This window comes from Pseudomonas syringae group sp. 243L2 (assembly GCF_032587875.1).
GTDB classification, from domain to species: domain Bacteria; phylum Pseudomonadota; class Gammaproteobacteria; order Pseudomonadales; family Pseudomonadaceae; genus Aquipseudomonas; species Aquipseudomonas amygdali.
On record NZ_JAWHPL010000019.1, the window covers coordinates 1 to 55193 of the forward strand.

A 55193-nucleotide genomic window follows, 5' to 3' on the forward strand; every position below is an offset into this window, starting at 1 on the left:
CGTCAAGATTAAATTCCAGAAACCCTCATCGCTTACGCGTTGAGGGTTTTTGTTTTTCTGCTGCACAAAAGCTGCCATGAAAATACGTTTTCGTTTCTATGCAGCATGCCTCTGCGTGGCTATTATGCGTGCCTCATTGCCGGGCGACTCCAAATGCTGACCTTGTTAAAGCTTCTTGCCGATGGTGCATTTCATTCTGGACAGGTATTAGGCAATGCCCTCGGCATAAGCCGCAGCGCGGTCTGGAAGCAGCTTCAGCAGCTTGAAGCTGACCTGGGCATAGAGGTGCATAAAGTGCGCGGACGGGGTTATCGACTGGCAACGCCTATTTCGCTTTTAAGCCCCGCTGGCATAGCTCAGTGCGGATTCCCCGCCAACTGGTCTGTACGCACTTACGACACTATCGACTCAACCAATGCAGAGGCCACGCGTCTGATTGCTCACGGAGCTCCCATGCCTTTACTGGTAGTGGCCGAGCAGCAAACCTCGGGAAGGGGGAGGCGGGGTCGAAAGTGGGTAAGTCCATTTGCCGAGAACCTTTATTACAGTCTGGTCCTGCGCATTGATGGTGGAATGCGTCAGCTGGAAGGTCTCAGCCTTTTGGTCGGATTGGCTGTGATGAACGTACTGCGCGACATTGGGGTTCAAGGCGCGGGCCTGAAATGGCCTAATGATGTGCTGGTCGGAAGACAGAAGATTGCTGGCATTTTGCTCGAGCTTGTTGGGGATCCGGCAGACGTTTGTCATGTGATCATCGGAATAGGGGTGAACGTGAACATGCGGTCATCGAGCGAAGTGGATCAGCTATGGACGTCGATTCGACTCGAAACGGGCAGCCTTGCTGATCGGAATCGGATTGCAGCCCTTATAAGCAGTCAGCTTGAGTCTCTTCTGGCAGTTCATCGCAAAGAAGGCTTCGTGGCTTTTCAGGATGAGTGGGAGCGCGGACATTTGTGGCAGGGAGCTGCTGTCAGATTGCTTTCAGGCGCTGAGGCAGTTGAAGGGGTAGTGTTGGGGGTCGACTCGCTTGGAGCGTTGCGTTTGGAAGTGAATGGGGTAGAGAAGAGCTTTAGTGGTGGCGAGCTCAGCCTGAGGTTGCGAGATGATTCTTGAGCTCGACTGTGGCAACAGCTTCATCAAGTGGCGGATAACTGCGAAGAACGATGCGGCAGTGATTAGCGGCGGCGTTGTGGACTCCGATGCTGCCTTGCTGATGCACTTGAGTAATCTGCCTGACACATCATTCACTGACTGCCGTCTGGTGAGTGTGCGTAGTGCCGAAGAAACGGCGAGGCTTGTCTCTTTGCTGGCTGACACCTTTTCCGTTGCGGCTGTCTGCGCGGAACCTGCTCAAGAGCTTGCTGGCGTGATAAATGGCTATGACGACTTCGCGCGTCTGGGGCTGGACCGCTGGCTGGCTTTCGTAGGTGCTTACCATCTCGCCAGAAGCGCGTGCCTGGTGATTGATCTGGGAACTGCTGTGACGTCTGATTTTGTAGACGCCGGTGGTGCGCATCTCGGTGGCTTTATCTGTCCTGGAATGCCCTTGATGCGCAATCAGTTGCGTACTCATACCCGTCGCATCAGATATGACGACACAGAGGCTGAAAAAGCCCTTGCCCGTCTTGTTCCAGGGCGTGCAACTGCAGAGGCCGTAGAGCGCGGCTGCTCGTTGATGCTTCGTGGGTTTGCATTGACTCAGATTGAGATAGCGCAGGGGTACTGGGGCAACGATTTTGCTATTTTTGTGACTGGCGGGGATGCTGCGCTGGTTGCGGATGTACTGCCGGGGGCTCGTATTGTTCCTGATCTGGTCTTCGTGGGTCTGGCTCTGGCCTGCCCTTTGCGTTGAGGTCTCTATGCGTTGGTTATTTCTTCTGCTGTTGATGCTTAATGCCTTTTATTACCTCTGGCATCAGCAGGAGGCTCCGCTCAGGGCTAAAGAGGTCATGCCATTGTCGTTGCATCGCGCTCCTCAGCAGGATATTCGCCTGCTTAGTGAGTCGGATGCGGGGCGCATGTCGCATGATGCCGACACGAAGTGCCTGTATGTCGGTGGCTTTGCGAGGCAAGAGGATGCTCGCCTGGTGGAGCAGCGCTTGAACAGTCTGGATATCCAGTCTCAATTTCAGTCGCTGCAAACGAATGGGGCGACGGCCTACTGGTTAAGGATTGCCCCGGAAAGCCGACGTCTTGTGGAGGCAGGTGTGATCAATCAATTGAGTCAGGATTTCCCACAATTAAAAAATCAAATAATGTCGTGCGAGGGCATTGCAACTGCTGAGTAGTTTACATAGAATGGCGCCCGCTTCGCAGCGAGGTGAAAGTCTCGCGAACGGGGTGGTAGTAGTCAACGCATGTAACCTCAGGTTTTTACTGAGAAAAAGGTTGACAGAAGGGCAGCATGAGTTGAGAATGCTGCCTCGCTTAGGAGGGGTTCCCGAGCGGCCAAAGGGATCAGACTGTAAATCTGACGTCTACGACTTCGAAGGTTCGAATCCTTCCCCCTCCACCAGATTTAGCGCGATCTGCAAATTGCGCGGGTATAGTTTAGTGGTAGAACCTCAGCCTTCCAAGCTGATGATGCGGGTTCGATTCCCGCTACCCGCTCCAGGTTTGTGGTTCATGCATTGTGTTTTGCTCTTGTAGCTCAGTTGGTAGAGCACACCCTTGGTAAGGGTGAGGTCAGCGGTTCAAATCCGCTCAAGAGCTCCATTGCTAAAGGCAGATATGAAAATATCTGCCTTTGTTTTAGGTGGTTGCGCTGTGCGTGATCCGCTTGAAGCTTGTTCGGAGTGCGTCACCTGTAAGGCGCTCCCTGAATAAGGTGTTGAAAAACTCTCGTCAGGTCCGCATAATGGTCGGCCTGATTTTGCTTTTAGGTCAGTAGCTCAATTGGCAGAGCGACGGTCTCCAAAACCGTAGGTTGGGGGTTCGATTCCCTCCTGACCTGCCAGATTTCCTAGATGTAATCTGGCTTTCTTTTCACAGGATCTCCGTAGATGAATCCCAAGGCTGAAGCATCAGACTCTCGCTTTGATATGCTGAAGTGGCTCCTGGTAGTCGTTTTGGTTGTCGTGGGTGTTGTCGGTAATCAGTATTATTCTGCTGAGCCGATCCTGTACCGCGTTCTTGCTCTCCTTGTGATTGCTGCTGCAGCTGCATTTGTTGCGCTGCAGACCGGTAAGGGTAAAGCCTTCTTCGTTTTGGCGAAAGAAGCTCGCGCTGAGATTCGTAAAGTCGTATGGCCTACTCGCCAAGAAACCACTCAAACCACGTTGATCGTTGTGGCAGTTGTGCTGGTTATGGCGTTGCTGTTGTGGGGGCTTGATTCCCTGCTCGGCTGGCTTGTTTCCTTGATAGTTGGCTAAGGGTGTCCCGTGGCTAAGCGTTGGTACGTAGTGCATGCTTACTCGGGTTACGAGAAGCATGTCATGCGCTCGTTGATCGAGCGTGTGAAGCTGGCAGGCATGGAAGATGGCTTCGGCGAAATTCTGGTTCCCACTGAAGAAGTGGTTGAAATGCGTAATGGCCAGAAACGCAAAAGCGAACGCAAGTTCTTCCCAGGTTATGTGCTTGTTCAGATGGACATGAATGAGGGTACTTGGCACTTGGTCAAGGACACCCCGCGTGTCATGGGCTTCATCGGCGGTACCGCAGATAAGCCTGCTCCGATCACTGACAAAGAAGCAGAAGCAATTCTGCGTCGTGTCGCTGACGGTAGCGACAAGCCGAAGCCAAAAACGCTGTTCGAGCCGGGTGAGGTTGTTCGTGTCACCGACGGTCCGTTCGCCGATTTCAATGGCACGGTTGAAGAAGTTAACTACGAAAAGAGCCGGATTCAAGTGGCGGTGCTCATTTTCGGACGCTCTACCCCGGTAGAGCTAGAGTTCAGTCAGGTCGAAAAGGCATAACTGAGCTGGAATCCCATACCCCGCAGCCCAAGGCTGTGGGGTTTTTTCGTCACTGGGATATACGCGTAAGTAACCGGGGAGCCTTTATTGGCGCTTGAACCCGTAATTGGAGTGCCTCATGGCCAAGAAGATAACCGCATACATCAAGCTGCAAGTGAAAGCCGCTCAGGCTAACCCAAGCCCGCCAGTTGGTCCTGCTCTGGGTCAGCACGGTGTGAACATCATGGAATTCTGCAAAGCGTTCAACGCCCGTACTCAGGGTATTGAACCAGGCTTGCCGACTCCAGTGATCATCACTGTATACAGCGACCGTAGCTTCACTTTCGAAACAAAAAGTACCCCTGCATCGGTTCTGCTGAAGAAAGCTGCAGGCTTGACCAGCGGCTCGGCTCGCCCGAACACCGTTAAAGTTGGCACCGTGACTCGTGCTCAGCTGGAAGATATCGCTAAAGCAAAAAATGCGGATCTGACTGCAGCTGACATGGAAGCGGCCGTGCGTACCATCGCCGGTTCCGCTCGTAGCATGGGCCTTAACGTGGAGGGTGTGTAATGGCTAAGCTGACCAAGCGTCAAAAGGCAATCGCCAGCAAGATCGAAGCTGGTAAATCCTACAACTTCGTAGACGCTGCTGCTCTGCTGACCGAGCTGTCGACTGTCAAGTTCAGCGAGTCTGTAGACGTTGCTGTTAACCTGGGTGTCGATCCTCGTAAATCCGACCAGGTTGTACGTAGCGCTACTGTTCTGCCCCACGGTACCGGTAAGACTGTACGCGTTGCAGTTTTCACCCAGGGTCCTGCTGCTGAAGCTGCTCTGGCTGCCGGTGCTGACCGCGTTGGTATGGACGATCTGGCCGCTGAAATGAAAGCTGGCGATCTGAACTATGACGTCGTTATCGCTTCCCCTGACGCAATGCGCGTTGTGGGTCAGCTGGGTCAGGTTCTCGGTCCTCGCGGTCTGATGCCAAACCCGAAAGTCGGCACTGTTACTCCTGACGTTGCTAACGCCGTCAAGAACGCCAAGGCTGGTCAGGTTCGTTATCGTACCGACAAAAACGGCATCATCCACACTTCCGTTGGCAAGGTCGGTTTTGACGCTGTCAAGCTGAAGGAAAACGTTGAAGCCCTGATCGCTGATCTGAAGCGTATCAAGCCTGCTTCTTCGAAAGGTATTTACGTCAAGCGCATCACCCTGAGCACCACTATGGGCCCAGGCCTGGTCATCGACCAGGGTTCGTTGGAAGCGTAAGACAAAATGGTACGGTGATTGATGCCGTACCGTTTGAAAGATTGGGGTCCCTGCCTGGCGGGGGCTATCCAAGACCGTAGGCGACGCAAGTCTTAAACCACAAGCCTACGCAGATGGTGCTCCCGGTTCCTTACCGAATCAGACACCAAAACGACATCTGGCTTCGGTCGGATGAAACGGTAACAAGCAGGAGTTAAACCCGTGGCAATTAAACTCGAAGACAAGAAGGCCATCGTCGCTGAAGTCAACGAGGCTGCCAAAGCTGGTCTGTCCGCTGTCGTGGCTGATGCCCGTGGCGTGACGGTTGGCGCAATGACCGGACTCCGTAAAGAGGCTCGTGAAGCTGGCGTTTACGTACGTGTTGTACGTAACACCCTGCTCAAGCGCGCTGTTGCTGACACTGAATTCAGTGTCCTCAACGACGTGTTCACTGGCCCGACCTTGATCGCGTTCTCCAATGAACATCCTGGCGCTGCTGCCCGTCTGTTCAAGGAATTCGCTAAAGGTCAGGACAAGTTCGAGATCAAGGCAGCTGCGTTCGAGGGCAAGTTCCTCGCAGCTAATCAGATCGATGTACTGGCAAGCCTGCCGACCCGTGACGAAGCAATTTCTCAGCTGATGAGCGTGATTCAAGGCGCTACCAGCAAGTTGGCTCGTACTCTGGCGGCTGTTCGCGACCAAAAAGAAGCAGCTGCAGCCTAAGGCTGAGTCAGATCTTTTCGCGTATTTTTGTTTATTTTGATGGTCGCGTAGGCCGTCCCCCAATTCAGGAAATTGAGTCATGTCCATCTCTCAAGACGATATCCTTAACGCCGTAGCTGAAATGTCCGTTCTGCAGGTTGTAGAGCTGATCAAGGCGTTCGAAGAGAAGTTCGGCGTTACCGCTGCTGCCGGTTCGGCTGGTCCAGCTGTTGCTGCTGCTGTTGTTGAAGAACAAACTGAATTCAACGTCATGCTGCTGGAAGCTGGCGAGAAGAAAGTTAACGTGATCAAGGCAGTACGTGAACTGACCGGTCTGGGCCTGAAAGAAGCCAAGGCAGTCGTTGACGGCGCGCCAGCAATGGTTCTGGAAGCTGTTGCCAAAGACGCAGCTGACAAAGCCAAAGCTACTCTGGAAGAAGCAGGCGCTAAAGTCGAGCTGAAATAAGCATCGACTTTGAGTGTCCAGCCCACGCGATTAGCGAAAGGCTGATGGCTGGTGGCTTTTGCCACCGGCCTTTTTCCGTTATAGACGATTGGCGCTGTCAACGTTTGTAATGTGCTGTATCCACCGATGGCGGTGGCGCAAACCAAGGGGTTTGCAAGATTTTCTGGCTGCTTCCGTCGGGAGGGAGCCAAACAAGCAGGTGACCAAGCTGGGGAACGCTGATGGCTTACTCATATACTGAGAAAAAACGTATCCGCAAGGACTTTAGCAAGTTGCCGGACGTAATGGATGTGCCGTATCTCTTGGCCATCCAGCTGGATTCGTATCGCGAATTCCTGCAGGCGGGAGCGACCAAAGATCAGTTCCGCGACGTCGGTCTGCATGCAGCCTTCAAATCCGTTTTCCCGATCATCAGCTACTCCGGCAATGCTGCGCTGGAGTATGTAGGTTATCGCTTGGGCGAACCGGCATTTGATGTCAAGGAATGCGTGCTGCGCGGTGTGACTTACGCAGTACCTCTGCGGGTCAAGGTCCGTCTGATCATTTTCGACAAAGAATCGTCGAACAAAGCGATCAAGGACATCAAAGAGCAAGAAGTCTACATGGGTGAAATCCCCCTGATGACTGAAAACGGTACCTTTGTAATCAATGGCACCGAGCGCGTTATCGTGTCTCAGCTTCACCGCTCGCCTGGCGTATTCTTCGACCACGACCGTGGCAAGACGCACAGCTCCGGTAAGCTGCTTTACTCCGCTCGTATCATTCCTTACCGCGGTTCGTGGCTGGACTTCGAGTTCGATCCGAAAGACTGCGTATTCGTCCGTATCGACCGTCGTCGCAAGCTGCCTGCGTCCGTACTTCTGCGCGCTCTGGGTTATACCACCGAGCAAGTGCTTGATGCTTTCTACACCACCAACGTATTCCATGTGCGCGGCGAAAACCTGAGCCTGGAACTGGTGCCTCAGCGCCTGCGTGGTGAAATTGCCGTTCTGGATATTCTGGACGACAAGGGCAAGGTCATTGTCGAGCAGGGTCGCCGTATTACCGCTCGTCACATCAACCAGCTGGAAAAGGCCGGGATCAAAGAGCTGGAAGTACCTCTGGACTACGTCCTGGGTCGTACTACTGCCAAGGTCATCGTGCATCCGGCAACCGGTGAGATCATTGCCGAGTGCAACACCGAGCTGAACACTGAAATCCTGGCCAAGATCGCCAAGGCTCAGGTCGTTCGCATCGAAACGTTGTACACCAACGACATCGACTGCGGTCCGTTCGTCTCTGACACGCTGAAGATCGACTCCACCAGCAACCAACTGGAAGCGCTGGTCGAGATCTATCGCATGATGCGTCCTGGCGAGCCGCCAACCAAGGATGCCGCTGAAACACTGTTCAACAACCTGTTCTTCAGTCCTGAGCGTTACGACCTGTCTGCTGTAGGCCGGATGAAGTTCAACCGTCGTATCGGTCGTACCGAAATCGAAGGCTCGGGCGTGCTGTGCAAGGAAGACATCGTAGCGGTCCTCAAGACCCTCGTTGACATCCGTAACGGCAAAGGCATCGTCGATGACATCGACCACCTCGGTAACCGTCGCGTTCGTTGCGTTGGTGAGATGGCCGAGAACCAGTTCCGTGTAGGTCTGGTCCGTGTCGAGCGCGCTGTCAAAGAGCGCCTGTCCATGGCAGAAAGCGAAGGCCTGATGCCTCAGGACCTGATCAACGCCAAGCCTGTTGCGGCGGCGGTCAAGGAATTCTTCGGTTCCAGCCAGCTTTCCCAGTTCATGGACCAGAACAACCCGCTGTCCGAGATCACTCACAAGCGCCGTGTTTCTGCACTCGGCCCTGGCGGTCTGACTCGTGAGCGTGCTGGCTTTGAAGTTCGAGACGTTCACCCGACTCACTACGGCCGTGTTTGCCCGATCGAGACGCCTGAAGGTCCGAACATCGGTCTGATCAACTCCTTGGCGGCTTATGCTCGCACCAACCAGTACGGCTTCCTTGAGAGCCCGTACCGTGTGGTCAAGGAAGGTCTGGTAACCGAAGAAATCGTTTTCCTTTCGGCGATCGAAGAAGCGGACCACGTCATTGCTCAGGCTTCGGCTGCAATGAACGACAAGCAAGAGCTGATCGACGAGCTGGTTGCTGTGCGTCACTTGAACGAATTCACCGTCAAGGCACCAGCCGATGTCACCCTGATGGACGTTTCGCCCAAGCAGGTTGTGTCGGTAGCCGCATCGCTGATCCCGTTCCTCGAGCACGATGACGCCAACCGCGCATTGATGGGTTCGAACATGCAGCGTCAGGCTGTACCGACCCTGCGTGCCGACAAGCCGCTGGTAGGTACTGGCATGGAGCGCAACGTTGCTCGCGACTCCGGCGTTTGCGTCGTGGCTCGTCGTGGCGGCGTGATCGACTCTGTCGACGCCAGCCGTATCGTTGTTCGCGTTGCCGATGACGAAGTAGAAACAGGTGAGGCAGGTGTAGACATCTACAACCTGACCAAATACACCCGTTCGAACCAGAACACCTGCATCAACCAGCGTCCGCTGGTCAGCAAGGGTGACCGTGTTCAGCGTAGCGACATCATGGCCGACGGTCCGTCCACCGATATGGGTGAGCTGGCTCTGGGTCAGAACATGCGCATCGCGTTCATGGCCTGGAACGGTTTCAACTTCGAAGACTCCATCTGCCTCTCCGAGCGTGTAGTTCAAGAAGACCGCTTCACAACGATCCACATTCAGGAACTGACCTGTGTGGCTCGTGACACCAAGCTTGGGCCTGAAGAGATCACCGCCGACATCCCGAACGTGGGTGAAGCGGCTCTGAACAAGCTGGACGAAGCCGGTATCGTTTATGTAGGTGCCGAGGTTGGCGCCGGCGACATCCTGGTGGGCAAGGTCACTCCGAAAGGCGAGACCCAGCTGACTCCGGAAGAAAAACTGTTGCGCGCGATTTTCGGTGAGAAAGCCAGCGACGTTAAAGATACTTCCCTGCGCGTGCCGACCGGCACCAAGGGTACTGTCATTGACGTTCAGGTCTTCACCCGTGATGGCGTCGAGCGTGATGCGCGTGCCCTGTCCATCGAGAAGTCGCAACTCGACGAGATCCGTAAGGATCTGAACGAAGAGTTCCGTATTGTCGAAGGCGCTACTTTCGAACGTCTGCGCTCTGCGCTGGTGGGTCGTGTAGCCGAAGGCGGTGCTGGCCTCAAGAAAGGTCAGGAAATCACCAACGAAGTGCTTGATGGTCTTGAGCATGGTCAGTGGTTCAAGCTGCGCATGGCTGAAGATGCTCTGAATGAGCAGCTTGAGAAAGCTCAGGCCTACATCGTTGATCGTCGCCGTCTTCTGGATGACAAGTTCGAAGACAAGAAACGCAAACTGCAGCAAGGCGATGACCTGGCTCCAGGCGTTCTGAAAATCGTCAAGGTCTACCTGGCAATCCGTCGTCGCATCCAGCCGGGCGACAAGATGGCCGGTCGTCACGGTAACAAGGGTGTGGTCTCCGTGATCATGCCGGTTGAAGACATGCCGCACGATGCCAATGGCACGCCGGTCGATATCGTCCTCAACCCGCTGGGCGTACCTTCGCGTATGAACGTTGGTCAGATTCTCGAAACTCACCTGGGCCTCGCGGCCAAAGGTCTGGGCGAGAAGATCAACCGCATGCTTGAAGAGCAGCGTAAAGTTGCTGAGCTGCGTAAGTTCCTCAACGAGATCTATAACGAAATCGGCGGTCGTCAGGAGTCTCTGGAAGACCTCACCGACAACGAGATTCTGGACCTCGCGAAGAACCTGCGTAACGGCGTACCGATGGCTACCCCGGTTTTCGACGGTGCCAAGGAAAGCGAAATCAAGGCAATGCTCAAGCTGGCAGATATGCCGGAAAGCGGCCAGATGCAGCTGTTCGACGGTCGTACCGGCAACAAGTTTGAACGTGCTGTAACGGTTGGCTACATGTACATGCTGAAGCTGAACCACTTGGTGGACGACAAGATGCACGCGCGTTCCACTGGTTCGTACAGCCTGGTTACCCAGCAGCCGCTGGGTGGTAAGGCACAGTTCGGTGGTCAGCGTTTCGGGGAGATGGAAGTGTGGGCGCTGGAAGCATACGGCGCGGCGTACACTCTGCAGGAAATGCTCACAGTGAAGTCGGACGATGTGAACGGTCGTACCAAGATGTACAAAAACATCGTGGACGGCGATCACCGTATGGAGCCGGGCATGCCCGAGTCTTTCAACGTGTTGATCAAAGAAATCCGTTCGCTCGGTATCGATATCGATCTGGAAACCGAATAACACGTGACGCGAATCGGGGGCAGGGCGGTATTGCCTGCTCCCTGCTCCGCCAGGAGGAAAAGCCTTGAAAGACCTACTGAATTTGCTGAAAAACCAGGGTCAAGTCGAAGAGTTCGACGCAATCCGTATCGGACTTGCATCGCCTGAGATGATCCGCTCTTGGTCGTTCGGTGAAGTTAAAAAGCCGGAAACCATTAACTACCGTACGTTCAAGCCTGAGCGTGACGGTCTGTTCTGCGCCAAGATCTTTGGCCCGGTAAAAGATTACGAGTGCCTGTGCGGTAAGTACAAGCGCCTGAAGCACCGCGGTGTCATCTGCGAAAAATGCGGTGTTGAAGTAGCACTGGCCAAGGTTCGTCGCGAGCGCATGGCTCACATCGAGCTGGCTTCGCCGGTTGCTCACATCTGGTTCCTGAAATCGCTGCCGTCCCGTATCGGTTTGCTGATGGACATGACCCTGCGTGATATCGAACGTGTTCTCTACTTCGAGAGCTATGTCGTTATCGATCCAGGCATGACTACCCTTGAAAAAGGTCAGCTGCTGAACGACGAGCAATACTTCGAAGCCCTCGAAGAGTTCGGTGATGACTTCGACGCCCGCATGGGTGCCGAGGCTGTCCGCGAACTGCTGCACGCTATTGATCTGGAGCACGAAATTGGCCGTCTGCGTGAAGAAATTCCGCAAACCAATTCCGAAACCAAAATCAAGAAGCTGTCCAAGCGTCTGAAATTGATGGAAGCCTTCCAGGGTTCCGGCAACCTCCCTGAGTGGATGGTGCTGACCGTTCTGCCGGTTCTGCCGCCAGATCTGCGTCCTCTGGTTCCGCTTGACGGTGGCCGTTTCGCGACGTCCGACCTCAACGATCTGTATCGTCGAGTGATCAACCGTAACAACCGTCTGAAGCGTCTGCTGGATCTGTCTGCTCCCGACATCATCGTGCGCAACGAAAAGCGCATGCTGCAGGAAGCGGTCGATGCTCTGCTCGACAACGGTCGTCGCGGTCGTGCGATCACAGGTTCGAACAAGCGTCCTCTGAAGTCCCTGGCTGACATGATCAAGGGTAAGCAGGGTCGTTTCCGTCAGAACTTGCTCGGTAAGCGCGTTGACTACTCGGGCCGTTCGGTAATTACCGTAGGTCCGACCCTGCGTCTGCACCAGTGCGGTCTGCCGAAAAAAATGGCTCTCGAGCTGTTCAAGCCATTCATCTTCGGCAAGCTGGAAATGCGTGGCCTGGCCACGACCATCAAAGCTGCCAAGAAGATGGTCGAGCGCGAGCTGCCAGAGGTCTGGGACGTTCTTGCTGAAGTAATTCGCGAACACCCGGTGCTTCTGAACCGCGCGCCAACTCTTCACCGTCTGGGTATCCAGGCGTTTGAACCAGTACTGATCGAAGGTAAGGCTATTCAGCTGCACCCGCTGGTCTGTGCTGCGTACAACGCCGACTTCGACGGCGACCAGATGGCCGTTCACGTACCTTTGACGCTGGAAGCTCAGCTCGAAGCGCGTGCACTGATGATGTCGACCAACAACATTCTGTCGCCAGCCAACGGTGAGCCAATCATCGTTCCTTCGCAGGACGTTGTACTGGGTCTGTATTACATGACTCGTGAAGCGATCAACGCCAAGGGCGAAGGTCGTGTGTTTGCGGACCTGCAGGAAGTCGACCGCGTATTCCGCGCCGGCGAAGCGGCTCTGCATGCCAAGGTCAAGGTTCGTATCCACGAAACGGTCAACGACCGTGACGGTGGCAGCGTCAAGAACACCCGTATCGTCGACACCACTGTCGGCCGTGCGCTGCTGTTCCAGGTGGTTCCGGCCGGCCTGTCCTACGACGTCGTCAACCAGCCCATGAAGAAGAAGGCGATCTCCAAGCTGATCAACCAGTGCTACCGCGTGGTTGGTTTGAAAGAGACCGTGATCTTCGCTGACCAGTTGATGTACACCGGTTTTGCCTACTCGACCATTTCGGGTGTTTCCATCGGCGTTAACGACTTCGTTATCCCGGATGAAAAAGCTCGCATCATCGACGCGGCCACCGAAGAAGTTAAAGAGATCGAAAGTCAGTACGCCTCCGGCCTGGTAACCCAGGGCGAGAAGTACAACAAGGTGATCGACCTCTGGTCCAAGGCCAACGACGAAGTGTCCAAGGCAATGATGTCGAACCTCTCGAAAGAGAAGGTCATCGATCGTCATGGCGTCGAAGTTGACCAGGAATCCTTCAACTCGATGTACATGATGGCTGACTCCGGTGCTCGTGGTTCTGCTGCCCAGATTCGTCAGTTGGCTGGTATGCGTGGTCTGATGGCCAAGCCTGACGGCTCCATCATCGAAACGCCGATCACTGCGAACTTCCGTGAAGGTTTGAGCGTACTTCAGTACTTCATCTCCACTCACGGTGCTCGTAAGGGTCTTGCGGATACCGCACTGAAAACCGCTAACTCCGGTTATCTGACTCGCCGTCTGGTAGACGTTGCTCAGGATCTGGTCGTTACCGAGGTGGATTGCGGTACCGAGCACGGTCTGCTGATGACTCCGCACATTGAAGGCGGTGACGTTGTAGAGCCGCTGGGTGAGCGCGTACTGGGTCGAGTTATCGCCCGTGACGTGTTCAAGCCGGGCACAGAAGACGTCATCGTTCCTGCTGGCACACTGGTAGACGAGAAGTGGGTCGAGTTCATCGAGCTGAACAGCATCGACGAAGTAATCGTTCGCTCGCCAATCAGCTGTGAGACGCGCTACGGCATCTGTGCCAAGTGCTACGGTCGCGACCTGGCTCGCGGTCACCAGGTTAACATCGGTGAAGCTGTCGGCGTAATCGCTGCACAGTCGATCGGTGAGCCGGGTACCCAGCTGACAATGCGTACGTTCCACATTGGTGGTGCGGCAAGCCGGACCTCGGCAGCCGACAGCGTTCAGGTGAAGAATGGCGGTACTGTCCGTCTTCACAACCTGAAGCATGTTGAGCGTGTTGACGGTCACCTGGTTGCGGTATCCCGCTCCGGTGAGCTGGCCATCGCTGATGACTTCGGTCGCGAGCGTGAGCGTTACAAGCTGCCATACGGTGCAGTGATTTCGGTGAAGGAAGGCGACAAGGTCGACGCTGGTTCGATCGTGGCCAAGTGGGATCCGCACACTCACCCAATCGTTACCGAGATGAAAGGTACTGTTACCTACGTCGGCATGGAAGAAGGCATCACGATCAAGCGTCAGACAGACGAGTTGACCGGTATGACCAACATTGAAGTGCTTGACGCCAAAGACCGTCCGGCTGCCGGCAAGGACATCCGTCCTGCTGTGAAGATGGTCGGTCTGGATGGCAAGGATCTGCTGTTGCCGGGTACTGACGTACCTGCTCAGTACTTCCTGCCGGCCAACGCCCTGGTCGGTGTGGCTGACGGTGCGCAGATCGCGATCGGTGATGTTATCGCTCGTATTCCGCAGGAAACTTCGAAGACTCGTGACATCACCGGTGGTCTGCCGCGTGTTGCCGACCTGTTCGAAGCCCGTCGTCCGAAAGAGGCGTCGATCCTTGCAGAAGTCAGCGGTACCATCGCATTCGGTAAAGAGACCAAGGGCAAGCGCCGTCTGGTCATTACCCCGAACGACGGTAGCGATCCGTACGAAGAGCTGATTCCGAAGTGGCGTCACCTGAACGTCTTCGAAGGCGAACAAGTGAACCGCGGCGAAGTTATCTCCGACGGTCCTAGCGATCCACACGACATCCTGCGTCTGCTGGGTGTGAGTGCGCTGGCCAAGTACATCGTTAACGAGATTCAGGATGTATACCGTCTGCAAGGCGTGAAGATCAACGACAAGCACATCGAGACGATTCTGCGTCAGATGCTGCGCAAGGTTGAAATTGCCGAGTCTGGCGATTCCAGTTTCATCAAGGGTGACCAGATGGAATTGACTCACGTACTGGTAGAAAACGAGCGTCTGAGCACGGAAGACAAGTTTGTCTCCAAGTTCACTCGCGTGTTGCTGGGTATCACCAAGGCATCGCTGTCCACCGAGTCGTTCATCTCCGCGGCCTCCTTCCAGGAGACAACCCGCGTGCTGACCGAGGCGGCTGTGACTGGCAAGCGCGATTATCTGCGCGGCCTGAAGGAAAACGTGGTTGTGGGTCGTCTGATCCCGGCCGGTACCGGTCTGGCTTATCACAGCGAGCGCAAGCGTCGTCGTGAAATGGACAAACCGACCCGTGTCAGCGCGAGCGAAGTAGAAGCCGCTCTGACGGAAGCGTTGAACTCCAGCGGTAATTGAGACTAAAGCCTCGGCATTTTCATCTGGCAGACAGCACGTTTTCGTGTTGTTTGCCTCTTGAGGATGTCGGGGCTTTGTCTTGACTGGGGGCGGGATCCTCTTTAGACTCTTGTACCCCTAAATTTGGCGGGGCTTGTGCCCTGTCATTTGCTTTTCTTGTAAGACAATAGCGTCGCAAGACAACAGTGGAGCTAGTAGATGGCAACTATCAACCAGCTGGTACGTCAGCCGCGTAAGCGTATCGTCGAGAAATCCGACGTGCCTGCGCTGCAGAACTGCCCGCAACGTCGCGGTGTGTGCACTCGTGTGTATACCACCACGCCGAAAAAACCTAACTCGGCATTGCGTAAAGTCTGCCGTGTGCGCCTGACCAACGGTTTCGAGGTTTCCTCGTACATCGGTGGTGAAGGTCACAACCTGCAAGAGCACAGCGTGGTACTGATCCGTGGCGGTCGTGTAAAAGACTTGCCAGGTGTTCGTTATCACACCGTTCGTGGTTCTCTGGATACTTCCGGCGTTAAAGGCCGGAACCAGGGTCGCTCGAAATACGGTACCAAGAAGCCTAAGTAGTTTTTGGCTTCTGTGTGAAATTGCAGATTTCTATTTTTCTGAGTCGATAAGAGTAAGGTCGGGCGCATCCCTTGCAGGATGGTGGTCCCGAGCTAACCTGAAGACCGTTTGAGGGCTTATCCATGCCAAGAAGACGCGTAGCAGCCAAGCGCGAAGTGCTTGACGATCCAAAATACGGCAGCCAGATCCTGGCCAAGTTCATGAACCACGTTATGGAAAGCGGCAAGAAAGCCGTTGCCGAGCGTATCGTTTATGGCGCGCTGGAAAAGGTTAAAGAACGCAAGAACAGCGACCCCCTGGAAATCTTCGAGAAAGCTCTCGACGCCATCGCTCCGCTGGTCGAAGTAAAGTCGCGCCGTGTAGGCGGTGCCACTTACCAGGTTCCTGTCGAAGTTCGTCCGTCCCGTCGTAATGCTCTGGCAATGCGTTGGCTGGTAGACTTCGCGCGCAAGCGCGGTGAGAAGTCAATGGCGCTGCGTTTGGCTGGCGAACTGCTGGACGCCGCCGAAGGTAAAGGTGCTGCGGTCAAGAAGCGTGAAGACGTGCACCGTATGGCTGAGGCCAACAAGGCTTTCTCGCACTACCGCTTCTAATTTCAGCGTCACTAATTTTGCGAGGGCTTTATGGCTCGTACTACTCCGATTGGCCGCTACCGTAACATTGGTATCGTTGCTCACGTGGATGCTGGTAAAACCACCACCACCGAGCGCGTCCTTTTTTACACCGGCAAAAGCCACAAAATGGGCGAGGTGCATGACGGCGCCGCGACCACGGACTGGATGGTTCAGGAGCAGGAGCGTGGTATTACCATTACTTCTGCTGCTATTACTGCCTTTTGGCAGGGTTCCGAGAAGCAACACAAAGACCAATACCGTTTCAACGTTATTGACACCCCGGGCCACGTTGACTTCACCATTGAAGTTGAGCGTTCCCTGCGTGTACTCGACGGCGCGGTCGTTGTGTTCTGTGGCACTTCCGGTGTAGAGCCGCAGTCCGAAACCGTATGGCGTCAGGCCAACAAGTACGGTGTTCCACGTATCGTTTACGTGAACAAGATGGACCGTGCTGGTGCAAACTTTCTGCGCGTGATCGCTCAGATCAAGCAGCGTCTGGGCCACACCCCGGTGCCGATTCAGTTGGCCATTGGTGCCGAGGACAACTTCCAGGGTCAGATCGATCTGATGTCCATGGAAGCTGTTTACTGGAATGATGCCGACAAGGGTATGGTTCCACGTCGTGAGCCTATCCCTGCTGAACTGCAGGAACTGGCTGACGAGTGGCGCAGCAACATGGTTGAGGCTGCTGCCGAAGCCAGCGAAGAGCTGATGAACAAGTACCTCGAAGGTGAAGAGCTCACCAACGAGGAAATCAAGGCCGCTCTGCGTCAGCGTACTATCGCTGGTGAGATCGTTCTTGCTGTTTGCGGTTCTTCCTTCAAGAACAAGGGTGTTCCCCTGGTTCTCGACGCCGTGATCGACTACCTGCCGGCTCCGACCGACATTCCAGCTATCAAGGGTTCCGATCCTGATAACGAAGAAGTCCTGATGGAGCGTCATGCAGACGACAACGAGCCGTTCTCGGCTTTGGCGTTCAAGATCGCTACCGACCCATTCGTGGGTACCTTGACTTTCGTCCGCGTTTACTCGGGCGTGTTGGCATCCGGCGACGGCGTGATCAACTCGGTGAAAGGCAAGAAAGAGCGTGTGGGTCGTATGGTGCAAATGCACGCAAACGCCCGCGAAGAAATCAAGGAAGTTCGCGCTGGTGACATCGCGGCCTTGATCGGCATGAAGGACGTCACCACTGGTGAGACCTTGTGCAACGCTGACAAGCCAATCATCCTGGTTCGCATGGACTTCCCGGAGCCGGTTATTTCGGTTGCCGTTGAGCCAAAAACCAAGGATGACCAGGAAAAAATGGGTATCGCTCTGGGCAAACTTGCTCAGGAAGACCCTTCTTTCCGCGTCAAGACTGATGAAGAGACTGGTCAAACGATCATCTCTGGCATGGGCGAGCTGCACCTGGACATCCTGGTTGACCGGATGCGCCGTGAGTTCAACGTCGAAGCCAACATCGGCAAGCCTCAGGTTTCCTATCGTGAGCGCATCACGAAGAATTGTGAAATCGAAGGCAAGTTCGTTCGTCAATCCGGCGGTCGTGGCCAGTTCGGTCACTGCTGGATCCGTTTTGCACCTGCTGACGAAGGTCAGGAAGGTCTGCAATTCGTAAACGAAGTGGTAGGTGGTGTTGTTCCCAAGGAATACATCCCGGCTATCCAGAAGGGTATCGAAGAGCAGATGAAGAACGGCGTTGTTGCCGGCTATCCGCTGATCGGCCTGAAGGCTACCGTGTTTGATGGTTCCTACCATGACGTCGACTCGAACGAGATGGCGTTTAAGGTGGCTGCTTCCATGGCGACCAAGCAACTGGCCCAGAAGGGCGGTGGTGAGTTGCTTGAGCCGATCATGGCGGTAGAGGTTGTTACGCCTGAAGACTATATGGGTGACGTGATGGGCGACCTTAACCGCCGTCGCGGCATGATCCTGGGTATGGAAGATACGGTTTCCGGCAAAGTAATTCGTGCCGAGGTTCCGTTGGGTGAGATGTTCGGTTATGCGACCGACGTTCGCTCCATGTCTCAGGGTCGCGCAAGCTACTCTATGGAATTCAAAAAATACAATACAGCTCCGTCGCACATCGTCGAAACTGTAACCAAAAAACAAGGCTGATTCAGCGCCTTTAGGCTAGGAGTTATTTGTCGTGGCTAAAGAAAAATTTGATCGTTCCCTCCCGCACGTCAACGTTGGCACCATTGGTCACGTTGACCACGGTAAAACCACGCTGACCGCTGCTCTGACTCGCGTCTGCTCCGAAGTTTTCGGTTCGGCTGCTGTTGAATTCGACAAGATCGACAGCGCACCGGAAGAGAAAGCTCGTGGTATTACCATCAATACCGCGCACGTTGAATACAAATCGTTGATCCGTCACTACGCTCACGTTGACTGCCCAGGTCACGCTGACTACGTGAAGAACATGATCACCGGTGCTGCCCAGATGGACGGCGCGATTCTGGTTTGTTCGGCCGCTGATGGTCCGATGCCACAAACCCGTGAGCACATCCTGCTGTCCCGTCAGGTTGGCGTTCCGTACATCGTGGTTTTCCTGAACAAGGCTGACCTGGTAGACGACGCTGAGCTGCTGGAACTGGTTGAGATGGAAGTGCGCGATCTGCTGAGCACTTACGACTTCCCAGGCGACGACACTCCGATCATCATCGGTTCTGCTCGTATGGCTCTGGAAGGTAAAGACGACAACGAAATGGGCACCACTGCCGTTCGTAAACTGGTTGAAACACTGGACTCCTACATTCCAGAACCAGTTCGTCTGACCGACAAGCCGTTCCTGATGCCAATCGAAGACGTGTTCTCGATCTCCGGTCGCGGTACTGTTGTGACTGGTCGTATTGAGCGCGGTATCGTCAAGGTTCAGGATCCACTGGAAATCGTTGGTCTGCGTGACACTACCGTCACCACCTGCACCGGTGTTGAAATGTTCCGTAAGTTGCTCGACGAAGGTCGTGCTGGCGAGAACTGCGGCGTTCTGCTGCGTGGTACCAAGCGTGACGACGTTGAGCGTGGCCAGGTTCTGGTCAAGCCAGGTACCGTCAAGCCGCACACTCAGTTCGAAGCTGAAATCTACGTTCTGAGCAAAGAAGAAGGCGGTCGTCACACTCCGTTCTTCAAAGGCTACCGTCCACAGTTCTACTTCCGTACTACCGACGTAACTGGTAGCTGCGAACTGCCGGAAGGCGTAGAAATGGTTATGCCAGGTGATAACGTTAAAGTTTCCGTTACCCTGATCAAGCCAATCGCAATGGAAGATGGTCTGCGTTTCGCAATCCGTGAAGGCGGTCGTACCGTCGGCGCTGGCGTCGTGGCCAAAATCATCGCGTAAGCGTTGATTCCCAAAAAGAGCCCCCGCAACGCGGGGGCTTTTTTATTGGGTTGACACCTAGTGAGGTCGTCTATAGAATTGCGCCTCCTTTTAACGGGCGTATTGCGCTCGGTGGGAACAGCAATCTGGAGTCTGAATCCAATGCAAAACCAGCAAATCCGTATCAGGTTGAAGGCTTTTGACCATCGCCTGATCGACCAATCAACCCAGGAAATCGTGGAAACCGCGAAACGTACTGGTGCACAGGTGCGTGGTCCGATTCCACTGCCGACTCGTAAAGAGCGGTTCACCGTTCTGGTTTCTCCGCACGTCAACAAAGACGCGCGCGACCAGTATGAGATCCGTACTCACAAGCGTGTTCTGGACATTGTTCAGCCAACGGAAAAAACCGTTGATGCGCTTATGAAGCTTGATCTTGCGGCCGGTGTGGAAGTTCAGATCAGCCTCGGCTAAGACTTGGGTCTTAGTCGTGTAACGCTCTGAAATGGGCGGCCATAGCGGGTGAAAGCCCCGTACACTCATGAGGTTTACAACATGACTATTGGTGTAGTCGGTCGTAAATGCGGTATGACCCGTATTTTCACCGAAGAAGGTGTCTCCATTCCGGTCACGGTCATTGAGATCGAGCCGAATCGCGTCACTCAGTTCAAAACCGAAGAAACCGATGGCTATCGTGCAGTGCAAGTCACTGTCGGCGAGCGTCGCGCTTCGCGTGTTACAGCCGCTCAGGCTGGCCACTTCGCTAAGGCGAACGTTGCCGCCGGTCGTACCGTCATGGAATTCCGTCTTGAAGAAGGCGACTACCAGGCTGGCGATCAGATCAACGCTGAAATCTTCGCCGCTGGTCAACTGGTTGATGTAACCGGTCAGTCCAAGGGTAAAGGCTTCCAGGGTACGATCAAGCGTTGGAATTTCCGTGGTCAAGACAATACCCACGGTAACTCCGTCTCCCACCGCGTCCCAGGCTCTATCGGCCAGTGCCAGACTCCTGGTCGTGTATTCAAGGGCAAAAAAATGTCCGGTCATATGGGCGCTGAGCGCGTGACCGTGCAGTCCCTGGAAGTAGTGCGCGTGGACGCTGAACGCAATCTGTTGTTGGTCAAGGGTGCTGTTCCTGGCGCTACTGGCGGCAACCTGGTTGTACGTCCGGCAGCCAAGGCTCGCGGTTAAGGGGAAGCTGACATGCAATTAAATGTAAATGACGCTCAGGCAATCGAAGTTTCCGAACTGACATTTGGCGGCGAATTCAACGAGACGCTGGTTCACCAGGCAGTCGTGGCCTACATGGCTGGCGGTCGTCAGGGCAGCAAGCAGCAAAAGACCCGTTCCGACGTTCGTGGTGGCGGTAAGCGCCCTTGGCGTCAGAAAGGTACTGGCCGTGCTCGTGCCGGTACTATCCGTAGCCCAATCTGGCGTGGCGGCGGTACCACTTTCGCAGCTCGTCCTCAGGATCACACTCAGAAGCTCAACAAGAAGATGTATCGCGCTGCTTTGCGCTCCATCCTTGCTGAACTGGTTCGTACTGATCGTCTGGTCGTGGTTCAGGACTTCGCTGTTGAAGCACCGAAAACCAAAGATCTGCTGAACAAGCTGACTGGCATGGGCCTGACTGACGTCCTGATCGTGTCTGACGCTGTTGACCAGAATCTGTACCTGGCTGCTCGTAACCTGCCACACGTTGATGTACGTGATGTTCAAGGTTCCGATCCAGTTAGTCTGATCGCATACGACAAGGTGTTGATCACCGTGTCGGCCGTGAAGAAATTCGAGGAGCTGCTGGGATGAACCAGGAACGCGTATTTAAAGTTCTGCTTGGCCCGCACGTTTCCGAAAAGGCTACGGTTCTTGCAGACAAAAAAGGTCAGTTCGTTTTCAAGGTTGCTACTGACGCAACCAAGCTGGAAATCAAGAAGGCCGTCGAAAGCCTGTTCAGCGTGAAAGTAGAGCGTGTTACTACCCTGAACGTTCTGGGTAAGAGCAAGCGCACTGCTCGCGGTCTGGGCAAGCGTAATGACTGGAAGAAGGCAGTTATCTCCCTTCAGCCAGGCCAAGATCTCGATTTCAGCAGCAGTGCTGAGTAAGGAAGGGGTGCATCATGGCAATCGTTAAATGCAAACCGACTTCCCCTGGCCGCCGTTTTGTGGTCAAGGTGGTCAACCAGGAGCTGCATAAAGGCGCTCCTCACGCACCGCTGCTCGAGAAAAAATCGAAGTCTGGTGGTCGTAACAACAATGGTCGTATTACTACCCGTCATATCGGTGGTGGCCATAAGCAGCATTATCGTCTGGTCGACTTCCGTCGCAACGACAAGGATGGCATCGCTGCCACCGTCGAGCGTATCGAATACGATCCAAACCGTACTGCTCACATTGCTCTGCTGCTTTACGCAGACGGCGAGCGCCGCTACATCATCGCCCCTAAAGGCGTGAGTGCTGGCGACCAGTTGATTGCAGGTGCTCTGGCACCAATCAAGCCGGGCAACGCTCTTCAACTGCGCAACATTCCAGTTGGTAGCACCGTACACGGCATCGAACTGAAGCCAGGTAAAGGCGCACAGATCGCTCGTTCTGCTGGTGCCTCGGCACAGCTGATCGCTCGTGAAGGCGTGTACGTAACCCTGCGTCTTCGCTCCGGTGAAATGCGTAAAGTACTGTCTGAGTGCCGTGCAACGCTGGGCGAAGTCTCGAACTCCGAGCACAGCCTTCGTTCGCTGGGTAAAGCTGGTGCCAAACGCTGGCGTGGCGTTCGCCCAACCGTTCGTGGTGTTGCCATGAACCCGGTTGACCACCCACATGGTGGTGGTGAAGGTCGTACCTCTGGTGGTCGTCATCCGGTATCGCCGTGGGGCTTCCCGACTAAGGGCGCGAAGACTCGTGGTAATAAGCGTACCGACAAAATGATCGTCCGTCGTCGCAAGTAAATAGAGGGATACGACAGTGCCACGTTCTCTGAAAAAAGGTCCTTTTATTGATCTTCACCTACTGAAGAAGATCGAAGTGGCGGCGGAAAAGAACGATCGCAAACCAGTTAAAACCTGGTCGCGTCGTTCGATGATCCTGCCACAAATGGTCGGTCTGACCATTGCAGTGCATAACGGTCGTCAACATGTTCCAGTTCTCGTGAACGAAGACATGGTCGGCCATAAACTAGGCGAGTTTGCCGGTACCCGCACATATCGTGGGCACGTGGCAGACAAGAAAGCCAAGCGTTAAGGGGTAAGGAACGATGGAAGTAGCCGCTAAGTTGTCGGGCGCTCGAATCTCCGCCCAGAAAGCCCGCTTGGTCGCCGACCAGATCCGCGGGAAGAAGGTGGGCGAAGCGCTCAACCTGTTGGCTTTCAGCAGTAAGAAAGCCGCCGAGATCCTGAAGAAAGTGCTGGAGTCGGCTGTAGCCAACGCCGAGCATAACGAAGGCGCAGACGTTGATGACCTTAAGGTCTCCACCGTTTTCGTCAACGAAGGGCGTTCGCTGAAGCGCATCATGCCACGTGCTAAAGGCCGTGCTGATCGCATCGTCAAGCGGTCTTGCCATATCACTGTCAAGGTTGCTGACAAGTAACGGAGTCGAAGAGATGGGTCAGAAAGTACATCCCATTGGCATTCGCCTGGGAATCGTCAAGGAGCACACCTCCGTCTGGTACGCAGACGGTCGGACTTATGCGGACTATTTGTTCGCTGATCTGAAAGTGCGTGAGTACCTCCAAGACAAATTAAAAAGCGCGTCCGTCAGCCGTATCGATATCCATCGTCCGGCTCAGACAGCACGTATCACCATCCACACCGCTCGTCCAGGTATCGTTATCGGGAAGAAAGGTGAAGATGTTGAGAAACTGCGTCAGGACCTGACCAAGCAAATGGGTGTGCCTGTGCACATCAATATCGAAGAGATCCGTAAGCCGGAGCTCGACGGTATGCTGGTTGCGCAGAGCGTAGCTCAGCAGCTGGAGCGTCGTGTAATGTTCCGTCGCGCTATGAAGCGCGCTGTTCAGAACGCCATGCGCATTGGTGCCAAAGGCATCAAAATCCAAGTGAGCGGTCGTCTCGGCGGTGCTGAAATCGCACGTACTGAATGGTATCGCGAAGGTCGTGTGCCACTGCACACCCTGCGTGCCGACATCGACTATGCCAACTACGAAGCTCACACCACTTACGGTGTGATCGGTGTAAAGGTTTGGATCTTCAAAGGCGAAGTAATTGGTGGTCGCCAAGAAGAACTGAAACCACAAGCACCAGCGCCTCGTAAAAAAGCTGCTAAGTAAGGGGTACGCCAAATGTTGCAACCAAAGCGTACGAAGTTCCGCAAGCAGATGACCGGCCACAACCGTGGTCTGGCACTGCGCGGTAGCAAAGTCAGCTTCGGCGAGTTCGCGCTGAAGTCTGTTGCTCGTGGTCGTCTCACCGCTCGTCAGATCGAGTCAGCGCGTCGTGCTCTGACCCGTCACGTTAAACGTGGCGGCAAGATCTGGATCCGTGTGTTCCCGGACAAGCCTGTTACCAAAAAGCCACTCGAAGTTCGGATGGGTAAAGGTAAGGGTAACGTGGAGTACTGGGTTGCCCAGATTCAGCCAGGCAAAGTCCTGTATGAAATCGAGGGTGTTACTGAAGAGCTGGCGCGTGAGGCTTTCGCCCTGGCTGCTGCAAAGCTGCCGCTCGCCACCTCCTTTGTTAAGCGGACGGTGATGTGATGAAAGCGAATGAACTTCGTGAAAAATCAGCACAGCAGCTGAACGAGCAACTGCTCGGCCTGCTGCGCGACCAGTTCAATCTGCGTATGCAGAAAGCAACTGGCCAGTTGGGGCAGTCTCATCTGCTCTCGCAAGTTAAGCGTGACATCGCTCGCGTGAAAACTGTGCTCAACCAGCAGGCAGGTAAGTAATCATGGCTGAAGCCGAAAAAACTGTCCGTACGCTGACTGGCCGTGTTGTCAGCGACAAGATGGACAAGACCATCACCGTTCTGATCGAGCGTCGCGTAAAGCACCCGATCTACGGTAAATACGTTAAGCGTTCGACTAAGCTGCACGCGCACGACGAAACCAACCAATGCCATATCGGCGACAAGGTCACGATTCGTGAAACTCGTCCGGTAGCCAAGACCAAGTCTTGGGCGTTGGTTGATATCCTCGAACGCGCTGTGGAAGTCTAAGGGCTAGGGGTCGGAGAAATTATATGATTCAGACTCAATCCATGCTCGATGTGGCCGATAACAGCGGCGCACGCCGCGTTATGTGCATCAAGGTGCTGGGTGGCTCCCATCGTCGTTACGCTGGTATCGGTGACATCATCAAAGTGACCGTCAAGGAAGCAATTCCGCGCGGTAAGGTGAAAAAAGGCCAGGTGATGACTGCAGTTGTAGTCCGCACTCGCCACGGTGTTCGTCGTGCAGACGGCTCCATCATCCGCTTTGACGGCAACGCTGCTGTTCTGTTGAACAACAAGCAAGAGCCGATCGGTACCCGTATCTTTGGGCCAGTGACCCGTGAACTTCGTACTGAGAAGTTCATGAAGATCGTCTCGCTCGCCCCTGAAGTGCTTTAAGGAGATCCGACATGCAAAAGATTCGTCGTGACGACGAGATCATCGTGATCGCCGGCAAAGACAAAGGTAAGCGCGGTAAGGTGCTCAAGGTTCTCGCTGACGACCGTCTGGTCGTTGGTGGGATCAACCTGGTGAAGCGTCATACCAAGCCAAACCCGATGTCGGGCGTACAGGGCGGTATCGTCGAGAAAGAAGCGCCACTGCACGCTTCCAACGTCGCCATTTTCAACGGCGCAACCAACAAGGCTGACCGCGTTGGTTTCAAAGTTGAAGACGGCAAGAAAATTCGTGTCTTCAAGTCGACCCAAAAAGCGGTTGATGCTTGAACACTGCTAGGTAGAAGACCATGGCACGACTAAAAGAGATTTACCGGAAGGAAATCGCTCCGAAACTTAAGGAAGAACTTAAGCTTTCGAACGTGATGGAAGTTCCGCGCGTTACCAAAATCACCCTGAACATGGGTCTGGGCGAAGCGATCGGCGACAAAAAAGTCATCGAGCACGCTGTTGCTGACCTGGAAAAGATCACCGGTCAAAAAGTCGTTGTGACTTACGCTCGGAAATCCATCGCTGGCTTTAAAGTCCGCGAAGGTTGGCCGATCGGCGTCAAAGTGACTCTGCGCCGCGATCGTATGTATGAATTCCTGGATCGTCTGCTGTCGATCTCCCTGCCTCGGGTTCGCGACTTCCGCGGCCTGAATGCCAAGTCCTTCGATGGTCGTGGTAACTACAGCATGGGCGTGAAAGAGCAGATCATTTTCCCGGAAATCGACTACGACAAGATCGATGCTCTCCGCGGTCTGGACATTACCCTGACCACCACTGCCAAGAACGATGACGAAGGCCGCGCATTGCTGCGTGCTTTCAAATTCCCGTTCCGCAACTGATTGGAGTAGGAAAATGGCCAAGAAGAGCATGAAAAACCGTGAGCTGAAGCGTCAGCTCACCGTTGCCAAGTACGCCAAGAAGCGTGCAGAGCTGAAAGCTATCATCGTTGATCTGAACGCAAGTCCAGAAGCACGTTGGGAAGCGACCGTAGCCCTGCAGAAGCAACCACGTGACGCAAGCGCTGCGCGCATGCGTAACCGTTGCCGCATCACTGGTCGTCCACACGGCGTCTACCGCAAGTTCGGCCTCGGCCGTAACAAGCTGCGTGAAGCAGCAATGCGTGGCGACGTTCCAGGTCTGGTTAAAGCCAGCTGGTAAGGCGACACCTCTCGCTTCGTTCCGCCGGCTACGCAAGTCGCCGGTCGGGATGAGGCCTGAATTTGAATCAAGCCCCTTTTGGGGCTTGATTCATTTCCGGGGTAGGACTAGAATTGCCGGCTCGCCTGAGCCCGTGTTTTTACTTGCCCGGAAGTTCTCGGCGATCAAGCTGTAGCCGCAAGGCTAATTATTTTGTTTTAGGAGCGTCTAGCCCATGAGTATGCAGGACCCGTTAGCGGACATGCTAACTCGTATCCGTAATGCCCAGATGGCTGAAAAGCCCGTCGTAAGCATGCCATCTTCCACGTTGAAGGTTGCTGTAGCAAAAGTCCTGAAGGACGAAGGCTACATTGCGGGTTATCAGATCAGCAGCGAAGTTAAATCCTCGCTGTCCATCGAGCTTAAGTACTTCGAAGGCCGTCCGGTCATCGAAGAGGTTAAGCGCGTCAGCCGCCCAGGCTTGCGTCAGTACAAGTCCTCCGATGATCTGCCGAAAGTTCGTGGCGGTCTTGGTGTGTCTATCGTCTCCACCAGTAAAGGTGTGATGACGGATCGTGCTGCGCGCGCTGCCGGTGTCGGTGGCGAAGTGCTTTGCACTGTGTTCTAAGGGGGGATAAGCATGTCACGCGTCGCTAAGAACCCCGTTAAGCTGCCATCCGGCGTCGAAGTCAAACTCGTCGGCCAGCTGCTTTCGGTGAAGGGTGCCAAGGGCACTCTAGAACTGAACATCCATTCGTCCGTTGAGATTGTTGAAGAAGCTGGTGAGCTGCGTTTCGCTGCTCGCAATGGCGATCAACAAACCCGCGCAATGGCAGGCACCACTCGTGCACTGGTAAACAACATGGTCCAAGGCGTGAGCCAAGGCTTCGAGCGCAAGCTCCAGCTGGTCGGTGTTGGTTACAAGGCGCAAGCAAAAGGCACGGTACTGAACCTTGCACTTGGCTTCTCGCACCCAGTGGACTACGAATTGCCGAATGGCATCACCGCTGAGACCCCCAGCCAGACCGATATCCTGATTCGCGGTATCGATAAGCAGTTGGTTGGTCAAGTGGCCGCTGAGATCCGCGACTTCCGCCGTCCTGAGCCTTACAAAGGCAAAGGTGTGCGTTACGCAGACGAAGTCGTCCGCCGTAAAGAAGCCAAGAAGAAGTAGGGCATAGCAAATGACCGTCAAAAAAGTTACCCGACTGCGTCGCGCTCGCAAAGCACGCCTGAAAATGCACGAGCTAGAAGTCGTGCGTCTCTGCGTGCACCGCTCTTCGCAGCACATTTATGCCCAGGTCATCTCGGCCGACGGCAGCAAAGTCCTGGCAAGCGCCTCGACTTTGGACAAAGAACTGCGTGATGGCGCCACTGGCAACATCGACGCGGCCACTAAGGTTGGCAAGCTGGTCGCCGAGCGCGCGAAAGCCGCGGGTGTATCGCAAGTCGCTTTCGACCGTTCTGGCTTCAAGTACCACGGCCGTGTCAAAGCGCTGGCTGATGCTGCTCGTGAAGGCGGGCTGGAGTTCTAAGTTATGTCAAATCACGACCAAAAACGCGACGAAGGCTACATCGAGAAGCTGGTTCAAGTTAACCGCGTGGCCAAAACCGTAAAAGGCGGCCGTATCTTCACTTTCACTGCGTTGACCGTAGTGGGTGATGGTAAAGGGCGCGTTGGCTTCGGCCGTGGCAAGTCACGTGAAGTGCCTGCTGCGATCCAGAAGGCGATGGAAGCTGCTCGTCGCAACATGATTCAGGTTGATCTGAACGGCACTACCCTGCAGTACGCAATGAAGTCTGCTCATGGCGCCTCGAAGGTGTACATGCAGCCTGCTTCTGAAGGTACCGGTATCATCGCTGGCGGCGCTATGCGCGCAGTGCTGGAAGTTGCTGGTGTCCAGAACGTATTGGCCAAGTGCTACGGTTCGACTAACCCGGTAAACGTGGTTCACGCCACTTTCAAGGGTTTGAAGGGCATGCAGTCTCCTGAGTCGATCGCTGCCAAACGTGGCAAGCGTGTTGAGGAGATCATCTGATCATGGCTACCGTTAAAGTAACGCTGATCAAAAGCATGACCGGCCGCATCCCTAATCACAGATTGTGCATTAAGGGTTTGGGTCTGCGTCGCATCGGTCACACTGTAGAAGTCCTGGATACTCCCGAAAATCGCGGGATGATCAACAAGGCTTACTACATGCTGCGAGTCGAGGGTTAATCGATGAAACTCAATGATCTGAGTCCAGCGCCGGGTTCCCGTCGCGAAAAGCATCGTCCGGGCCGTGGTATCGGTAGCGGTTTGGGCAAGACCGGTGGCCGTGGCCACAAAGGTCAAAGCTCCCGCTCCGGTGGCACTATTGCTCCGGGCTTTGAGGGCGGCCAACAGCCGCTGCATCGTCGCCTGCCAAAATTCGGTTTCGTTTCCCTGAAAGCCATGGACCGCGCAGAAGTGCGTCTGTCCGAGCTGGCTAAAGTGGAAGGCGACATCGTAACTGTGCAGTCCCTGAAAGATGCCAACGTGATTAACCAGAACGTTCAGCGTGTGAAAATCATGCTGTCGGGCGAAGTTACTCGCGCTGTCACTATCAAGGGTATCGCCGCCACCAAAGGTGCGCGTGCGGCTATCGAAGCAGCTGGCGGCAAGTTCGAGGAATAAATGGCTAAGCAAGGTGCTCTCTCTGCGCTCGGCAAAGGCGGTATGTCTGAACTCTGGGCTCGTCTGCGTTTTCTGTTCCTGGCGATTATCGTCTACCGAATAGGCGCACACATCCCGGTTCCAGGTATTAACCCTGACCGACTCGCAGAACTGTTTCGACAGAATGAGGGGACCATTCTTAGCTTGTTCAACATGTTTTCCGGTGGCGCGCTGGAACGGATGAGCATCTTTGCATTGGGGATCATGCCGTACATTTCGGCATCGATCATCATGCAGTTGATGACCGCCGTCAGCCCGCAACTGGAGCAGTTGAAGAAGGAAGGTGAAGCTGGCCGTCGCAAGATAAGCCAGTACACCCGCTATGGCACCGTTGTCCTGGCTCTTGTTCAAGCTATCGGCATGTCCGTTGGCCTGGCGAGTCAGGGCGTCGCGTTTTCTGGGGACCTGGGTTTCCACTTTGTGGCCGTAACTACCTTCGTGGCAGGTGCGATGTTCATGATGTGGCTGGGCGAGCAGATCACCGAGCGCGGTGTCGGCAACGGTATCTCGATGTTGATCTTCGCAGGTATCGTCGCCGGTCTTCCGAGAGCAATTGGGCAGTCTTTCGAGTCTGCGCGTCAGGGTGATATCAACATCTTCGCTCTGGTTGCTATCGGTTTGCTGGCGGTAGCGATCATCGGTTTCGTGGTGTTTATTGAGCGTGGTCAGCGTCGTATTGCTGTTCACTACGCCAAGCGTCAGCAGGGCCGCAAGGTCTTCGCTGCACAGACAAGCCACTTGCCGCTGAAAGTGAACATGGCTGGCGTTATTCCAGCCATCTTCGCGAGCAGCATTTTGCTGTTTCCGGCTTCGTTGGGTTCCTGGTTTGGTCAGTCTGAAGGTCTGGGCTGGTTGCAGGACATCTCGCAGTCGATCGCTCCTGGTCAGCCGTTGAATATTCTGCTGTTTAGTGCAGGGATTATTTTCTTCTGCTTCTTCTATACGGCGTTGATGTTCAATCCGAAAGACGTAGCGGAAAACCTGAAGAAGTCCGGTGCCTTTATTCCGGGTATTCGTCCAGGCGAGCAGTCGGCGCGCTATATTGATGGCGTTTTGACTCGCTTGACCATGTTCGGTGCTCTATATATGACGGCCGTGTGCCTGCTTCCCCAGTTTCTGGTGGTTGCAGCAAACGTACCGTTCTACCTTGGCGGGACCTCGTTGCTGATCGTGGTCGTGGTTGTGATGGACTTTATGTCGCAAGTGCAATCTCACCTCGTTTCGCACCAGTATGAATCCCTGATGAAGAAAGCCAACCTGAAGGGCTACGGTGGCAGCGGCGGTATGCTGCGCTGAAGCACCCCTAAGGTTCGAGGAGTTGGTGATGAAAGTTCGTGCATCGGTGAAAAAGCTGTGCCGTAACTGCAAGATTATTCGCCGCGAAGGTGTGGTTCGAGTAATTTGCAGCGCGGAACCACGTCATAAGCAGCGCCAAGGCTGATTGTGATTTGTGCTTAAGCCCAGCAGCTAGTGCGCTGCTGGGTTGATTATTTGTTACTACAGCGATATTATCTCGCGCCCTATTTCTTGGCTTCCGGGGCGTAGGTAGCTGTCAATTGGAGTCCCACTGAATGGCCCGTATTGCAGGCGTTAACATTCCAGATAACAAGCATACTGTTATCTCGCTGACCTACATCTATGGTGTTGGTCGCACCACTGCACAGAAAATTTGTGCAACCACCGGTGTAAACCCGGCGGTGAAAATCAAAGATCTGAGCGACGAGCAGATTGAACAGCTGCGTGGCGAAGTGGCGAAGTTCACCACTGAAGGTGACCTGCGTCGCGAAATCAACATGAAAATCAAGCGCTTGATGGACCTGGGCTGCTACCGCGGTCTGCGTCATCGTCGTGGTCTTCCAGTACGCGGTCAGCGTACCAAGACCAACGCGCGTACTCGCAAAGGTCCGCGTAAGCCGATCCGCAAGTAATCGCACCAGCGCAACGACAGGAATTTAGTCATGGCAAAACCTGCTGCTCGTCCTCGTAAAAAAGTTAAAAAGACAGTGGTTGATGGCATCGCCCACATCCATGCGTCGTTTAACAACACAATCGTCACCATTACCGATCGTCAAGGTAACGCTCTTTCGTGGGCTACCTCCGGCGGTTCGGGTTTCCGTGGTTCGCGCAAGTCCACCCCGTTCGCTGCTCAAGTAGCTGCTGAGCGTGCTGGTCAAGCTGCGCTGGAGTACGGTCTGAAGAACCTCGACGTCAATGTCAAGGGTCCAGGCCCAGGTCGTGAATCCGCTGTCCGTGCATTGAACGGCTGTGGCTATAAGATCGCCAGCATCACCGACGTGACGCCAATCCCGCACAACGGGTGCCGTCCGCCGAAGAAGCGCCGCGTGTAATCCAGGAGACTGTAAGAAATGGCTCGTTACATTGGTCCAAAATGCAAACTTGCTCGTCGTGAAGGCACCGATCTCTTTCTGAAGAGCGGCGTTCGCGCTATCGAATCCAAGTGCAACATCGAAGCAGCTCCAGGTATCCACGGCCAACGCCGCGGTCGCCAGTCCGATTACGGTACTCAGCTGCGTGAAAAGCAAAAAGTCCGTCGTATCTACGGCGTTCTCGAGCGTCAGTTCAGCGGCTACTACAAAGAAGCCGCCGGCAAGAAAGGTGCAACAGGCGAGAACCTGCTGCAACTGCTCGAATGCCGTCTGGACAACGTTGTATACCGCATGGGCTTCGGCTCGACGCGTGCCGAATCCCGTCAATTGGTTTCGCACAAGTCGGTCAGCGTAAACGGCAAAACCGTTAACGTTCCTTCTTATCAGGTTCGTGCTGGCGACGTTGTTGCTATCCGCGAAAAAGCTAAGAATCAGCTGCGTATTGTCCAGGCTCTCGATCTGTGTGCCCAACGTGGCCGCGTAGAATGGGTAGAAGTAGACACTGAGAAGAAATCGGGCGTTTTCAAGAACGTTCCAGCTCGCAGTGATCTATCCGCCGACATCAACGAAAGCCTGATTGTCGAGCTCTACTCCAAGTAAGGGCTAGAAAATAGGTGCATCCATGCAGATTTCGGTAAATGAGTTCCTGACACCCCGCCATATTGATGTGCAGGTTGTCAGTCCAACCCGCGCCAAGATCACTCTCGAGCCTCTCGAGCGTGGTTTCGGCCATACCCTGGGCAACGCGCTTCGCCGCATTTTGTTGTCCTCCATGCCCGGCTGTGCAGTAGTCGAGGCCGAGATTGACGGTGTACTCCATGAGTACAGCGCCATCGAAGGTGTACAGGAAGACGTCATTGAAATCCTGTTGAACCTTAAAGGTCTGGCTATCAAGCTGCACGGTCGAGACGAAGTTACGCTGACCTTGTCGAAGAAGGGTTCGGGGGTGGTTACCGCTGCCGATATTCAGCTGGATCATGATGTCGAGATCGTTAACCCCGATCACGTAATCGCTAACCTGGCGTCTAACGGCGTCTTGAACATGAAGCTCACCGTAGCTCGTGGTCGTGGTTATGAGCCGGCAGACTCGCGTCAAAGCGATGAAGACGAAAGCCGCAGCATTGGTCGCTTGCAGCTTGACTCTTCGTTCAGCCCGGTTCGCCGTATCGCATACGTGGTGGAAAACGCCCGTGTCGAGCAGCGTACTAACCTGGACAAGCTGGTTATTGATCTGGAAACCAACGGTACTCTGGACCCTGAAGAGGCTATCCGTCGCGCTGCAACCATCCTGCAACAGCAGCTGGCTGCGTTCGTGGACCTCAAAGGCGACAGCGAACCAGTGGTAATCGAACAGGAAGACGAGATCGATCCGATCCTGCTTCGTCCGGTTGACGATTTGGAACTGACCGTGCGTTCGGCCAACTGCCTTAAGGCGGAGAACATCTACTACATCGGCGATCTGATTCAGCGCACCGAAGTAGAGCTGTTGAAGACTCCGAACCTGGGCAAGAAATCCTTGACCGAGATCAAGGACGTTCTGGCTTCTCGTGGTCTCTCCCTCGGCATGCGCCTCGACAACTGGCCGCCGGCAAGTCTTAAGAAGGACGACAAGGCTACGGCCTGATCGTCGTAATCACCGAACGCGAGTTTGGTAAGGAATGAACCATGCGTCATCGTAAAAGTGGACGTCACCTGAGCCGTACCAGCTCTCACCGTAAAGCCATGTTTCAAAACATGGCGGTGTCGCTGTTCGAGCACGAGCTGATCAAAACTACCCTGCCGAAAGCCAAGGAACTGCGTCGCGTTGCCGAGCCGCTGATCACCCTGGCCAAGGAAGACAGCGTTGCTAACCGTCGTCTGGCTTTCGACCGTACTCGTTCGAAAGAAATCGTCGGCAAGCTGTTCAACGATCTGGGCAAGCGCTATGCAACCCGTCAGGGCGGCTACCTGCGTATCCTCAAGTGCGGTTTCCGCGCTGGCGACAACGCGCCAATGGCGTACGTCGAGTTGGTTGATCGTCCTGTCGGTGGCTCTGTAGAAGCCGCTGAATAAGACATCAGTTTGAACGAGAAACCGGGCCTTGCGCCCGGTTTTTTGTTGTCTGGGATTTAAAAAACCTATCGATAGTCATGGCTTAATGAATTCGACGCTGCAATAGTTTTCCACAATACTTCCTCTCAAGCCAATCAACCGGCTATACAACCAGAGGAAGACTTACATGAGTCAGAAGACCCTTACGACCGCCAGCGGTGCACCAGTCGCCGACAATCAGAATTCTCGCTCGGCAGGCCCGCGTGGTCCTTTACTGCTCGATGATTTCCACCTGATCGAAAAGCTCGCTCATTTCAACCGTGAAAATATTCCGGAGCGTCGTGTCCACGCCAAAGGATCGGGTGCTCATGGCACGTTCACCGTTACCTGTGATATCAGCCAATACAGTAGCGCCAAGCTGTTCGACACGGTCGGCAAGCAGACCCCGATTTTTCTGCGTTTCTCCACTGTAGGTGGTGAGCGTGGCTCGGCGGATACTGAACGTGATCCGCGCGGCTTTGCAATCAAGTTTTACACCGAGGAAGGTAACTGGGACATCGTGGGTAACAACACGCCAGTGTTCTTTATCCGTGACCCTCTGAAATTTCCTGACTTCATTCACACGCAGAAACGTCTTCCGCAAACCAACCTGAAAAGCCCGCAAATGATGTGGGATTTCTGGTCGCATTCGCCTGAAGCGCTGCACCAGGTCACTATTCTGTTCTCGGACCGAGGCATTCCGGACGGCTATCGTCACATGCACGGTTTTGGTAGCCATACGTACAGCCTGATCAGCGCAGCAGGTGAGCGTCATTGGGTGAAGTGGCACTACAAGACCCGGCAGGGCATCAAGAACCTCACGCCAGCCGAGGCTGCGCGCATTGCGGGTACTGATCCCGATTACGCCCAGCGCGATCTGTTCACTGCTATCGAGAGGGGTGACTTCCCCAAGTGGCAGGTCTGCATTCAGCTGATGAGCGAAGCCCAGGCTGCGAACCACCACGAGAACCCGTTCGACGTGACCAAGACCTGGTCGCAGAAGGAATATCCGCTGATTGAAGTAGGTGAACTGGAGCTGAACCGTAACCCGCTCAACTACTTTGCCGAGGTTGAGCAAGCAGCGTTTGGTCCCAGCAATATGGTGCCCGGGGTTGGCTTGTCACCGGACCGCATGCTGCAAGGGCGGGTGTTTGCTTACGCCGATGCACATCGCTATCGCGTAGGCACCAATCATCAGCAATTGCCGATCAATGCACCGAGAAACCCAGTGCATAGCTACCAGCGTGACGGGTCGATGGCCTTCGGTACCAATGGCGGGGCGGCTCCGAACTATGAGCCAAACAGCTATTCGGATGCGCCGAAGGAAGATCCGCGCTACGCAGAACCTGCGCTGGCTTTGAGTGGTGCCGCAGGTCGTCATGATCATCGCGTGGACGGCGATTACTACAGTCAGGCGGGCAAGTTGTTCAACCTGATGAGCGCTGATCAAAAAGCGCTGCTGATCAGTAACATTGCCGGCGCGATGGGGGGTGTTTCCAGTGACATCGTGCAGCGTCAGTTGCAGCATTTCTACAAGGCTGACCCGGCCTACGGGGAAGGCATTGCCAGCGCTCTGGGTATAAAACTGGGCTGAGTCGAAGTGAGAAACAGAACCGCCCTCATTTGGGCGGTTTTTCGCTTCTTAACGGCGTAATTTCGCCACTTTTCGTCGGTTTATTGCGTTTTTCTCAGTGACCTTGCGCGGCGCTTGGTTCAAACTATCGGCTTTGAAGCAGGAGTCTGGTGCGATGCAAGGCCACCCCGAAGTAATCGATTATCTCAACACGTTGCTCACGGGCGAACTGGCGGCTCGTGACCAATATTTCGTTCACTCACGCATGTACGAAGACTGGGGCTTTTCGAAGCTCTATGAGCGTATCAACCACGAGATGGAAGAAGAGGCACAACACGCTGATGCGCTGATGCGTCGTATCCTGATGCTTGAAGGCACGCCACGCATGCGTCCGGATGATCTGGATGTCGGCACCACAGTGCCTGAGATGCTCGCCAGCGATCTGCGTCTGGAATACAAGGTTCGTGCTGCGCTGTGCAAGGGCATCGAGCTCTGTGAGCTGCACGGTGACTACGTGACCCGTGAAATCCTGCGTGTGCAACTGGCCGATACGGAAGAAGACCACACTTATTGGCTTGAACAGCAGATGGGCTTGATCAAGTCCATTGGCCTGCAGAACTACCTGCAATCGCAGTTCTGATTCGATAGCCATAAAAAAGCTCCTGCACTTGCGTGACAGGAGCTTTTTTGTACCTGGGTCTGACCGAAGCCAGACCCGTTTTCGCAACGCCGGTTAAGCCCTGTCTCTGATCAACAGAGGCTTCAGGTAATGCCCGGTGTACGACTGCTCCATCTCGGCGACCTGTTCAGGTGTGCCGGTCGCAATGATCTGCCCGCCTCTTGAACCGCCTTCCGGCCCCAGGTCCACCAGCCAGTCCGCCGTCTTGATGACATCCAGGTTGTGCTCGATCACCACCACTGTGTTGCCGTGGTCGCGTAGGCGATGCAATACATCCAGCAACTGCTGAATATCAGCAAAGTGCAGGCCCGTGGTCGGCTCGTCGAGGATGTACAGCGTTTTGCCAGTGTCACGCTTGGACAGCTCACGCGACAGCTTGACCCGCTGCGCCTCGCCGCCTGACAGGGTTGTCGCCGATTGCCCCAGCTTGATATAGGAAAGTCCTACATCCATCAGGGTTTGCAGCTTGCGCGCCAGTGCAGGAACGGCGTCGAAGAACTCTCGAGCCTCCTCGATGGTCATTTCCAGCACTTCGTGTACGTTCTTGCCTTTGTACTTGATCTCAAGCGTTTCGCGGTTGTAACGCTTGCTCTTGCACACATCGCAGGGCACGTAGATGTCCGGCAGAAAGTGCATCTCGACCTTGATCAGCCCGTCGCCCTGGCACGCCTCGCAGCGTCCGCCCTTGACGTTGAACGAGAACCGTCCCGGACCGTAGCCCCGTGAACGCGATTCCGGTACACCGGCAAACAGTTCACGAATCGGCGTGAACAGCCCGGTATAGGTCGCCGGGTTGGAGCGCGGCGTACGACCAATAGGGCTCTGGTCAATGTCGACGACCTTGTCCAGATGCTGCAGGCCATTGATGCTGTCGTGGGCGGCCGCCTCAAGCGTCGTGGCACCGTTCAACGCCGTAGCGCTCAGCGGAAACAGTGTGTTGTTGATCAGCGTCGACTTGCCCGACCCGGAAACACCCGTCACGCAGGTCAGCAGACCAATCGGAATATCGAGATTGACGTTCTGCAGGTTGTTGCCACGCGCACCTTTGAGCGTCAGCGAGAGCTTTTTGTTACGCGGCGTTCGCTTGGCGGGTACAGCAATCTTCACACGGCCCGACAGGTACTTGCCGGTCAGTGAGTCGGGATGTGACATCACTTCGTCCGGCGTACCTTCGGCAACGATATGACCACCATGCACACCCGCGCCCGGGCCGATGTCGACCACATAGTCGGCCAGGCGAATCGCATCTTCATCGTGCTCCACCACAATCACGGTGTTGCCTATGTCGCGCAGGTGCTTGAGCGTGCCCAGCAAACGATCGTTATCGCGCTGGTGCAGGCCAATGGACGGCTCATCGAGGATGTACATCACCCCGACCAGGCCCGCGCCGATCTGGCTGGCCAGGCGTATACGCTGAGCCTCACCGCCGGATAGAGTGTCCGCGCTGCGATCCAATGTCAGGTAATCCAGCCCGACATTGACCAGAAACTGCAGACGCTCACGGATTTCCTTGAGAATCTTGTCGGCAATTTCGCCGCGCCGTCCGGTCAGCTTGAGCGTCTCGAAGTAATGCGTGGCGTCGCCAATCGGCAGATTGGTCACCGCAGGCAAGGTCTTTTCACCTACCCACACATGGCGCGCCTCACGACGCAAGCGGGTACCTCGGCAATCAGGGCAGGGCTGCGTGCCCAGAAACTTGGCCAGCTCTTCACGCACAGTCGCTGATTCGGTTTCCCGGTAGCGACGTTCCAGATTCGGCACGATGCCTTCGAACGGGTGCGCGCGCTTGACGATATCGCCGCGGTCGTTCAGATAGCGGAAGTCGACACTCTGCGAGCCGCTGCCGTTGAGCAGAACTTTCTGCATGTCGGCCGGGATTTCTTTGAACGGCACTTCCAGACTGAAACCGTAGTGCTTGGATAGCGACCCCAGCATCTGGAAGTAATAGACGTTACGCCTGTCCCAGCCTCGTATCGCGCCTTCGGCAAGCGTCAACTCGGCATTTACCAGCCGCTTGATATCAAAGAACTGCTTTACGCCCAGACCGTCGCAGGTCGGGCATGCGCCGGCCGGGTTGTTGAAGGAGAACAGCTTCGGCTCCAGCTCACTGATCGCATGGCCACAGATCGGGCAGGCGAAGCGGGCAGAGAAAATCACTTCTTCGCCCGGTTCATCGTCCATGGGCGCGACCAGCGCAATGCCGTCGGCCAGCTTCAAGGCGGTTTCAAAGGATTCCGCCAGGCGCTGCTGCAGATCGGCGCGGACCTTGAAACGGTCCACGACCACATCAATCGAGTGCTTCTTCTGCTTGTCCAGCTTCGGCAGCTCATCCAGCTCACACAGCTTGCCGTTGACCCGCGCGCGAACAAAACCTTGCGCGCGCAGCTCTTCAAAGACCGACAGATGTTCACCCTTGCGCTCACGGATAACCGGCGCAAGCAGCATCAACTTGCTGCCTTCGGGCTGGGTCAACACGAGATCGACCATCTGGCTGACGGTCTGCGCTTCCAGCGGGATATCGTGGTCCGGGCAGCGAGGCTGGCCGACGCGCGCATACAAAAGACGCAGGTAGTCGTAGATTTCAGTGATCGTACCCACGGTCGAGCGCGGATTATGAGAAGTAGACTTCTGCTCGATAGAAATCGCCGGCGACAGACCTTCGATCGTGTCGACGTCCGGTTTTTCCATCATCGACAGGAACTGCCGGGCGTAGGCAGACAGCGACTCGACATAACGGCGTTGCCCTTCGGCGTACAGCGTATCGAAAGCCAGTGAAGACTTGCCTGAGCCGGAGAGCCCGGTGATAACGATCAGTTTGTCGCGGGGAAGTGTCAGGTCAATATTTTTCAGGTTGTGGGTTCGTGCCCCACGTATCAGGATCTTGTCCACTGCGGCCTCGCTTGGCGGGCATAAACGACGGAGTATAAGGCTCCGAGCCATTACGCGGCAAAGCGTCGCGTATGTGCTGTACAACGATGGGACTGGTAGAATCGCCGCCGGTTCACACGAGGTTATTCCATGCACGATACCCACAGCGAGCGTATGAGTAGCGGCGAGACCCGCGCAGCAGGCGGTCTGGCCCTGGTGTTCGCGTTCCGCATGCTTGGCATGTTCATGGTTTTGCCGGTTCTGGCAACCTACGGCATGGACCTGGCGGGCGCGAGCCCTGCATTGATCGGTCTGGCGATTGGCGCTTATGGCCTGACTCAGGCTGTGCTGCAGATTCCGTTCGGGATCATTTCCGACCGTATCGGACGACGACCGGTTATTTATCTCGGCCTGATCATTTTTGCGATTGGCAGCGTGGTGGCGGCAAATGCCGATTCGATCTGGGGAATCATCGCCGGGCGCATCCTGCAGGGTGCCGGCGCGATTTCCGCCGCCGTCATGGCCTTACTCTCTGACCTGACCCGCGAACAGCATCGCACCAAGGCCATGGCCATGATCGGCATGACCATTGGTCTGTCGTTCGCCATCGCCATGGTGGTGGGCCCGGTGATCACCGGTATGTTTGGCCTTTCGGGATTGTTCCTGGCCACAGGCGGTATGGCCTTGCTGGGTCTTCTGATCGTCGCATTTGTGGTGCCCAAGGCCAATGGCCCGTTGATGCACCGCGAATCCGGCGTCGCCAAACAGGCACTTGGGGCGACGTTGCGTCATCCGGACCTGCTGCGCCTGGATTTGGGTATCTTTGTGTTACACGCCATGCTCATGTCCAGCTTCGTGGCCTTGCCGCTGGCGCTGGTCGAAAAAGCCGGTTTGCCCAAGGAAGAGCACTGGTGGGTCTACCTGACCGCCTTGCTGGTTTCCTTCTTCGCGATGATCCCGTTCATCATCTATGGCGAGAAGAAACGTCAAATGAAGCGCGTTCTGCTGGGCGCCGTCACAGTTTTAATGCTGGCTGAGCTATTCTTCTGGGCATACGGCGACACGTTGCGGGCACTGGTCATCGGGACAGTGGTATTCTTCACCGCGTTCAACCTGCTGGAAGCGTCGTTGCCGTCGCTGATCAGCAAGGTTTCACCGGCCGGCGGAAAAGGCACGGCAATGGGAGTTTATTCCACCAGCCAGTTTCTTGGTTCGGCCGCAGGTGGGATACTGGGCGGCTGGTTGTTCCAGCACGGTGGGCTCGATGTGGTGTTCCTGGGTGGTGCAGCCATGGCCGCCGTCTGGCTCGCCTTTGCAGTGACCATGCGAGAACCGCCTTACGTGACCAGCCTACGTCTGCCGTTGTCGCCGCAGGCGCAGCGTGAAGCAGGCCTGGCAGAGCGTTTGATGTCCGTAGCAGGCGTGACAGATGCAGTGGTGGTTGCTGAAGAGGCGGCCATCTACATAAAACTCGACACAAAATTATTGGATCGCGCCTCTCTTGAAAAGCTGGTCAATCCAGCGTCAGAAGCGTGCGAAGCCTAGGAGAACGTTATGGCCCGTGGGGTTAACAAAGTCATATTGGTCGGTACATGCGGCCAGGATCCCGAAGTTCGCTACTTGCCTAACGGTAACGCCGTGACCAACCTGAGTCTGGCAACCAGCGAACAATGGACTGACAAGCAGAGCGGTCAGAAAGTCGAAAAGACCGAATGGCACCGTGTATCGATGTTCGGCAAAGTTGCCGAAATCGCTGGCGAATACCTGCGCAAGGGTTCGCAGGTCTACATCGAAGGCAAGCTGCAGACCCGCGAGTGGGAAAAAGACGGCATCAAGCGCTACACCACTGAAATCGTCGTCGACATGCAGGGCACCATGCAGCTGCTGGGTGGCCGCCCACAAGGCGACTCCCAACAAGGTCAGGGCGGTGGCAACTACAACCAGTCCGCACCGCGTCCACAGCAGTCGCGCCCTCAGCAATCGGCGCCGCAGCAGTCCGCACCTCAGCAGAACTACAACCAGCAGCCGCCACAACGCGACTCGCGCCCAGCGCCGCAACAACAAGCGCCGCAGCCAGCTGCTGACTTTGATAGCTTTGATGATGATATTCCGTTCTAGGATATCGCTGGACCCTGCTGTACAGGTCCAGACCCGGAGCCCCCGTTTATCGGGGGCTTCGTCGTTTTCAGGCGTCAGAAAGCGCTGAACCACTCCGGCTGTACTGCTGCCGTGAAGCCGCTGAGCACCTAAATCCGCGCATCCTTCTGTGTTTGCGCGTTTTCGAAACAATACGCGATCACCCAGCTCGCTGGCTTAACCTCACCTCGCGGGCCAAACGCCAATGCCCGCTGTGCCAACGGCCCGTTGCTGGCCGTGGCGCCTGCAACATGCGGGCTGTCCCAAACCCCCCACGTAATAACGGTAGATACCGAGCGCGTGGCAAGCACCACGTCGAGATACCGCTTATAAGTCGCTGCAACTGATCCATCGCGTTCTGCGATAGACCCCGTGAAGTGGCTGTCGTCGACGTCCAGTTCCGTGATGTGGATCGACAACCCCATATCACGCACTGCAAGAATAAAGCGGGAAAGGCCCGGACCAAATGTGTCGCCTGCACGCAGGTGGGACTGAATGCCAAGGCCGTGTATCGGAATGCCCCGCTGCTTGAGCCCGCGCAGCAGGGCGAGCACGGCAGTGCGTTTGCTTTCGCCGTAATGGGTATCCTTTTCCAGGCCGTAATCGTTGTAGCAGAGCAGGGCGTCCGGGTCGGCCTTGTGCGCAGCCTTGAAGGCTATGTCCAGATAGCGAGGCCCGAGCATCTGATACCAGAATGAATTGCGCAGCCCGTCAGGCTGGCCATCCTCCAGCTGGATGGCTTCGTTGACGACGTCCCATGCGCTGATGAGGCCGCGATAATGGCTGGCGACGGTACTGATGTGCGCCGTCAGCACCGCTTCGGCGTTCGTCGGGGTGACGGTGTGGTGAACCCAGTCGGGTAAAGAGCGATGCCAGCAGAAAGTGTGGCCGCGCATACTCTGTTCATGCGCTTTCGCAAACCCCGCGATTGCGTCGGCGGATGCGAAGTTGTAACGCTCTGGTTCGGGGTGGACGGTCTGCCACTTCAAGGCGTTTTCTGGCACTACGATGCTGGCCTGACGGGCGACCAGTTGCCGATAGGCCGCATCGTCATTCAGCTTTACCGGATCAACCGCAAAGCCGAACCGGATACCTTTCTCGGCTGCAGGCTGGCGCAATGCGGGAAAGGTTTCTGCCGCCAGCAGCCTGCTGTTGGCGAAGGGCAGGCACGCCAGCAGGCGAACAAACGCAGTCAGAAAACTGCGTCGACTAGCCCGGCGCATTACGCACCAAAGATCTCCATCAACTCCTCACGCCCGACCATCACAGTCATTGACCCTTGCTTCTGCTCGCCTTCAATCGTGCACAGCAATCCAGCTTCTCGACAAATCACTGCGCCTGCCGCGATGTCCCACAGGCTGGTGAATTTCTCCATGTACCCATCCGTTTGCCCCAACGCGGCGAACGCCAGGCCGATGGTTGCGCAGCGATAGCCTGCCAGGCCCCAGCCCTGTCGGCGCAGGCTCAGGTGCAGTTTGCCCATCTCTTCGGCGTCCCATCGGGTGTTTTCGCCGACGCCGGCGATGCGCAGGTGCTCGGGTGGTTGAGGGCGGACAAAAGGGACGCCGTTGCGCAGCAAGCCATCGCCCGTGCGGGCTGCGAGGGTGTAGCCCAATGCCGGGTAGGCGACGACGCCGATTTCGGGTTCACCTGCCGACATGTACGCCACCGCGATTCCCCACAATGGGGTGCCGCGCAGGTAGTTGCCGGTGCCGTCAATGGGGTCGATGACCCAGCCGTCGGTGATGAATTCGCCGCCCATTTCTTCGCCCAGGATTGTATCGTCGGGGAAGTGTTTGCTCAGTTCTGCACGCAGCAGTTGTTCCACTTCAAAGTCGGCGCGGGAGACGAGGTCTTGCGCGCTTTTGGTGGTGATGTCGAGGGTGTGGCGGTCGTTGAAATACGCCATGGCCAGGCCAGTGGCCTTTTCTACAGCTTGCATGGCGACGCTGAGTCGGTTGTTCATTGCAGACAGCCTCCGTTCGGCAGGTTCAACAGGTCCGGGTAATCACTGAGAATCGACTGCGCGCCGTGTTCCAGCAGGTAACGCGCGCGTTTCGGGCTGTTGATGGTAGCCACGGCGAATTCGACGCCGCTGCTTTTCAGGCGAATAAGGTGATGGTCATCGAGCATGTCGTCAAGTACGTGAAGTATTCGGCAGTCATATTCGGCCAGCAAAGCGACCGGGTCAGCAGGCGCGACCACCGAGGCGATGGCCAGTGGTACGTCGTTCCACAAGCGGCGGGCGGCAGTTAGCGAGCGCACCGAAAAGCTCGAGACGAACAACCGATCATTGTCGGCGGGCCACAGGCTTTTGAGGATTGGCATCACCACTTCCGCCGTCTCGATATCGTCGCCAATGGTCGGTTTGAGTTCGACTTGCAAACCCAGATTGAGGCGCAGCGCACAGGCCACGATCTCTTCGAAGGTCGGCACCTGCAGGCCGGCGAATTCAGGCGCGAACCAACTGCCGGCGTCCAGCGTGCGGATAGCCTTCAGGTCATGCAGCACCACGGCGCCACGGCCGTTGGTGGTGCGGTCCAGCAAGTCGTCATGAATCACGACAGGCTCGCCATCGCGGGTCAGCTTCACGTCGATCTCGACCCATTCGGCGCCGCACTCGGCGGCTTTCTCCAGGGCCAGCAGGGTATTTTCCGGCACGTAAGCCTTGGCACCACGATGGGCAATCAGGGACGAGCGGACGAGGGGCGCAGGTTTTTGCATGGCGGGTCACTTGGTGGTTTGGGAGAAGGAAACGAGCTGGCGTTGGCCACTCTCGATATCGAACAGCAAGGGCGCGGGATGGATGGCAAGTCGAATCTGGGTGCCGGGCATCAGATGCTGCCGTTCGGCGAGACTGACAACACAGCGTGTTCCGGCCAACTGGCAATACAGCAGGCTGTGGCTGCCGAGATTTTCGAAGGACTCCACGGTGGCGGTGACGCCTGTCTGGGCGAGCACGAAGGTCTCGGGGCGCAGGCCCATCAGCCATTTGCCTGTCCGGTTGCTGGCAATGCCGAGTTTGATGGGCAGGCGTTGTCCGTCGGCCAGTATCAGAACATTGTCGTCCAGGCAGTGCACAGGCAGCAGGTTCATGGGCGGGGTGCCGATGAAGCTGGCGACGAATATGCTGGCGGGTTGATCGTAGATGTCGGTGGGCGTGCCGATCTGCTCGACATGGCCCTTGTTGAGAATCACCACACGCTCGGCGAGGGTCATGGCCTCGGTCTGATCGTGGGTGACATACAGAATCGTCGCACCGGTCTGCTGGTGCAGGTTACGAATCAACAGGCGCATTTCATGGCGCAGCGCGCTGTCCAGATTGCACAGCGGTTCATCGAATAGCAGCACCGGCGGTTTGCGGATCAGCGCCCGACCGATCGCGACGCGCTGACGCTGACCGCCGGAAAGCTCTCCGGGCTTGCGTTGCAGCAACTCCTCCAGCCCCAGCGAACTGGCACACTCGTGAATACGCTGTTCGCGCTCCTTGCGTGAGATGCGTGCCAGCTTCAGCGCGTAACCGATGTTGTCGGCGACGCTCATGTGCGGGTAGAGCGCGTAGTTCTGAAACACCATGGCGCAGCCGCGTTCTTTGGGCGGCAGACGCGTCACGTCGCGGCCACCCATCAGAATCTGCCCTTGGCTGACCTCCTCCAGCCCGGCGACCATGCGCAGCAACGTGGACTTGCCACACCCGGATGGGCCGAGGATGACGTTAAGCTCGCCCGCCTTGAAAACCAGATCGAGCCCGTGAAGGATGTGCCCTGACCCATAGGTTTTGTGCAGGCCCTTGAGGACGATATCCGGCGCGCAGGCAATAGGGGTGAGCGCGTTCATTTACCGACTCCGATCAGGCCTTTGACAAACCATCGCTGCATGAGCGCAATGACGAGGATGGGGGGTAGCATGCTGACCACGGCGGCGGCCATCAGCAGGTTCCATTCGGGGACCTGGGTTGCATCGGTCGGCAGAAAGCTGGCGACGCCCAGCACCAGCGTGCGCATGTCCTCGCGATTGGTCGCGACCAGCGGCCACAGGTAGTCTTTCCACGCGCCGATGAACACCAGCGTGCCGAGCGCTGCGAAGTTGGTCTTCGACAGCGGCAGCAGAATGTCGACAAAAAAACGCCAGGGCCCGGCACCGTCCATACGTGCGGCCTCGACCAGTTCGGCGGGCAGCGTCTGGTAAAACTGCCGGAACAGAAAGGTGCCGGTGGCTGAGGCAATCAGCGGCAAGGCGAGCCCGGTGTAGCTGTCGAGCAGGTTGATGGTCGGCACCGGCAGCCACTGGATGCCCAGCCATTGCAACAGGTTGCGTAGCGGTCCGAGCAGGTCGCTGGCCACCGCATACGTGGGGATGATGCGTACCTCCAGCGGCAGCAGCAGAGCGCCCAGCACGGCAAAGAAGATCACCGAGGTGTAGCTGCTGCGAAAGTACACCACGGCAAATGCTGTCAGCGCCGAAAGTGTCAGCTTGCCGATTACCACCAGCGTGGCGACCAGCAGGCTATTGCCCAGCAAGCGCAGCAGGTCGAGGCGTCGGGTGACTTGTTGCAGGTTCTCCAGCAGTTGGTCGCCGGGTATCAGCGCAAGGCCGTGGGCGAACAGTTGTGGGTTGCTGACCGTTGCCGAGCAGACTGCGACGTACAGCGGCCCCAGGGCGAACACCAGCCCGAGCGTCAGCAGCAGGTAAGCGCCCGCGTCGATCAGCCGGTGACGCTCGATCATGCTTTCACCCCACGGCGCTGGAAGCGGGACAAGAGTTTGAACTGAGCGATGCTCAGCGCTACAACTGCCAGCAACATAAGCACTGACAGTGTCGACGAACCTGCCAGATCCAGGCCCATGAAACCGTCGGTGTAAATCTTGTAGGCCAGTACGTTGGTGGTATCGCCGGGCCCGCCGTGTGTGAGGGTGTCGACCAGTCCGAAGCTGTTCGACAGGCTTTCCAGCAGGTCGATGACAAACACGAACAGCAGATAGGGCGCAATCAGCGGCAGCTGTATGTCGAGCATGCGTCGCAACGGGCCTGCCCCGTCCAGTGCGGCGGCGGCGAGGTAGTCATCGGGGACGGATTTCAAGCTGGCGACCAGCATCACGAAGTTGAACGGCACCAGGCACCAGGCATAGGCCACGATCAGCAACAACATGCTCTGCATCGGGCTGGCGTAGGGTGCCCAGGTGCCGGGGGCAATCGCGTTAAGCCAGGCGAAAATACCCATCACCGGATTGGCCAGCACGTGAAAGACAATGCCGATGGTGGCGCCCGATACCGCGTAGGGCCAGATCAGCAGATTGCGAAACACTGCGTTGCCGCGCAGTTTCAGTTCAAGGCACAGCGCAAGCACCAGTGCGATGAGGATCGAAAGCACAACGCTCGACAGGCTGAACACCAGCGTCGAGCCTAGCGACGCGAGCACGCCAGGGTCTCTCAACACTCGCCAATAGTTGCTCAGGCCGACAAAGATTTCGTTACCGCCGAAGGGCGGCACCAGATGAAACGACCACCAGATTGCCTGGACTGCAGGCCAATAAAAGAACAACCCGAGTGCCAGCAATTGGGGCAGGGCAAACAGCAGCGCCAGGCGCGGTTGCGGAAAATGCGCCCGAGGTTTCATGGCGTTGCCCCGTCTGACTCGTTGCTGGCCTGGGCCTGATGCATCTGCTGAAACAGACTGAGCAATTCGTTGGCGCGCAGCGTTGTCTGACGCAGGGCGTGTTCAACGCTCTGGCGACCGGCGAGCGCGTTTTCCATTTCCTGCGACCAAACAAGACGCATCAGCGTGATAAAGCCGCAGCGCAAAGGCGTAGAAGGCTGGCCGTCAATGTCGTGAAGTGCCGCAAGCCCGACCATTACGGCCGACGGCTCTCTGCCTGCGGATTGCAACCGTGCCGCTGCCGCCTGAGTAACTGGCAGGTAGCCGGTCCGGGCACTGAACACCAACTGATTATCCGGTTGCAGTACGAACGCCAGAAACTCCGAGACCAGCCGGTAATCCCGCGCGGCATGCCCACGCATCACCCACAGCGAGGAACCTCCGGGAGCGTTGGTACGGCGTTGGGTGTTGGCGTAAATCGGCAGTGCTGTGACATCGATATCGGATTTGAGCGTGCTGTGCACGATATTCCAGGCACCGGTGGAGTCGATCAGCATGGCGCAGTCGTCGGTGGCGAAAGCCAGCGCCTGTTGACCGCTGCGGGTCGAATCCTCGTGCACCACCAGACCTTCGGCGGTCCATTGCGCCAGGTCGTTCATCAAGCGCAGGTGGGCACCTTTGTCGAACTGATAGCGTTCGGTGCCAGCGGCGCGAACCGCAACTTCGGTGCCTTGCGCTGCACTGGTCTGCTCCAGCCAGATCCACGGCGAAAATTCGCTGACGACAGGGCATGCGTGGCCGTTTTTCTTCAAGGCCCGCAAGGCTGTAGCAAATGCTTCCCAAGTGGCGGGGGGCTCGCTGATACCTGCCGCGGCCAGGGCATTTCGGTGCGTGTAGAGCACGGCGGTGGACGCCGCAAAAGGCTGGGCCGCCAGAGCGCCGTGATCATCGGAGTAATAGCGCCGCAAGGCTGGCAGAAAAGTGTCGTCGGAATAGGCTCTTTGATGACCGGCCATGATGGCCTCGACAGGCAGAGTGGCACCGCCCAGCAGCATGTCAGGCGTGGCCACATCGTAAATTTCGACCAGCGCCGGGCCTATGCCTGCGCGGTACGCGGCGACGGTCTTCTGCAGCGTCTGCTCATAACTGCCCTGGCGGATACAGTGCAGGCGATCCCCATCCTCACGCTGCGCATTGAAGCTTCTGCACAAATCTGCGATGGCACTTCCGGCCGCGCCGCCGTGGCTATACCAGAACTCGGCGGGGGCGGCGAAGACCTGAGCAGCGAACGGCAGCAGCGCCAGCATGGAAAGCGTCTTACTGATGAAAGGCATGAGGACACCCACAAGAACTCAGTGCCATTTAATACAGCTTGTGTGTAGTATTTGTGACCTGCGCGACTTTTATTAAATTTTCATGATGGAAGTGTGCAATGGGTGGCGGGCGATACACTGCTTTACACGCCCACTGTTTTAATCCTCCCCTGATTTGTAGATTCCATGCCCCTCGACCTCGATACGCCACTTCATGCGCACCAACCGCTGAGCCTGAATGAACGCAAATTGCTGGATATCCTTCGCCGTCGAGGTGTGATCACCCGCGCCACGGTTTCGACCGAGATGGACCTGGCTCAGCAGTCGGTGCACCGCCTGATCGAAGAACTGATCAGCCGAGGCCTGCTGCGCAGCGGCGAGCGAGTGAAGAACGGCCGTGGTCAGCCCAGCCCGCGCATTGAGCTGGTCAACGAGGCGGTGTATGTCATCGGCGTATCGATCAATACCGATTCGGCAGTGGTCTGCATCGCGGATCTGGGCTGCAATGTGCTGGAACAGGTCACCTTGCGTACGCCGCCGTTGAGCCGCAACAGCACGCTGGATTCGCTTGATCAGACCATCGAACGCATGCTTCAACGCAATGGCATCGAGGCGCAACGAGTAATTGGCATGGGCTTCGCCATCGCCGGTTTTTTTCTTGAGAACCGCCAGATCAATGCACCTGAACCGCTGCGCGATTGGTCATTGATTGACTTGCAACCGATACTCGAAGAGCGCTTCGGCATGCCGGTCTGGCTGGAAAACAACGCCACCACTGCGGCCATCGGTGAAAGCCTGGTGGGCGTGGGGGCCTGGGCCAGCAACTTCATTTACCTGTCGTTCAACTTCGGTTTCGGCGCAGGCGTGGTGATTAACGGCAAACCGTATTTCGGCAGCCACGGCAACGCGGGCGAGATCACCCTCTACAACGACGAAGAGTCGATAAACCGTCCGGCCTTGCGTTACCTGCTGGATGAATTGCATCAGAACGGCGTACAGGTAGATTCAATCGAAGACCTGCGCCTGCGCTTCGACCCTGACTGGCCCGGCGTGGACACTTGGCTGGCACGCGTCAAACCAACCCTGGATCGTCTGGTTAACGCACTGGCGGGCCTGTTCGATCCACAGGCGGTAGTGTTTGGCGGGCAATTACCGCCAGAGCTGGGCAGACGCCTGATTGCGGCAACGACTTTCTGGGGAGCCCACCGCTACAACGCGCCACCGCCTCGGCCTCAGTTATTGCTGAGTGAGACCAATGGCGATGCGGCGGCTATCGGGGCGGCACTGGTGCCGTTGAAAGAGCGGTTTTTTGTTTGATCTGTCGTCAACAATAACTCATTGCTGGGTACTGCACGTTGCGGCCGAGGCAATGGTCATGCAGCAAAAGCCACCTCGGCCTGTCCAGTTCAAGGCTATCGCCCGGACGCGGCAGGCAGGTGTGTTGGCTGGCCGATTAATATTTCTTCATGCAGTCGGTGCTTAAGATTCAAGGTTGTCGGCCGATCATACTATATTACTGAGCTTAAGTTATTGCTCATCACCGTTGGGTAAGACGTTAGTCTGCATGTGGAGTTGACAAGTGAAGTTATGCTTGGGCTGCAAAGCTATAATGGTTGTCCTGTCGTTTGCCTTGTCAAATGTGGCCGCGTCTGAAGAACTTAAGGTTTACAACTTTTCGCCTGTCAATCAGTACAATCTTAATCTGTCAGCCAGTTTTTGGAATCCAATCATAAAGTATGTGTCCGACAAAAGCGGCGTGAATCTCACGCTGAAATTAGGTCGAACATCCTCTGATACAACAAGTTATGTGCTCGCGCAAGAAGTTGATTTCGCTTTTACTAACCATCTTTTTAGCCCGGAACGCGACAAGATGGGCTGGAAGGTGTTTGGTCGCCGTGACGCGCCTGCCCTCGAGGGGCAGATCGTGGTACCTGCCGACTCGCCCATTCATAGCCTTTCGGAGCTAGAGGGCAAGGAAGTCGTGTATCCGGGACCGGAAGCGTTCATCGCTTATAAAGTCACAAACTCGGAATTGGTGAAGAAAGGGATCAGTACGTCTACCGTGTTTGCCGGAAACATGGATGGCGCTTTCAGCCAACTCTTTAGTGGCAAGGCTCAAGCGATGGGGGCCAATTCACAGCTTGTAAGTGGCTACACTGAGAGAGAAGGTAAGTCGTTCCGCGTGCTGTGGAGTTCGGCCTCGTTCAATGACCTGGCCCTCATGGCATCCCCTCGGGTTTCTAAAAAAGAACGTGATGCGGTAGCCAACGCATTTTTTAATATGCAAAACGATCCCGACGGTAGCAGGGTTCTTCGTGAGGCGACCGAGCTGGTCCATGCACCGGCACCGATTACCTTCATTCCTGCGACGGAAGCGGATTATGCGTCCTATCGTGATTTTTATAACAGTTTGCCAGCAAAACTTAAGTAAATAATTTCAACTTTAGCTGGAGAGGCTGTTAATGAATTTCTTTAAAAGCCTGCTGCCCAAATCACTGACGTCGCGAATACTAGCGATGTTATCCATTCTAATACTGACTTTTTTGACGACAGGGCTGGGGCTATTTTATAAAAACCAGCTGCTTCAGCATATTGAAGAGATACAAGACACCGCTAACATGCTGATCGAGGTCGCCGCGCAAGCTGTAGAGGAAAGCGTCGTCATCGGCGATTACGACACCATCAAAAGGACCCTCGAAAAAACCTTGGCTCGCTCGCCGTTCAAGTCGGCCGTGTTTATTGACCTGTCGGGTGGCGTCATTCGCCTGCAGGCAGCCAGTGCGCCTGTTGGAAGGGCCCCTGCGTGGATAGAGTCCGAAGTCGCTGCGAGATTATTCGATGTCAATCGCCCGATTACGGTCGGCGGAAAAGATTATGGCGTGATGCGTCTGTCTTTTAATGCCGAGAGAATTGCTACCGAACTCTATAGCCTGGTGGTCCAGGCGACACTGTTTGCAGTATTTTTTTTACTGATCAGTCTGATTTTAATGGGGTTCATGATCAAGCGTTCGCTTGCCCATCTGGGCAAACTTCATTCGTATGAGGCAGAAATCGCTTCGGGCGCAGTGGCCGCTGAAGCTATGTTGGTCGCTGATGCCCCCATGGAAATACAGGAGGCTATAAAAGCGGTAAACCGCACTGCCGCCAGTATGCGCAATCACTTTGGCCTGCGTATCGACTCGCTGATGAATACCTTGGTGCAGCATAAAAATGCCCTTGATGAAGTTTCAATCGTTTGCGAAGTTTCGGCCTCCGGACGTATCACCTACGTTAACGAACGATTCGTAAAAAGCTCGCAGCATTCGCGAGCTGAGCTTTTAGAGCTGAAGATCGATGAAGTCTGGACCGGCATGTCTTCAGCCTCTGAGCCGTGGCGATGGGTACCTGAAAATGAGGTGTGGAACGGTGAGGTCAGGCTTTCGGGGCGTACCGGTAAGGACGCATGGCATCGACGCACCATAATACCTATTCTCGATGACATGGGCGGCGTTGAAAAATATATTTGCATCGATATCGATATTACTGTTCGAAAGGAGTTTGAGGTCGCGATTCTGGATAACTCCAGAAGGCAAAACCTTATCGCCTTGTTTGGTCAGCAGGCATTGACAGAAGAAAACGTCAGTGCGCTGGGTGAGCTGGCAGCACTGACTGCGGCGCAAGGATTAACATTGAGCAAGGCGGCTTTATTAGTCGTTGATCGAGTGAGTCATGGGGTCATCCTCAACGCGGAGGTTGGCTTGAACCACGTGGAAGTCCGCAGTGGTTATCACAATGATTTTTTGAATGGTACTGCTTCTTCCACCGGGTGTGTCATTAATTCTGATACACCTGATAACAGGTACACGCTGCTGCCGGGTGAAACAGTGGAGGCTTGCGGTATTAGAAGTGGTCTAGAGATTGAGATATCCTGCAGGGAGGTTTTCAAGGGCGTTCTTGGAGTGTATGCCAGCACTGACTACTCCTTTACACGTGAAGATGTGAGCTACCTTCAAACACTTGCTAACCTGTTGGCCGCCGCGCTTGAGCGGTATGATGCCAAGAAAAAGCTAATCTATCTGGCCGAAAACGATTCGCTCACCCATCTGCCTAATCGCTGGTTTCTTAGCAATTATCTGCGCGAGATAATCAGTCGGAAAACGTCAGTGCCAGATGCAGTCAGCGTCATATTCATCGATTTGGACAGATTCAAAGCAGTGAATGACACCATGGGGCATTCAGTGGGCGACCAATTGCTTATACAGGCGGGTCGACGCTTGAAAGACTGCATTGATGAAAACAGTGTGGTTGCGCGGCTGGGAGGCGACGAGTTTTCTATCGTCGTTACCCATCATGTTTATTCCGAAAGCCTTATAAAAACCCTTGCGAACCATGTTGTTGAAGCGTTGGGGAAACCATTCAATCTGGGCGGTCAGGATGTATTTGTTTCAGCGAGTGTCGGTATCGCCAATTATCCGTTTGATGGGCGTGACACTGGCGTTATCCTGAAGAATGCGGATACCGCCATGTACCATGCGAAAAAAAGTGGCCGTAATAACTACAAGTTTTACAACGCCACAATGAATGAAAGTTTGGTTCGGCGCTTGCAAACTGAAACGCTATTGCGGGGTGCGCTTGATCGTGATGAGTTTATTCTACATTTTCAGCCAAAGGTCAGCCTCACCGATGGCAGGATAAGTGGTTTGGAGGCTTTGCTGCGGTGGAATCACCCGGAGCAGGGTATGGTTTCTCCGGCTGAGTTTATCCCTATTCTTGAGGACACCGGCCTGATAATTCCTGTCGGCGAGTGGGTTATCCGCAACGTCTGTGAAACCATAAAAAGCTGGGAAGAAAATAATGTCAGGCAGGTACCGATCGCCATCAATCTGTCCGTCAGGCAGCTTCAGGTAAAAGGCCTGGCTGAGACCATCAAGCACATTGTTGAGGGGTACGGTATCAACCCCGCTCTTTTAGAATTCGAATTGACCGAGTCAATGCTGATGATCGATCCCGAGTCGGCGGTTAACATACTTCGAGATATAAAATCGTATGGCATAAGCCTTTCGGTCGATGATTTCGGAACGGGCTATTCGAGTTTGGCTTACTTGAAACGATTCCCTCTTGACGCCCTCAAAATTGACAGGGCGTTCATAAAAGATATAACGAGCAATCATGAGGACGCCGCTATCACCAGAGCGGTCATCGTGTTGGCGCACGAATTGGGTCTTAAAGTCATTGCAGAAGGCGTCGAAACAGTCGACCAGTTAGCGCTGCTTGTGACGTATGGCTGCGATCAAATGCAGGGTTATCTTTTTAGTAAGCCTGTCATCATTGAAGAGTGTGCTTCTATGATTAAATCGTCACGTAGTCTGAGCTTGTTGGAAATACCTGCTTGAGAACCGCGAGCATGAGAGTTATTCGTAGTAAAGACTTCACCGCACTCAAGCTTGGGCAAGCAACGCCACCAATACTAGATTTCCTTTCACTGCATTTCCTTGCCTGAGTTATTTGAGGGCGTGATTATCAGGAACCTCAGATTCAAGGGCAATGCTTGATAGCCAGCGGGTCCTACATCCTCAGCGCTATAGCCTCTGCCACAAGACACTCCAGTGCAAACTGCTCGGTATAGGTCATCTGAATCGGCGTGGTTTCGCCTTTGACGGTCCTTTCCCCATCCAGAATGTAGCGAATGCGCTTGTCAGTCACACCAATGCGTTTTGCGATCCACGAAGGTGTTTGTCCGATGCGCGAAATCAGCTTGTCGGCATATTCGGTGGACGGGTTATAGAGTTCTGCGTTGGGTGTCATGGGGTGTCCAGATGAAGGTCAGGCGCTGTATGTCAGGGGAGTATGCAGCACGATGGGGTATTCGTCGCCATTGAGGTTGGCAACCCACGCGGTCGTGCAGAGACAGGTACATTGCCTTCGCGAGCAAGCTCGCTCCCACAAGAGCCTGTCTCCAAGAGCAAGCCGCGCGACGTAATTCAATGTAAGTGGCAGATGGGGCGATCCTTCGCCCGCTTTCAGTCAGCATCAATCAAAGTTTCACGCCCAGTGTTACAAACGCGCTGCGTGGCGTGCCCACCTGCAGAATCTGCAAATTGCCCGCCGGGTCGGTCGCTGCGCTGGCGTCGGTGTTGAGGGTGGAGATGTAACGCTTGTCGAACAGGTTGACCATGTTCAGCGAGACGGTGGTGTCTTTGATGGCATCGAGCTTGCCGAAGTCGTAACCGAGGTTGGCGTTCGCTACCCAGTAGCCGCTGACACTGGGGTCGTTGGTGTAAGTGTAATAGCGCTTGCTGATGTAGTTGCCCTGCATGCCGGCATTCCAGTGCTCCCAATTCCAGTCCAGGTTGCTGGAATACATCAGCTTGGGCGTATCGACGACTGTTTTGCCTTTCACATGAACGGTGCTGCCGCCGCTGGCATAGTCGTCGTCATAAGTGCTGTGGTTGTAGGACATGGAGTTGGACCAGCGCCAGTGCTCGTCGGGTGTCAGGCCGAATGACAGTTCCAGGCCCCGACTGGTGACAGAGCCGACGTTGGCAACGCCGTTCTGGCAGATGACGATGCCGGTACAGTTGGTGATGGCCACCAGGCGATTGTCGAATTTGGTGTTGTAGACCGCCGCGGATGCCGAATACAGCTTTGTGCTGCGGCGTACGCCCAGTTCAGCGGTTTTCGAGGTTTCGGGTTTGAGGTCCTTGAAGCCGTTCTGCGCATCCACTGCGGTCTGCGTGGTGAAGAACGGGCTGTAACCGCCACTCGGAAAGGCCGCCATGTTTTCCGAATAAGACGTGAACACTTCATCGCTGTCATTGAGTGTGTAGGTTGCGCCCACTTGCGGCAAAAACCTGTCCCGCGCTTCCAGCGAACCGCTGGCATAACCGCCGCCTTTACCTTCGGCAGTGGAGGTGGTGACAGTGTTCTTTGCGCCGAACTCAAGCTTGAGTCGGTCATCGAGCAGGGTGTAGGTGTCGCGCAGGAAAAACTGTCGGGTCAGGTCGTTGTAGCTCTGGTCCAGTACTGTCGCCGCCTGCCTCAGGCCATTGGTTTTGACGATATGGTTTTGCGGAGTCGCATTGGTGGTATCGAACAGGTAACGGGCGATGTCGTTCTTGTTCGATTGAATCCAGAACCCGCCCTGAATTTCATGCTGGCCCAGGAAGTAGGTCAGCGAACTCTGGAAGCCGGTTCGATCAATGCCATACACCGTGCTGCGAATCGAGTTGCTGGGGACAGTGGTCGAGCCGCTGGTAAAGATGAACGGATAGTACGAATTGCCCCGGCCCGAGTCATGGTGGTGATAGACCGTGGCGTCCAGCACCAGATCATCGGTGAGCGAGAAATTGCCGTTGAGGATGTCCAGTTCGTCGTCGCGCAGGCTGCTGGCGTTGTAGGTCGCATCGCCTGCGCTGGTTACGCCGCCGGTGTAGATGCCATTGGCCGCATTGACCGCGCGGGTCCAGTCCGGCGTGTAGTAACTCCAGTTGTAGCCCAGACGCTGGATGATGCTCTTCGACAGACTGGGCAGATTGGCTTCGTCGTGAGACGAGGTGCTGTGGAAAAAGCTCACGCGGTTTTCGCCGAAGTTGTAATTGACCTTGGCGTTCACAGCGTCGGATTTTTGCGGGTTGTCGTGACCTTTCCAGGCATCGGCGTCGTACTTTTCTCCCGACACATAAGCGGACAGACCGTTGTATTCGCCTGTGTCGACGCGCATGAAAGTGCGCGAGGTGTCGTAACTGCCCAAGGTCTGTGACAGTCGCGCGCCGAATTCCTTGTCCGGAT

General features: G+C 55.6%; 60 protein-coding genes and 4 tRNA genes (1 of these 64 running past the window's edge). 54 read left to right on the plus strand and 10 right to left on the minus strand.

What is annotated here, in order from left to right; translation table 11 throughout:
- The first annotated feature begins 153 nt into the window (after positions 1-153).
- The 49 genes from birA to bfr all read left to right on the plus strand — a co-directional run bounded on the left by birA (position 154) and on the right by bfr (position 35474).
- Positions 154-1113, plus strand: coding sequence for a bifunctional biotin--[acetyl-CoA-carboxylase] ligase/biotin operon repressor BirA (gene birA / locus RYB66_RS10305; RefSeq protein ID WP_316894349.1), 960 nt, complete (start codon positions 154-156; stop codon positions 1111-1113).
- Positions 1103-1852, plus strand: a complete 750-nt coding sequence (locus RYB66_RS10310) for a pantothenate kinase (protein ID WP_005781959.1) — start codon at positions 1103-1105, stop codon at positions 1850-1852. Before birA ends, RYB66_RS10310 begins: the two co-directional genes overlap by 11 nt.
- 7 nt (positions 1853-1859) lie before the next feature.
- On the plus strand, positions 1860-2288 hold the full coding sequence (locus tag RYB66_RS10315; RefSeq protein ID WP_005745989.1) for a hypothetical protein: 429 nt from the start codon (positions 1860-1862) through the stop codon (positions 2286-2288).
- 142 nt (positions 2289-2430) lie between these two features.
- A tRNA-Tyr gene (locus RYB66_RS10320) sits at positions 2431-2515 on the plus strand.
- A 24-nt stretch (positions 2516-2539) separates the two neighbouring features.
- A tRNA-Gly gene (locus tag RYB66_RS10325) sits at positions 2540-2613 on the plus strand.
- 26 nt (positions 2614-2639) lie between these two features.
- Positions 2640-2715, plus strand: a tRNA-Thr gene (locus RYB66_RS10330).
- 165 nt (positions 2716-2880) lie between these two features.
- Positions 2881-2956 (plus strand) — tRNA-Trp (locus RYB66_RS10335).
- Between the two features lie 46 nt (positions 2957-3002).
- A complete protein-coding gene (secE, locus tag RYB66_RS10340; protein ID WP_002555502.1) occupies positions 3003-3371 on the plus strand; it encodes a preprotein translocase subunit SecE in 369 nt (122 codons plus the stop codon).
- 9 nt (positions 3372-3380) lie between these two features.
- A complete protein-coding gene (nusG, locus tag RYB66_RS10345; RefSeq protein WP_002555501.1) occupies positions 3381-3914 on the plus strand; it encodes a transcription termination/antitermination protein NusG in 534 nt (177 codons plus the stop codon).
- A 118-nt stretch (positions 3915-4032) separates the two neighbouring features.
- The gene (gene rplK, locus RYB66_RS10350) at positions 4033-4464 is read left to right on the plus strand and encodes a 50S ribosomal protein L11 (RefSeq protein ID WP_002555500.1); all 432 of its coding nucleotides are present in this window, start codon (positions 4033-4035) and stop codon (positions 4462-4464) included.
- The gene (gene rplA / locus RYB66_RS10355; RefSeq protein WP_002555499.1) at positions 4464-5159 is read left to right on the plus strand and encodes a 50S ribosomal protein L1; all 696 of its coding nucleotides are present in this window, start codon (positions 4464-4466) and stop codon (positions 5157-5159) included. The genes rplK and rplA overlap by 1 nt, the downstream gene beginning before the upstream one ends.
- 201 nt (positions 5160-5360) lie before the next feature.
- Entirely contained in the window at positions 5361-5861 is a 501-nt protein-coding gene (rplJ, locus tag RYB66_RS10360) for a 50S ribosomal protein L10 (protein ID WP_003431816.1), read from the plus strand.
- 79 nt (positions 5862-5940) lie between these two features.
- Complete coding sequence (gene rplL / locus RYB66_RS10365) at positions 5941-6306, plus strand: 50S ribosomal protein L7/L12 (protein WP_002555497.1); 366 nt, start codon at positions 5941-5943, stop codon at positions 6304-6306.
- A 221-nt stretch (positions 6307-6527) separates the two neighbouring features.
- Positions 6528-10601, plus strand: a complete 4074-nt coding sequence (rpoB, locus tag RYB66_RS10370; protein ID WP_003317110.1) for a DNA-directed RNA polymerase subunit beta — start codon at positions 6528-6530, stop codon at positions 10599-10601.
- A 64-nt stretch (positions 10602-10665) separates the two neighbouring features.
- Entirely contained in the window at positions 10666-14865 is a 4200-nt protein-coding gene (gene rpoC, locus RYB66_RS10375) for a DNA-directed RNA polymerase subunit beta' (protein ID WP_002555495.1), read from the plus strand.
- 198 nt (positions 14866-15063) lie between these two features.
- Positions 15064-15435, plus strand: a complete 372-nt coding sequence (gene rpsL / locus RYB66_RS10380; protein ID WP_002555494.1) for a 30S ribosomal protein S12 — start codon at positions 15064-15066, stop codon at positions 15433-15435.
- A gap of 122 nt (positions 15436-15557) precedes the next feature.
- The gene (gene rpsG / locus RYB66_RS10385) at positions 15558-16028 is read left to right on the plus strand and encodes a 30S ribosomal protein S7 (RefSeq protein ID WP_002555493.1); all 471 of its coding nucleotides are present in this window, start codon (positions 15558-15560) and stop codon (positions 16026-16028) included.
- 30 nt (positions 16029-16058) lie between these two features.
- A complete protein-coding gene (gene fusA / locus RYB66_RS10390; RefSeq protein ID WP_004666356.1) occupies positions 16059-18164 on the plus strand; it encodes an elongation factor G in 2106 nt (701 codons plus the stop codon).
- Positions 18165-18195: 31 nt separating this feature from the next.
- Entirely contained in the window at positions 18196-19389 is a 1194-nt protein-coding gene (gene tuf / locus RYB66_RS10395) for an elongation factor Tu (protein ID WP_003369027.1), read from the plus strand.
- A gap of 141 nt (positions 19390-19530) precedes the next feature.
- On the plus strand, positions 19531-19842 hold the full coding sequence (gene rpsJ / locus RYB66_RS10400) for a 30S ribosomal protein S10 (RefSeq protein WP_002555491.1): 312 nt from the start codon (positions 19531-19533) through the stop codon (positions 19840-19842).
- An 81-nt stretch (positions 19843-19923) separates the two neighbouring features.
- Entirely contained in the window at positions 19924-20559 is a 636-nt protein-coding gene (gene rplC, locus RYB66_RS10405) for a 50S ribosomal protein L3 (protein ID WP_002555490.1), read from the plus strand.
- A gap of 12 nt (positions 20560-20571) precedes the next feature.
- A complete protein-coding gene (gene rplD, locus RYB66_RS10410) occupies positions 20572-21174 on the plus strand; it encodes a 50S ribosomal protein L4 (RefSeq protein ID WP_002555489.1) in 603 nt (200 codons plus the stop codon).
- Positions 21171-21470: a 50S ribosomal protein L23 gene (rplW, locus tag RYB66_RS10415; RefSeq protein WP_002555488.1), complete on the plus strand. Its 300-nt coding sequence runs from the start codon at positions 21171-21173 to the stop codon at positions 21468-21470. The genes rplD and rplW overlap by 4 nt, the downstream gene beginning before the upstream one ends.
- A 14-nt stretch (positions 21471-21484) precedes the next feature.
- Positions 21485-22309 carry a 50S ribosomal protein L2 gene (gene rplB, locus RYB66_RS10420; RefSeq protein WP_003317104.1) on the plus strand — a complete coding sequence of 275 codons (825 nt, stop codon included), beginning with the start codon at positions 21485-21487 and terminating at the stop codon, positions 22307-22309.
- 16 nt (positions 22310-22325) lie between these two features.
- Positions 22326-22601, plus strand: a complete 276-nt coding sequence (gene rpsS / locus RYB66_RS10425; protein ID WP_002555486.1) for a 30S ribosomal protein S19 — start codon at positions 22326-22328, stop codon at positions 22599-22601.
- A 13-nt stretch (positions 22602-22614) separates the two neighbouring features.
- Positions 22615-22947, plus strand: coding sequence for a 50S ribosomal protein L22 (gene rplV, locus RYB66_RS10430; protein WP_002555485.1), 333 nt, complete (start codon positions 22615-22617; stop codon positions 22945-22947).
- Between the two features lie 13 nt (positions 22948-22960).
- Entirely contained in the window at positions 22961-23647 is a 687-nt protein-coding gene (gene rpsC / locus RYB66_RS10435) for a 30S ribosomal protein S3 (protein WP_003176422.1), read from the plus strand.
- A 12-nt stretch (positions 23648-23659) separates the two neighbouring features.
- The gene (gene rplP / locus RYB66_RS10440) at positions 23660-24073 is read left to right on the plus strand and encodes a 50S ribosomal protein L16 (RefSeq protein ID WP_002555482.1); all 414 of its coding nucleotides are present in this window, start codon (positions 23660-23662) and stop codon (positions 24071-24073) included.
- On the plus strand, positions 24073-24264 hold the full coding sequence (gene rpmC / locus RYB66_RS10445; protein ID WP_002555481.1) for a 50S ribosomal protein L29: 192 nt from the start codon (positions 24073-24075) through the stop codon (positions 24262-24264). The genes rplP and rpmC overlap by 1 nt, the downstream gene beginning before the upstream one ends.
- Before the next feature lie 2 nt (positions 24265-24266).
- Positions 24267-24533: a 30S ribosomal protein S17 gene (gene rpsQ, locus RYB66_RS10450; protein ID WP_002555480.1), complete on the plus strand. Its 267-nt coding sequence runs from the start codon at positions 24267-24269 to the stop codon at positions 24531-24533.
- A gap of 23 nt (positions 24534-24556) precedes the next feature.
- Positions 24557-24925 (plus strand): 50S ribosomal protein L14, encoded by a 369-nt coding sequence (gene rplN, locus RYB66_RS10455; RefSeq protein ID WP_002555479.1) that lies wholly within the window; start codon positions 24557-24559, stop codon positions 24923-24925.
- A gap of 11 nt (positions 24926-24936) precedes the next feature.
- Positions 24937-25251: a 50S ribosomal protein L24 gene (gene rplX, locus RYB66_RS10460; protein ID WP_002555478.1), complete on the plus strand. Its 315-nt coding sequence runs from the start codon at positions 24937-24939 to the stop codon at positions 25249-25251.
- Between the two features lie 20 nt (positions 25252-25271).
- Positions 25272-25811: a 50S ribosomal protein L5 gene (rplE, locus tag RYB66_RS10465; RefSeq protein ID WP_002555477.1), complete on the plus strand. Its 540-nt coding sequence runs from the start codon at positions 25272-25274 to the stop codon at positions 25809-25811.
- 13 nt (positions 25812-25824) lie between these two features.
- Positions 25825-26130: a 30S ribosomal protein S14 gene (rpsN, locus tag RYB66_RS10470; RefSeq protein WP_002555476.1), complete on the plus strand. Its 306-nt coding sequence runs from the start codon at positions 25825-25827 to the stop codon at positions 26128-26130.
- Between the two features lie 214 nt (positions 26131-26344).
- Complete coding sequence (gene rpsH, locus RYB66_RS10475; RefSeq protein ID WP_002555475.1) at positions 26345-26737, plus strand: 30S ribosomal protein S8; 393 nt, start codon at positions 26345-26347, stop codon at positions 26735-26737.
- Positions 26738-26749: 12 nt separating this feature from the next.
- A complete protein-coding gene (gene rplF / locus RYB66_RS10480; RefSeq protein ID WP_002555474.1) occupies positions 26750-27283 on the plus strand; it encodes a 50S ribosomal protein L6 in 534 nt (177 codons plus the stop codon).
- Positions 27284-27293: 10 nt separating this feature from the next.
- Positions 27294-27644 (plus strand): 50S ribosomal protein L18, encoded by a 351-nt coding sequence (gene rplR, locus RYB66_RS10485; protein WP_002555473.1) that lies wholly within the window; start codon positions 27294-27296, stop codon positions 27642-27644.
- Positions 27645-27647: 3 nt separating this feature from the next.
- The gene (gene rpsE, locus RYB66_RS10490) at positions 27648-28148 is read left to right on the plus strand and encodes a 30S ribosomal protein S5 (RefSeq protein ID WP_003317099.1); all 501 of its coding nucleotides are present in this window, start codon (positions 27648-27650) and stop codon (positions 28146-28148) included.
- Between the two features lie 2 nt (positions 28149-28150).
- On the plus strand, positions 28151-28327 hold the full coding sequence (gene rpmD / locus RYB66_RS10495) for a 50S ribosomal protein L30 (RefSeq protein ID WP_002555471.1): 177 nt from the start codon (positions 28151-28153) through the stop codon (positions 28325-28327).
- 3 nt (positions 28328-28330) lie between these two features.
- Positions 28331-28765 carry a 50S ribosomal protein L15 gene (gene rplO, locus RYB66_RS10500; RefSeq protein WP_002555470.1) on the plus strand — a complete coding sequence of 145 codons (435 nt, stop codon included), beginning with the start codon at positions 28331-28333 and terminating at the stop codon, positions 28763-28765.
- On the plus strand, positions 28766-30100 hold the full coding sequence (gene secY / locus RYB66_RS10505) for a preprotein translocase subunit SecY (RefSeq protein ID WP_002555469.1): 1335 nt from the start codon (positions 28766-28768) through the stop codon (positions 30098-30100).
- A gap of 28 nt (positions 30101-30128) precedes the next feature.
- Positions 30129-30245 (plus strand): 50S ribosomal protein L36, encoded by a 117-nt coding sequence (gene rpmJ, locus RYB66_RS10510; RefSeq protein ID WP_002555468.1) that lies wholly within the window; start codon positions 30129-30131, stop codon positions 30243-30245.
- Positions 30246-30375: 130 nt separating this feature from the next.
- A complete protein-coding gene (gene rpsM, locus RYB66_RS10515; protein WP_002555467.1) occupies positions 30376-30732 on the plus strand; it encodes a 30S ribosomal protein S13 in 357 nt (118 codons plus the stop codon).
- Between the two features lie 30 nt (positions 30733-30762).
- Positions 30763-31152 (plus strand): 30S ribosomal protein S11, encoded by a 390-nt coding sequence (gene rpsK, locus RYB66_RS10520; protein WP_002555466.1) that lies wholly within the window; start codon positions 30763-30765, stop codon positions 31150-31152.
- Between the two features lie 18 nt (positions 31153-31170).
- Positions 31171-31791, plus strand: coding sequence for a 30S ribosomal protein S4 (gene rpsD / locus RYB66_RS10525; protein WP_002555465.1), 621 nt, complete (start codon positions 31171-31173; stop codon positions 31789-31791).
- 22 nt (positions 31792-31813) lie between these two features.
- The gene (locus tag RYB66_RS10530; RefSeq protein WP_002555464.1) at positions 31814-32815 is read left to right on the plus strand and encodes a DNA-directed RNA polymerase subunit alpha; all 1002 of its coding nucleotides are present in this window, start codon (positions 31814-31816) and stop codon (positions 32813-32815) included.
- A 41-nt stretch (positions 32816-32856) separates the two neighbouring features.
- A complete protein-coding gene (gene rplQ, locus RYB66_RS10535) occupies positions 32857-33243 on the plus strand; it encodes a 50S ribosomal protein L17 (RefSeq protein ID WP_002555463.1) in 387 nt (128 codons plus the stop codon).
- Positions 33244-33409: 166 nt separating this feature from the next.
- On the plus strand, positions 33410-34855 hold the full coding sequence (locus RYB66_RS10540; protein ID WP_316882020.1) for a catalase: 1446 nt from the start codon (positions 33410-33412) through the stop codon (positions 34853-34855).
- 154 nt (positions 34856-35009) lie between these two features.
- A complete protein-coding gene (gene bfr / locus RYB66_RS10545; RefSeq protein ID WP_002555461.1) occupies positions 35010-35474 on the plus strand; it encodes a bacterioferritin in 465 nt (154 codons plus the stop codon).
- Between the two features lie 93 nt (positions 35475-35567).
- On the opposite strand, the gene uvrA is transcribed toward bfr, so the two are convergent.
- The gene (gene uvrA, locus RYB66_RS10550) at positions 35568-38402 is read right to left on the minus strand and encodes an excinuclease ABC subunit UvrA (protein ID WP_002555460.1); all 2835 of its coding nucleotides are present in this window, start codon (positions 38400-38402) and stop codon (positions 35568-35570) included.
- A 129-nt stretch (positions 38403-38531) separates the two neighbouring features.
- On the opposite strand from uvrA, the gene RYB66_RS10555 reads away from it, so the two are divergent.
- Both RYB66_RS10555 and RYB66_RS10560 read left to right on the plus strand, forming a co-directional pair.
- Positions 38532-39926, plus strand: a complete 1395-nt coding sequence (locus RYB66_RS10555; RefSeq protein ID WP_005781978.1) for an MFS transporter — start codon at positions 38532-38534, stop codon at positions 39924-39926.
- Positions 39927-39935: 9 nt separating this feature from the next.
- A complete protein-coding gene (locus tag RYB66_RS10560) occupies positions 39936-40499 on the plus strand; it encodes a single-stranded DNA-binding protein (RefSeq protein WP_002555458.1) in 564 nt (187 codons plus the stop codon).
- 128 nt (positions 40500-40627) lie between these two features.
- On the opposite strand, the gene RYB66_RS10565 is transcribed toward RYB66_RS10560, so the two are convergent.
- The 7 genes from RYB66_RS10565 to RYB66_RS10595 are packed head-to-tail and all read right to left on the minus strand — an operon-like array spanning position 40628 to position 47447.
- On the minus strand, positions 40628-41740 hold the full coding sequence (locus RYB66_RS10565) for an endo-1,4-beta-xylanase (RefSeq protein WP_316894352.1): 1113 nt from the start codon (positions 41738-41740) through the stop codon (positions 40628-40630).
- Positions 41740-42483, minus strand: coding sequence for an inositol monophosphatase family protein (locus RYB66_RS10570; protein ID WP_003431801.1), 744 nt, complete (start codon positions 42481-42483; stop codon positions 41740-41742). Before RYB66_RS10570 ends, RYB66_RS10565 begins: the two co-directional genes overlap by 1 nt.
- Positions 42480-43241, minus strand: a complete 762-nt coding sequence (locus RYB66_RS10575; protein ID WP_316894354.1) for a glycerophosphoryl diester phosphodiesterase — start codon at positions 43239-43241, stop codon at positions 42480-42482. The genes RYB66_RS10570 and RYB66_RS10575 overlap by 4 nt, the downstream gene beginning before the upstream one ends.
- Before the next feature lie 6 nt (positions 43242-43247).
- Complete coding sequence (locus tag RYB66_RS10580; RefSeq protein WP_316894356.1) at positions 43248-44354, minus strand: sn-glycerol-3-phosphate ABC transporter ATP-binding protein UgpC; 1107 nt, start codon at positions 44352-44354, stop codon at positions 43248-43250.
- Complete coding sequence (locus RYB66_RS10585; protein WP_316882023.1) at positions 44351-45244, minus strand: ABC transporter permease subunit; 894 nt, start codon at positions 45242-45244, stop codon at positions 44351-44353. The genes RYB66_RS10580 and RYB66_RS10585 overlap by 4 nt, the downstream gene beginning before the upstream one ends.
- Positions 45241-46134, minus strand: coding sequence for a carbohydrate ABC transporter permease (locus RYB66_RS10590; protein WP_005745974.1), 894 nt, complete (start codon positions 46132-46134; stop codon positions 45241-45243). Before RYB66_RS10590 ends, RYB66_RS10585 begins: the two co-directional genes overlap by 4 nt.
- On the minus strand, positions 46131-47447 hold the full coding sequence (locus tag RYB66_RS10595) for an extracellular solute-binding protein (protein WP_004667316.1): 1317 nt from the start codon (positions 47445-47447) through the stop codon (positions 46131-46133). Before RYB66_RS10595 ends, RYB66_RS10590 begins: the two co-directional genes overlap by 4 nt.
- A gap of 165 nt (positions 47448-47612) precedes the next feature.
- Here RYB66_RS10595 and RYB66_RS10600 point away from each other — a divergent pair, with 165 nt between their 5' ends.
- From RYB66_RS10600 to RYB66_RS10610, 3 genes are all read left to right on the plus strand, one after another.
- On the plus strand, positions 47613-48743 hold the full coding sequence (locus RYB66_RS10600; protein ID WP_005745972.1) for an ROK family transcriptional regulator: 1131 nt from the start codon (positions 47613-47615) through the stop codon (positions 48741-48743).
- Between the two features lie 292 nt (positions 48744-49035).
- Positions 49036-49857 (plus strand): phosphate/phosphite/phosphonate ABC transporter substrate-binding protein, encoded by an 822-nt coding sequence (locus RYB66_RS10605; protein WP_010195080.1) that lies wholly within the window; start codon positions 49036-49038, stop codon positions 49855-49857.
- Positions 49858-49888: 31 nt separating this feature from the next.
- A complete protein-coding gene (locus RYB66_RS10610; protein WP_316894358.1) occupies positions 49889-52798 on the plus strand; it encodes a putative bifunctional diguanylate cyclase/phosphodiesterase in 2910 nt (969 codons plus the stop codon).
- Positions 52799-52970: 172 nt separating this feature from the next.
- Here the strand turns inward: RYB66_RS10610 and RYB66_RS10615 are convergent, their stop codons facing one another.
- Both RYB66_RS10615 and RYB66_RS10620 read right to left on the minus strand, forming a co-directional pair.
- Positions 52971-53210 carry a hypothetical protein gene (locus tag RYB66_RS10615; RefSeq protein ID WP_003317071.1) on the minus strand — a complete coding sequence of 80 codons (240 nt, stop codon included), beginning with the start codon at positions 53208-53210 and terminating at the stop codon, positions 52971-52973.
- A 229-nt stretch (positions 53211-53439) separates the two neighbouring features.
- A protein-coding gene (locus RYB66_RS10620) for a TonB-dependent receptor (protein ID WP_316894360.1) crosses the window boundary here: on the minus strand, positions 53440-55193 show its 3' portion. It continues 553 nt past the right edge of the window; the window shows 1754 of its 2307 coding nt (coding positions 554-2307); the start codon falls outside the window, past its right edge; it ends in the stop codon at positions 53440-53442.

Excerpts from the sequence above, each read along its gene's own strand:
- RYB66_RS10615 (WP_003317071.1), bottom strand. The coding sequence starts at position 53,210 with ATGACACCCAACGCAGAACTCTATAACCCGTCCACCGAATATGCCGAC.
- rplR (WP_002555473.1), top strand. The coding sequence starts at position 27,294 with ATGACCGTCAAAAAAGTTACCCGACTGCGTCGCGCTCGCAAAGCACGC.
- rpsJ (WP_002555491.1), top strand. The coding sequence starts at position 19,531 with ATGCAAAACCAGCAAATCCGTATCAGGTTGAAGGCTTTTGACCATCGC.
- rplP (WP_002555482.1), top strand. The coding sequence starts at position 23,660 with ATGTTGCAACCAAAGCGTACGAAGTTCCGCAAGCAGATGACCGGCCAC.
- rplN (WP_002555479.1), top strand. The coding sequence starts at position 24,557 with ATGATTCAGACTCAATCCATGCTCGATGTGGCCGATAACAGCGGCGCA.
- rplA (WP_002555499.1), top strand. The coding sequence starts at position 4,464 with ATGGCTAAGCTGACCAAGCGTCAAAAGGCAATCGCCAGCAAGATCGAA.
- rplO (WP_002555470.1), top strand. The coding sequence starts at position 28,331 with ATGAAACTCAATGATCTGAGTCCAGCGCCGGGTTCCCGTCGCGAAAAG.
- rplQ (WP_002555463.1), top strand. The coding sequence starts at position 32,857 with ATGCGTCATCGTAAAAGTGGACGTCACCTGAGCCGTACCAGCTCTCAC.
- bfr (WP_002555461.1), top strand. The coding sequence starts at position 35,010 with ATGCAAGGCCACCCCGAAGTAATCGATTATCTCAACACGTTGCTCACG.
- rpsD (WP_002555465.1), top strand. The coding sequence starts at position 31,171 with ATGGCTCGTTACATTGGTCCAAAATGCAAACTTGCTCGTCGTGAAGGC.
- secY (WP_002555469.1), top strand. The coding sequence starts at position 28,766 with ATGGCTAAGCAAGGTGCTCTCTCTGCGCTCGGCAAAGGCGGTATGTCT.
- rplV (WP_002555485.1), top strand. The coding sequence starts at position 22,615 with ATGGAAGTAGCCGCTAAGTTGTCGGGCGCTCGAATCTCCGCCCAGAAA.
- RYB66_RS10610 (WP_316894358.1), top strand. The coding sequence starts at position 49,889 with ATGAATTTCTTTAAAAGCCTGCTGCCCAAATCACTGACGTCGCGAATA.
- rpmD (WP_002555471.1), top strand. The coding sequence starts at position 28,151 with ATGGCTACCGTTAAAGTAACGCTGATCAAAAGCATGACCGGCCGCATC.
- rplB (WP_003317104.1), top strand. The coding sequence starts at position 21,485 with ATGGCAATCGTTAAATGCAAACCGACTTCCCCTGGCCGCCGTTTTGTG.
- rplL (WP_002555497.1), top strand. The coding sequence starts at position 5,941 with ATGTCCATCTCTCAAGACGATATCCTTAACGCCGTAGCTGAAATGTCC.
- RYB66_RS10605 (WP_010195080.1), top strand. The coding sequence starts at position 49,036 with ATGGTTGTCCTGTCGTTTGCCTTGTCAAATGTGGCCGCGTCTGAAGAA.
- rpoB (WP_003317110.1), top strand. The coding sequence starts at position 6,528 with ATGGCTTACTCATATACTGAGAAAAAACGTATCCGCAAGGACTTTAGC.
- rplX (WP_002555478.1), top strand. The coding sequence starts at position 24,937 with ATGCAAAAGATTCGTCGTGACGACGAGATCATCGTGATCGCCGGCAAA.
- birA (WP_316894349.1), top strand. The coding sequence starts at position 154 with ATGCTGACCTTGTTAAAGCTTCTTGCCGATGGTGCATTTCATTCTGGA.
- rplD (WP_002555489.1), top strand. The coding sequence starts at position 20,572 with ATGCAATTAAATGTAAATGACGCTCAGGCAATCGAAGTTTCCGAACTG.
- fusA (WP_004666356.1), top strand. The coding sequence starts at position 16,059 with ATGGCTCGTACTACTCCGATTGGCCGCTACCGTAACATTGGTATCGTT.
- rpmC (WP_002555481.1), top strand. The coding sequence starts at position 24,073 with ATGAAAGCGAATGAACTTCGTGAAAAATCAGCACAGCAGCTGAACGAG.
- RYB66_RS10540 (WP_316882020.1), top strand. The coding sequence starts at position 33,410 with ATGAGTCAGAAGACCCTTACGACCGCCAGCGGTGCACCAGTCGCCGAC.
- secE (WP_002555502.1), top strand. The coding sequence starts at position 3,003 with ATGAATCCCAAGGCTGAAGCATCAGACTCTCGCTTTGATATGCTGAAG.
- RYB66_RS10585 (WP_316882023.1), bottom strand. The coding sequence starts at position 45,244 with ATGATCGAGCGTCACCGGCTGATCGACGCGGGCGCTTACCTGCTGCTG.
- RYB66_RS10310 (WP_005781959.1), top strand. The coding sequence starts at position 1,103 with ATGATTCTTGAGCTCGACTGTGGCAACAGCTTCATCAAGTGGCGGATA.
- rplF (WP_002555474.1), top strand. The coding sequence starts at position 26,750 with ATGTCACGCGTCGCTAAGAACCCCGTTAAGCTGCCATCCGGCGTCGAA.
- rpsH (WP_002555475.1), top strand. The coding sequence starts at position 26,345 with ATGAGTATGCAGGACCCGTTAGCGGACATGCTAACTCGTATCCGTAAT.
- RYB66_RS10590 (WP_005745974.1), bottom strand. The coding sequence starts at position 46,134 with ATGAAACCTCGGGCGCATTTTCCGCAACCGCGCCTGGCGCTGCTGTTT.
- rplC (WP_002555490.1), top strand. The coding sequence starts at position 19,924 with ATGACTATTGGTGTAGTCGGTCGTAAATGCGGTATGACCCGTATTTTC.
- rpsQ (WP_002555480.1), top strand. The coding sequence starts at position 24,267 with ATGGCTGAAGCCGAAAAAACTGTCCGTACGCTGACTGGCCGTGTTGTC.
- rpsG (WP_002555493.1), top strand. The coding sequence starts at position 15,558 with ATGCCAAGAAGACGCGTAGCAGCCAAGCGCGAAGTGCTTGACGATCCA.
- RYB66_RS10565 (WP_316894352.1), bottom strand. The coding sequence starts at position 41,740 with ATGCGCCGGGCTAGTCGACGCAGTTTTCTGACTGCGTTTGTTCGCCTG.
- RYB66_RS10575 (WP_316894354.1), bottom strand. The coding sequence starts at position 43,241 with ATGCAAAAACCTGCGCCCCTCGTCCGCTCGTCCCTGATTGCCCATCGT.
- RYB66_RS10560 (WP_002555458.1), top strand. The coding sequence starts at position 39,936 with ATGGCCCGTGGGGTTAACAAAGTCATATTGGTCGGTACATGCGGCCAG.
- RYB66_RS10555 (WP_005781978.1), top strand. The coding sequence starts at position 38,532 with ATGCACGATACCCACAGCGAGCGTATGAGTAGCGGCGAGACCCGCGCA.
- rpsC (WP_003176422.1), top strand. The coding sequence starts at position 22,961 with ATGGGTCAGAAAGTACATCCCATTGGCATTCGCCTGGGAATCGTCAAG.
- RYB66_RS10595 (WP_004667316.1), bottom strand. The coding sequence starts at position 47,447 with ATGCCTTTCATCAGTAAGACGCTTTCCATGCTGGCGCTGCTGCCGTTC.
- rpsN (WP_002555476.1), top strand. The coding sequence starts at position 25,825 with ATGGCCAAGAAGAGCATGAAAAACCGTGAGCTGAAGCGTCAGCTCACC.
- rplW (WP_002555488.1), top strand. The coding sequence starts at position 21,171 with ATGAACCAGGAACGCGTATTTAAAGTTCTGCTTGGCCCGCACGTTTCC.
- rpmJ (WP_002555468.1), top strand. The coding sequence starts at position 30,129 with ATGAAAGTTCGTGCATCGGTGAAAAAGCTGTGCCGTAACTGCAAGATT.
- RYB66_RS10600 (WP_005745972.1), top strand. The coding sequence starts at position 47,613 with ATGCCCCTCGACCTCGATACGCCACTTCATGCGCACCAACCGCTGAGC.
- RYB66_RS10580 (WP_316894356.1), bottom strand. The coding sequence starts at position 44,354 with ATGAACGCGCTCACCCCTATTGCCTGCGCGCCGGATATCGTCCTCAAG.
- RYB66_RS10315 (WP_005745989.1), top strand. The coding sequence starts at position 1,860 with ATGCGTTGGTTATTTCTTCTGCTGTTGATGCTTAATGCCTTTTATTAC.
- rpsK (WP_002555466.1), top strand. The coding sequence starts at position 30,763 with ATGGCAAAACCTGCTGCTCGTCCTCGTAAAAAAGTTAAAAAGACAGTG.
- rplE (WP_002555477.1), top strand. The coding sequence starts at position 25,272 with ATGGCACGACTAAAAGAGATTTACCGGAAGGAAATCGCTCCGAAACTT.
- rplK (WP_002555500.1), top strand. The coding sequence starts at position 4,033 with ATGGCCAAGAAGATAACCGCATACATCAAGCTGCAAGTGAAAGCCGCT.
- rpsM (WP_002555467.1), top strand. The coding sequence starts at position 30,376 with ATGGCCCGTATTGCAGGCGTTAACATTCCAGATAACAAGCATACTGTT.
- rpsL (WP_002555494.1), top strand. The coding sequence starts at position 15,064 with ATGGCAACTATCAACCAGCTGGTACGTCAGCCGCGTAAGCGTATCGTC.
- RYB66_RS10570 (WP_003431801.1), bottom strand. The coding sequence starts at position 42,483 with ATGAACAACCGACTCAGCGTCGCCATGCAAGCTGTAGAAAAGGCCACT.
- RYB66_RS10530 (WP_002555464.1), top strand. The coding sequence starts at position 31,814 with ATGCAGATTTCGGTAAATGAGTTCCTGACACCCCGCCATATTGATGTG.
- rpsE (WP_003317099.1), top strand. The coding sequence starts at position 27,648 with ATGTCAAATCACGACCAAAAACGCGACGAAGGCTACATCGAGAAGCTG.